The sequence below is a fragment of the Paenibacillus sp. GYB006 genome, from assembly GCF_036577645.1.
GTDB lineage: Bacteria > Bacillota > Bacilli > Paenibacillales > Paenibacillaceae > Paenibacillus.
Map to the genome: position 1 here is coordinate 1 of NZ_JARBDA010000015.1, position 57,671 is coordinate 57,671.

General features: G+C 42.3%; 59 protein-coding genes, 1 rRNA gene and 1 riboswitch (1 of these 61 running past the window's edge). Of the genes, 57 read left to right on the plus strand and 3 right to left on the minus strand.

Annotated features, from left to right (window positions below):
- Positions 1 to 8: 8 nt before the first annotated feature.
- A 5S ribosomal RNA gene (rrf, locus tag PV403_RS20805) occupies positions 9 to 125 on the plus strand.
- 221 nt (positions 126 to 346) lie between these two features.
- Positions 347 to 727, plus strand: a complete 381-nt coding sequence (locus PV403_RS20810; RefSeq protein WP_332085899.1) for a hypothetical protein — start codon at positions 347 to 349, stop codon at positions 725 to 727.
- A gap of 106 nt (positions 728 to 833) precedes the next feature.
- On the opposite strand, the gene PV403_RS20815 is transcribed toward PV403_RS20810, so the two are convergent.
- A complete protein-coding gene (locus PV403_RS20815; RefSeq protein WP_332085900.1) occupies positions 834 to 1,355 on the minus strand; it encodes a hypothetical protein in 522 nt (173 codons plus the stop codon).
- A gap of 259 nt (positions 1,356 to 1,614) precedes the next feature.
- Between PV403_RS20815 and PV403_RS20820 the strand changes: the two genes are divergently transcribed.
- From PV403_RS20820 to rsmI, 10 genes are all read left to right on the plus strand, one after another.
- Entirely contained in the window at positions 1,615 to 1,812 is a 198-nt protein-coding gene (locus PV403_RS20820; RefSeq protein WP_191804357.1) for a sigma factor G inhibitor Gin, read from the plus strand.
- A gap of 182 nt (positions 1,813 to 1,994) precedes the next feature.
- Entirely contained in the window at positions 1,995 to 3,509 is a 1,515-nt protein-coding gene (locus PV403_RS20825; protein WP_213535529.1) for an aminotransferase class I/II-fold pyridoxal phosphate-dependent enzyme, read from the plus strand.
- A 153-nt stretch (positions 3,510 to 3,662) separates the two neighbouring features.
- Positions 3,663 to 4,298, plus strand: a complete 636-nt coding sequence (gene tmk, locus PV403_RS20830) for a dTMP kinase (protein WP_213535530.1) — start codon at positions 3,663 to 3,665, stop codon at positions 4,296 to 4,298.
- Between the two features lie 146 nt (positions 4,299 to 4,444).
- The gene (locus PV403_RS20835) at positions 4,445 to 4,774 is read left to right on the plus strand and encodes a cyclic-di-AMP receptor (RefSeq protein ID WP_160036695.1); all 330 of its coding nucleotides are present in this window, start codon (positions 4,445 to 4,447) and stop codon (positions 4,772 to 4,774) included.
- Positions 4,775 to 4,824: 50 nt separating this feature from the next.
- Positions 4,825 to 5,268, plus strand: coding sequence for a YaaR family protein (locus PV403_RS20840; protein WP_213535531.1), 444 nt, complete (start codon positions 4,825 to 4,827; stop codon positions 5,266 to 5,268).
- 228 nt (positions 5,269 to 5,496) lie between these two features.
- On the plus strand, positions 5,497 to 6,471 hold the full coding sequence (holB, locus tag PV403_RS20845) for a DNA polymerase III subunit delta' (RefSeq protein WP_213535532.1): 975 nt from the start codon (positions 5,497 to 5,499) through the stop codon (positions 6,469 to 6,471).
- A gap of 149 nt (positions 6,472 to 6,620) precedes the next feature.
- Positions 6,621 to 7,421 (plus strand): PSP1 domain-containing protein, encoded by an 801-nt coding sequence (locus PV403_RS20850; protein WP_160036692.1) that lies wholly within the window; start codon positions 6,621 to 6,623, stop codon positions 7,419 to 7,421.
- Between the two features lie 29 nt (positions 7,422 to 7,450).
- Positions 7,451 to 7,819, plus strand: a complete 369-nt coding sequence (yabA, locus tag PV403_RS20855) for a DNA replication initiation control protein YabA (RefSeq protein ID WP_160036691.1) — start codon at positions 7,451 to 7,453, stop codon at positions 7,817 to 7,819.
- 77 nt (positions 7,820 to 7,896) lie between these two features.
- Positions 7,897 to 8,667: a tRNA1(Val) (adenine(37)-N6)-methyltransferase gene (locus tag PV403_RS20860; RefSeq protein WP_332085901.1), complete on the plus strand. Its 771-nt coding sequence runs from the start codon at positions 7,897 to 7,899 to the stop codon at positions 8,665 to 8,667.
- Positions 8,664 to 9,551: a 16S rRNA (cytidine(1402)-2'-O)-methyltransferase gene (gene rsmI, locus PV403_RS20865; RefSeq protein WP_213535534.1), complete on the plus strand. Its 888-nt coding sequence runs from the start codon at positions 8,664 to 8,666 to the stop codon at positions 9,549 to 9,551. The genes PV403_RS20860 and rsmI overlap by 4 nt, the downstream gene beginning before the upstream one ends.
- Before the next feature lie 197 nt (positions 9,552 to 9,748).
- Here the strand turns inward: rsmI and PV403_RS20870 are convergent, their stop codons facing one another.
- Positions 9,749 to 10,003: an AbrB/MazE/SpoVT family DNA-binding domain-containing protein gene (locus PV403_RS20870; RefSeq protein WP_047914173.1), complete on the minus strand. Its 255-nt coding sequence runs from the start codon at positions 10,001 to 10,003 to the stop codon at positions 9,749 to 9,751.
- 349 nt (positions 10,004 to 10,352) lie between these two features.
- Between PV403_RS20870 and PV403_RS20875 the strand changes: the two genes are divergently transcribed.
- The 13 genes from PV403_RS20875 (at position 10,353) to PV403_RS20935 (ending at position 22,955) form a co-directional block, all read left to right on the plus strand.
- Entirely contained in the window at positions 10,353 to 11,633 is a 1,281-nt protein-coding gene (locus PV403_RS20875; protein WP_213535535.1) for an HD domain-containing protein, read from the plus strand.
- Between the two features lie 60 nt (positions 11,634 to 11,693).
- On the plus strand, positions 11,694 to 12,458 hold the full coding sequence (locus PV403_RS20880) for a TatD family hydrolase (protein ID WP_213535537.1): 765 nt from the start codon (positions 11,694 to 11,696) through the stop codon (positions 12,456 to 12,458).
- 189 nt (positions 12,459 to 12,647) lie between these two features.
- A riboswitch (cyclic di-AMP (ydaO/yuaA leader) is annotated at positions 12,648 to 12,864 on the plus strand.
- A 271-nt stretch (positions 12,865 to 13,135) separates the two neighbouring features.
- Positions 13,136 to 14,338, plus strand: a complete 1,203-nt coding sequence (locus PV403_RS20885) for a ubiquitin-like domain-containing protein (protein ID WP_332085902.1) — start codon at positions 13,136 to 13,138, stop codon at positions 14,336 to 14,338.
- 166 nt (positions 14,339 to 14,504) lie between these two features.
- The gene (gene rnmV, locus PV403_RS20890) at positions 14,505 to 15,050 is read left to right on the plus strand and encodes a ribonuclease M5 (protein WP_213535540.1); all 546 of its coding nucleotides are present in this window, start codon (positions 14,505 to 14,507) and stop codon (positions 15,048 to 15,050) included.
- Positions 15,051 to 15,063: 13 nt separating this feature from the next.
- Positions 15,064 to 15,945, plus strand: a complete 882-nt coding sequence (gene rsmA, locus PV403_RS20895; protein WP_213535577.1) for a 16S rRNA (adenine(1518)-N(6)/adenine(1519)-N(6))-dimethyltransferase RsmA — start codon at positions 15,064 to 15,066, stop codon at positions 15,943 to 15,945.
- A 101-nt stretch (positions 15,946 to 16,046) separates the two neighbouring features.
- Positions 16,047 to 16,955 carry a sporulation peptidase YabG gene (yabG, locus tag PV403_RS20900; RefSeq protein ID WP_332085903.1) on the plus strand — a complete coding sequence of 303 codons (909 nt, stop codon included), beginning with the start codon at positions 16,047 to 16,049 and terminating at the stop codon, positions 16,953 to 16,955.
- Between the two features lie 252 nt (positions 16,956 to 17,207).
- Positions 17,208 to 17,486 (plus strand): biofilm formation stimulator Veg, encoded by a 279-nt coding sequence (gene veg / locus PV403_RS20905; RefSeq protein ID WP_160036682.1) that lies wholly within the window; start codon positions 17,208 to 17,210, stop codon positions 17,484 to 17,486.
- Positions 17,487 to 17,668: 182 nt separating this feature from the next.
- Positions 17,669 to 17,845 (plus strand): small, acid-soluble spore protein, alpha/beta type, encoded by a 177-nt coding sequence (locus PV403_RS20910; protein ID WP_105406382.1) that lies wholly within the window; start codon positions 17,669 to 17,671, stop codon positions 17,843 to 17,845.
- Between the two features lie 175 nt (positions 17,846 to 18,020).
- A complete protein-coding gene (gene ispE / locus PV403_RS20915; protein WP_213535542.1) occupies positions 18,021 to 18,875 on the plus strand; it encodes a 4-(cytidine 5'-diphospho)-2-C-methyl-D-erythritol kinase in 855 nt (284 codons plus the stop codon).
- Positions 18,876 to 18,991: 116 nt separating this feature from the next.
- Positions 18,992 to 19,825 (plus strand): pur operon repressor, encoded by an 834-nt coding sequence (gene purR / locus PV403_RS20920; protein WP_213535543.1) that lies wholly within the window; start codon positions 18,992 to 18,994, stop codon positions 19,823 to 19,825.
- A 173-nt stretch (positions 19,826 to 19,998) separates the two neighbouring features.
- Positions 19,999 to 20,283: a septation regulator SpoVG gene (gene spoVG, locus PV403_RS20925; RefSeq protein WP_047914164.1), complete on the plus strand. Its 285-nt coding sequence runs from the start codon at positions 19,999 to 20,001 to the stop codon at positions 20,281 to 20,283.
- Positions 20,284 to 20,515: 232 nt separating this feature from the next.
- Positions 20,516 to 21,913 carry a bifunctional UDP-N-acetylglucosamine diphosphorylase/glucosamine-1-phosphate N-acetyltransferase GlmU gene (gene glmU / locus PV403_RS20930; protein WP_332085904.1) on the plus strand — a complete coding sequence of 466 codons (1,398 nt, stop codon included), beginning with the start codon at positions 20,516 to 20,518 and terminating at the stop codon, positions 21,911 to 21,913.
- A gap of 88 nt (positions 21,914 to 22,001) precedes the next feature.
- Positions 22,002 to 22,955 carry a ribose-phosphate diphosphokinase gene (locus tag PV403_RS20935; RefSeq protein ID WP_160036678.1) on the plus strand — a complete coding sequence of 318 codons (954 nt, stop codon included), beginning with the start codon at positions 22,002 to 22,004 and terminating at the stop codon, positions 22,953 to 22,955.
- A gap of 79 nt (positions 22,956 to 23,034) precedes the next feature.
- On the opposite strand, the gene PV403_RS20940 is transcribed toward PV403_RS20935, so the two are convergent.
- The gene (locus PV403_RS20940; protein WP_160036677.1) at positions 23,035 to 23,235 is read right to left on the minus strand and encodes a hypothetical protein; all 201 of its coding nucleotides are present in this window, start codon (positions 23,233 to 23,235) and stop codon (positions 23,035 to 23,037) included.
- A gap of 161 nt (positions 23,236 to 23,396) precedes the next feature.
- On the opposite strand from PV403_RS20940, the gene pth reads away from it, so the two are divergent.
- The 32 genes from pth to folK form a co-directional block, all read left to right on the plus strand.
- Positions 23,397 to 23,957 (plus strand): aminoacyl-tRNA hydrolase, encoded by a 561-nt coding sequence (gene pth / locus PV403_RS20945; RefSeq protein ID WP_213535545.1) that lies wholly within the window; start codon positions 23,397 to 23,399, stop codon positions 23,955 to 23,957.
- A gap of 85 nt (positions 23,958 to 24,042) precedes the next feature.
- On the plus strand, positions 24,043 to 24,273 hold the full coding sequence (locus PV403_RS20950) for an anti-sigma-F factor Fin (protein ID WP_160036675.1): 231 nt from the start codon (positions 24,043 to 24,045) through the stop codon (positions 24,271 to 24,273).
- A gap of 258 nt (positions 24,274 to 24,531) precedes the next feature.
- Positions 24,532 to 28,056 (plus strand): transcription-repair coupling factor, encoded by a 3,525-nt coding sequence (gene mfd / locus PV403_RS20955; RefSeq protein WP_332085905.1) that lies wholly within the window; start codon positions 24,532 to 24,534, stop codon positions 28,054 to 28,056.
- Positions 28,043 to 29,194 carry a peptidylprolyl isomerase gene (locus PV403_RS20960; RefSeq protein ID WP_213535547.1) on the plus strand — a complete coding sequence of 384 codons (1,152 nt, stop codon included), beginning with the start codon at positions 28,043 to 28,045 and terminating at the stop codon, positions 29,192 to 29,194. Before mfd ends, PV403_RS20960 begins: the two co-directional genes overlap by 14 nt.
- Before the next feature lie 276 nt (positions 29,195 to 29,470).
- Positions 29,471 to 30,013, plus strand: coding sequence for a stage V sporulation protein T (gene spoVT / locus PV403_RS20965; protein WP_213535548.1), 543 nt, complete (start codon positions 29,471 to 29,473; stop codon positions 30,011 to 30,013).
- A gap of 124 nt (positions 30,014 to 30,137) precedes the next feature.
- Entirely contained in the window at positions 30,138 to 31,802 is a 1,665-nt protein-coding gene (locus PV403_RS20970; RefSeq protein ID WP_332085906.1) for a putative polysaccharide biosynthesis protein, read from the plus strand.
- Between the two features lie 99 nt (positions 31,803 to 31,901).
- On the plus strand, positions 31,902 to 33,401 hold the full coding sequence (mazG, locus tag PV403_RS20975) for a nucleoside triphosphate pyrophosphohydrolase (protein ID WP_332085907.1): 1,500 nt from the start codon (positions 31,902 to 31,904) through the stop codon (positions 33,399 to 33,401).
- A gap of 282 nt (positions 33,402 to 33,683) precedes the next feature.
- Entirely contained in the window at positions 33,684 to 33,956 is a 273-nt protein-coding gene (locus tag PV403_RS20980; RefSeq protein WP_160036669.1) for an HU family DNA-binding protein, read from the plus strand.
- Positions 33,956 to 34,240, plus strand: coding sequence for an RNA-binding S4 domain-containing protein (locus PV403_RS20985; protein ID WP_160036668.1), 285 nt, complete (start codon positions 33,956 to 33,958; stop codon positions 34,238 to 34,240). Before PV403_RS20980 ends, PV403_RS20985 begins: the two co-directional genes overlap by 1 nt.
- A 134-nt stretch (positions 34,241 to 34,374) precedes the next feature.
- Positions 34,375 to 34,659, plus strand: a complete 285-nt coding sequence (yabP, locus tag PV403_RS20990; RefSeq protein ID WP_191804404.1) for a sporulation protein YabP — start codon at positions 34,375 to 34,377, stop codon at positions 34,657 to 34,659.
- Complete coding sequence (gene yabQ / locus PV403_RS20995; protein ID WP_213535552.1) at positions 34,656 to 35,225, plus strand: spore cortex biosynthesis protein YabQ; 570 nt, start codon at positions 34,656 to 34,658, stop codon at positions 35,223 to 35,225. The genes yabP and yabQ overlap by 4 nt, the downstream gene beginning before the upstream one ends.
- Positions 35,226 to 35,287: 62 nt before the next feature.
- Positions 35,288 to 35,632, plus strand: a complete 345-nt coding sequence (locus tag PV403_RS21000; protein ID WP_213535553.1) for an FtsB family cell division protein — start codon at positions 35,288 to 35,290, stop codon at positions 35,630 to 35,632.
- A gap of 181 nt (positions 35,633 to 35,813) precedes the next feature.
- A complete protein-coding gene (locus PV403_RS21005; RefSeq protein ID WP_160036664.1) occupies positions 35,814 to 36,344 on the plus strand; it encodes a S1 domain-containing RNA-binding protein in 531 nt (176 codons plus the stop codon).
- A 443-nt stretch (positions 36,345 to 36,787) separates the two neighbouring features.
- A complete protein-coding gene (gene spoIIE, locus PV403_RS21010) occupies positions 36,788 to 39,214 on the plus strand; it encodes a stage II sporulation protein E (RefSeq protein WP_442951787.1) in 2,427 nt (808 codons plus the stop codon).
- 96 nt (positions 39,215 to 39,310) lie between these two features.
- Positions 39,311 to 40,063, plus strand: a complete 753-nt coding sequence (locus PV403_RS21015; protein ID WP_213535555.1) for a vWA domain-containing protein — start codon at positions 39,311 to 39,313, stop codon at positions 40,061 to 40,063.
- Complete coding sequence (locus tag PV403_RS21020) at positions 40,041 to 40,982, plus strand: serine/threonine protein kinase (RefSeq protein ID WP_332085920.1); 942 nt, start codon at positions 40,041 to 40,043, stop codon at positions 40,980 to 40,982. The genes PV403_RS21015 and PV403_RS21020 overlap by 23 nt, the downstream gene beginning before the upstream one ends.
- 50 nt (positions 40,983 to 41,032) lie before the next feature.
- On the plus strand, positions 41,033 to 42,445 hold the full coding sequence (tilS, locus tag PV403_RS21025) for a tRNA lysidine(34) synthetase TilS (protein ID WP_332085909.1): 1,413 nt from the start codon (positions 41,033 to 41,035) through the stop codon (positions 42,443 to 42,445).
- A 75-nt stretch (positions 42,446 to 42,520) separates the two neighbouring features.
- Entirely contained in the window at positions 42,521 to 43,060 is a 540-nt protein-coding gene (hpt, locus tag PV403_RS21030) for a hypoxanthine phosphoribosyltransferase (RefSeq protein ID WP_213535557.1), read from the plus strand.
- Between the two features lie 100 nt (positions 43,061 to 43,160).
- Positions 43,161 to 45,197 carry an ATP-dependent zinc metalloprotease FtsH gene (gene ftsH / locus PV403_RS21035; protein ID WP_213535558.1) on the plus strand — a complete coding sequence of 679 codons (2,037 nt, stop codon included), beginning with the start codon at positions 43,161 to 43,163 and terminating at the stop codon, positions 45,195 to 45,197.
- Between the two features lie 238 nt (positions 45,198 to 45,435).
- Positions 45,436 to 46,374, plus strand: coding sequence for a quinolinate synthase NadA (gene nadA / locus PV403_RS21040; RefSeq protein WP_332085910.1), 939 nt, complete (start codon positions 45,436 to 45,438; stop codon positions 46,372 to 46,374).
- A gap of 95 nt (positions 46,375 to 46,469) precedes the next feature.
- The gene (nadB, locus tag PV403_RS21045) at positions 46,470 to 48,089 is read left to right on the plus strand and encodes an L-aspartate oxidase (protein ID WP_332085911.1); all 1,620 of its coding nucleotides are present in this window, start codon (positions 46,470 to 46,472) and stop codon (positions 48,087 to 48,089) included.
- A complete protein-coding gene (nadC, locus tag PV403_RS21050) occupies positions 48,079 to 48,945 on the plus strand; it encodes a carboxylating nicotinate-nucleotide diphosphorylase (RefSeq protein ID WP_332085912.1) in 867 nt (288 codons plus the stop codon). The genes nadB and nadC overlap by 11 nt, the downstream gene beginning before the upstream one ends.
- Positions 48,946 to 48,951: 6 nt before the next feature.
- On the plus strand, positions 48,952 to 49,719 hold the full coding sequence (locus PV403_RS21055) for a type III pantothenate kinase (RefSeq protein WP_213535564.1): 768 nt from the start codon (positions 48,952 to 48,954) through the stop codon (positions 49,717 to 49,719).
- A 183-nt stretch (positions 49,720 to 49,902) separates the two neighbouring features.
- Complete coding sequence (hslO, locus tag PV403_RS21060; RefSeq protein ID WP_213535565.1) at positions 49,903 to 50,787, plus strand: Hsp33 family molecular chaperone HslO; 885 nt, start codon at positions 49,903 to 49,905, stop codon at positions 50,785 to 50,787.
- A gap of 26 nt (positions 50,788 to 50,813) precedes the next feature.
- A complete protein-coding gene (locus tag PV403_RS21065) occupies positions 50,814 to 51,758 on the plus strand; it encodes a peptidyl-prolyl cis-trans isomerase (protein WP_332085913.1) in 945 nt (314 codons plus the stop codon).
- 280 nt (positions 51,759 to 52,038) lie between these two features.
- Positions 52,039 to 52,977: a cysteine synthase A gene (gene cysK / locus PV403_RS21070; RefSeq protein ID WP_213535567.1), complete on the plus strand. Its 939-nt coding sequence runs from the start codon at positions 52,039 to 52,041 to the stop codon at positions 52,975 to 52,977.
- 179 nt (positions 52,978 to 53,156) lie between these two features.
- The gene (locus PV403_RS21075; RefSeq protein WP_332085914.1) at positions 53,157 to 54,755 is read left to right on the plus strand and encodes an anthranilate synthase component I family protein; all 1,599 of its coding nucleotides are present in this window, start codon (positions 53,157 to 53,159) and stop codon (positions 54,753 to 54,755) included.
- 14 nt (positions 54,756 to 54,769) lie between these two features.
- Positions 54,770 to 55,345: an aminodeoxychorismate/anthranilate synthase component II gene (gene pabA / locus PV403_RS21080; RefSeq protein WP_332085915.1), complete on the plus strand. Its 576-nt coding sequence runs from the start codon at positions 54,770 to 54,772 to the stop codon at positions 55,343 to 55,345.
- 1 nt (position 55,346) lies between these two features.
- Positions 55,347 to 56,246, plus strand: a complete 900-nt coding sequence (locus tag PV403_RS21085) for an aminotransferase class IV (RefSeq protein WP_332085916.1) — start codon at positions 55,347 to 55,349, stop codon at positions 56,244 to 56,246.
- A complete protein-coding gene (folP, locus tag PV403_RS21090) occupies positions 56,230 to 57,087 on the plus strand; it encodes a dihydropteroate synthase (protein WP_442951786.1) in 858 nt (285 codons plus the stop codon). The genes PV403_RS21085 and folP overlap by 17 nt, the downstream gene beginning before the upstream one ends.
- 2 nt (positions 57,088 to 57,089) lie before the next feature.
- Entirely contained in the window at positions 57,090 to 57,458 is a 369-nt protein-coding gene (folB, locus tag PV403_RS21095) for a dihydroneopterin aldolase (protein WP_285745320.1), read from the plus strand.
- A 6-nt stretch (positions 57,459 to 57,464) separates the two neighbouring features.
- A protein-coding gene (gene folK, locus PV403_RS21100) for a 2-amino-4-hydroxy-6-hydroxymethyldihydropteridine diphosphokinase (RefSeq protein WP_332085918.1) crosses the window boundary here: on the plus strand, positions 57,465 to 57,671 show its beginning. It continues 339 nt past the right edge of the window; 207 of the gene's 546 nt are visible here — the first part of the coding sequence; its start codon is at positions 57,465 to 57,467; its stop codon lies beyond the right edge, outside the window.

Genomic DNA, 57,671 nt, shown 5'->3' on the forward strand with positions numbered 1-57,671 from the left:
AAATCCTGTTTGGTGGCGATAGCGGAGGGGTTCCACACGTACCCATCCCGAACACGACCGTTAAGCCCTCCAGCGCCGATGGTACTTGGACCGCAGGGTCCTGGGAGAGTAGGACGTCGCCAAGCAAAGAACCACTGTCGATCAATCGATGGTGGTTTTTATTTTTTAAAAAGACTGTATTGAAAGAAGGTAGTAACATTTTTGTTACGGATTTACCCTTTTAAAAAGTTATAATAACTACGGGTTATAAAATAAAAGGGGTGGTATCATTTCTGCAACAAAGGGAGAATATCGGCTGCGATACAAAAAACTATGTCTTTATTGTCTACTGTGCCTGAGTTTGTTGATGACAATGGGATGCAGCCAGAAAACTTCTTGGGAGTCATATGAAGAAGCAGCTAATGTTAAAGGTTTTCCTGTCCCAGAAGAAGCTAATCGAATGGATCGTGCAACAACTAATCCGGAAATGGATTACATACAATATTCGTTGCCAGGCGTGAGTAAGAACGATCAATTACCGGATAAATATATAAATGAAATTATAGAGTGGGGTTGGACTGAGGACGTAACTAGTGAACAATCTGACACTTCTGATCCAGCACCGCGTATTTTTGTAAAAGACACAACCAGAGTACATTTATCTTTGCATAATGGTTATTTAACAGTTCTTGTGCCTACACAAGATGCATCACTAACTAAACCCAAAATTGTAGATACAAATAATTAAGACCTTTCGTTTAGGAAAGGTCTTTTTTTATTCATTAAACTCATTATGTAACTACCAGGTAGTGAATGTATTTTTACTAGGGGTATGTTAAGTTACCGCGAAGCCCCTACTGTATGTAGTATGAGATATCTTGATTGGTTATTTTTATAAGACCGTCTTTTCTTTCACGGATTAACCAGGTTATGCAGTAGAACCTAGGGAGTAGCAACCAGAAGTGCCAGAATAATAAGTTAATGGAGAAAGCAATTGGGGCAGCTATGATAAAGATGAAGATGAGGATCAGGCTGATCCAAGTGATATGCAGATGTATTTTTGAAAAAAAACGATAATTGACATATTGTTCTGGGATCATTCCCATCCAGGGCAGCTGCCATGTGAACCTCCACTTCTGTAAGTATCTTTTACTGAGGAGAAGGACAGAGCGGGATATAACGAAATGAGTCCAAATGATTGTAATGAATGATAATACATAGCAAAGTACTCCGAACCATGTGAAGAAGAGAAGACTAATGAACAGCATAATGATGGCCAAGCTTACATAACTCCAGATGACTGGGCGCGCTATGTAGCTTTTACGTAGAAGACGATAATGATAGTATGTAGCTTCTTCTCCGATGACTTCGGGCATTCTAATAAATCCTCCCTTACCTATGAACTGATTGACTACACTTATATTCTAAGGAACTTTTGAAACCTCTTTCATATATTGTATATCGGATAATGATATGGATAAATTTAAATGTTGTAAAGAAATAGGTACAGACACCCATTCTATATAGGATGAATAGCATAACCTATGATAAAGAAATGGTGTTTGACTATGAAAAGGTTTAAAATAGTAGAAACTGTACCATACTAATAGGAAAAGAAATAAAGGTGGGATAGTTATGGATGCACAGCAAATTCAGCCTAAACACAAATGTATTGTTTGTGAGCAGTCTAAAGAAGAAGGTATTTTTATTGTTTCTGAATTTATTTGTACAGATTGTGAGACCGAAATCGTGCACACGGACGCTCAAGATGCAAAATATCCTTTTTTTATTCATCAACTAAAGCAAATTTGGTTACAACAAAATAATGCATAATATATAATGCTCTTCTCCTTGAACTTTTAGTAAAGGCCTGAGAAGGCCTTTTTTTATATTTCTGGTTACGTATTATGTATTTCTATTTCATTTATTAACTTTTTATCTACGGTCGATGCTATTTTAATTTGAATACAATACAATATAGTTGTATCTATGAAAAGATCGGAAGGATTAAAGAAATGGACAATCACCAATTAAATAAAGATAAAGCTCCCTTATACGAGGCTTTGATTCAATATAGAAATTCAAAAAAACATACATACCATGTACCTGGTCATAAAAATGGGCAGGTTTATTCAAATCTTGCACAGGGCACATTGCTTCAAGAAGTAATGAAAATTGACGCTACAGAGATTACAGGCCTCGATGATCTGCATCATCCGGAATCCGTCATCAAGGAGGCACAGCAGCTAGCAGCCGATTGTTTTGGTGCAGAGGAAAGCTTCTTTCTTGTAGGAGGAAGCACCTCAGGTAATATTGCGCTGCTTCTTACGGTATGCACTGAACCAGGAGATCTTATACTTGTGCAGCGTAATGTTCATAAATCAGTAATTCATGGTCTCATGCTCGCTGGTGCACATGCAGTGTTTCTAGCTCCAGAGGTAGATCCATCAAGTGGCCTTGCTACAGCCCCAGCAAAATCAACGATTGAGGAAGCACTGCAGGCTTATCCGAATGCAAAAGGTGTATTTATTACCATGCCTAATTATTATGGGATGGGATTTGATTTATCTGATATTGCAGCAACTTGCCATAAGGCCGGTGTACCGCTTCTCGTGGACGAAGCACATGGAGCACATTATGGACAGCATCCTGCGTTGCCTGGGTCTGCCTTAACCGCAGGAGCCGATGGAGTGGTACAATCCACTCATAAGATGCTGTCAGCCATGACAATGGGTGCTATGCTTCATGTACAGGGTAACCTGCTGGATCGTGAGCTTCTGAAGCAGCGTTTGTCTATGATACAGAGTTCGAGTCCATCCTACCCCATTATGGCCTCTCTTGATCTTGCGCGCTTACATCTGCATAAGCATGGTGAGAAGGCCTTCTCTACTGGTCTCGCAGCTGTACACATGGTAAGAAGGGGAATCGAAGACTTGCCCCGTTTTGGTTTATTGGATCCTCTGAGAGAAGCGGAAGCATATACGGTTCAGGATCCTTTTAAACTCGTCATATATGATAAAGAGAAGCTGTTAAAAGGATATGAATTGCAGGATAAGCTGGAAGAGCAGGACTGCGTGCCTGAAATGAGTGACGAGACTTACGTTGTACTCCTCTTTAGTCTAGGTTCCACGGAGGAGGATGCTAGACACCTTTTGAAGGCCTTAGTGCATATATCATTAGAAGAGGGCCCTGAAGAAACAAAACAACATCATAAATCAGAGAGTACAGCTACACATCATGTTTCCACGTGGAACATTTTGCATTCTTCTGTCTATTCCTGTCCTGTTCCTTTTCATTTAGGTAAAATAAAGAAAGAACAGAAAGAGAAAATTAGTATTACAAAAGCATCTAACCGAATTAGTGCTGAGATGGTTATTCCCTATCCTCCAGGTATTCCTATATTGTATCCTGGAGAAGAAATTAGTGAGAACATGAGAAATCATCTGATAAAGCTACGGGATTCGGGAGCAAAAATTCAAGGCACTGCAGATTCGAGCTTAGAAACCATCTGGGTTATGGTAGAAGAGTAATTACTAACTGTATATAAGACCAAATCATCATTAGTAGAAATGATCGTATGGACTTAACCAAATCGTATTGTTATTATGAATGGTTCTCAACCATCTATGAACTAATAAATTACGTACTTATTGCTAAAAATTAAAGCCTAGGGGAGAGAAACATTGTCTAAAGGAATATTTATAACGCTTGAGGGTGGCGAAGGATCAGGTAAAACTACAATGATTGGACGTCTATCTAATTATTTAGAAGAAAGAAACATTGCTTATCTAGTAACTCGGGAGCCCGGAGGTATTGAAATAGCCGAAAAGATCAGGTCTATTATTTTAGATCCTGAACATACAGCTATGGATGCGAGAACAGAAGCCCTTCTATATGCAGCGGCACGCAGACAACATCTTGTCGAAAAAGTCATTCCAGCACTTGAAGAAGGGCTTATTGTATTATGTGATCGGTTTGTTGATAGTAGTCTGGTATATCAAGGGTACGCAAGAGGGATTGGTGAAGAGGAAATTCGTTCCATTAATCTTTTTGCGACGGAAGGTATTACTCCGAATGTTACGATTTACTTTGATGTTGATCCAGAGATTGGATTTGCACGAATAGCAGCCAATCAAGAAAGAGAAGTTAATCGTTTAGATTTGGAAAACCGTTTATTTCACGATAAGGTGAGAGCAGGTTACCTCAAATTAGTAGAGAATGAGCCGGAGAGAATAAAGATGATAGATGCTTCGTTGTCACCTGATGAAGTATTTTGTAGTTTAATTGCAAACCTTGATTGCGTATTAAAGGATATTTAGGGGTATATGTCTAATAAAGACTTAAACAGAGCAAGTTTGGACTCTGACAGTAAGGGAAACTGTTCAAGCAATGGAGAATAGGTTAGATATGAACAGACGAATTACATTTTGGGTATTATTTATTTCTACTTAGGAGGCGTTTTTCGATGAAACTTATCGTAGCCATTATTCAAGATAAAGATAGTAACCGTCTTTCCAGCGGTCTAGTGAAAGCTAACTTTCGCGCAACGAAGCTTGCCAGTACAGGTGGTTTTCTAAAAGCGGGAAATACAACGTTTATGATCGGGGTAGACGATGGTCAGGTAGAAGCCGTGATGAATGTAATTCGCAGCAGCTGTAAAGTAAGAGAACAACTTGTAACCCCTGTGACACCTATGAGTGGAACAACTGATTCATACTTACCGCTTCCAGTGGAAGTACAAGTGGGCGGAGCAACCGTATTCGTATTACCAGTCGATCGTTTCGAACATTTCTAATAGAAAGAATAAACACCCTAAGTTTGTTTTAGAAGAAAGCAGGGATACGTGTGAAAATCAACCCAGGATTTCGGCCGCTGCAGAATGGAATAAGCCCCTCTGATTCAGGTGCCAGACCTGTACAGAATAAGGAATTTACCGGCATGATGCAGCAACAGGCAGAGAGAGCATCGAATGAGGAGCTAACTCGCCGATTGAACGAAATTCAACTTCAGGGGGACCGGCTTGCACGTTCCATGACGATTCGTGAGTTAAAGGCGTATAAGCAACTCGTTAAGCGATTTCTAGAGGATACGGTAAGACAAGGCGTCAGCATGAAAGAATCTAGAGGTTGGGATCGAAGAGGACGCGGGAAACGTTATCTGCTTCTAGATGAGGTAGATGAGGTTTTGCTCAAAATGGCTGAAGAGATGCTTCAAACAGAACAAGGGAAGATGGAACTCCTTCAAAAAATTGGCGAGATTCGCGGAATGCTTATAAATCTCAGCTTTTGATAAATGTAGTGAAAGACAAGTGCACTCTAACTTGTCTTTTTTTATATATAGCGCTCCTTGTAAACTGGTAATTAATTTTATTATCATCCTAAAATTTATATTACCAGTGAACATGATATAATAGATAAAGATGATGATTTGTAATTCTTTTTTATGAAGAATTGAATTATATAGGATTGTCATACAAACATAATTCATGCGGCAATACAGCATGGGGAGGATCATCTCATGTCTTTTCGTGATATTATGGGCCAGGAAACAGCAAAACAAATGCTGCAAAGCGGACTTCGGCAACAATCAACCAGTCATGCCTACTTATTTAGTGGTCCTTCGGGCAGCGGGCAGCGACAAATGGCTACTGCATTAGCCCAAGCGATCTATTGTACTCGTCAGGAGGATGATGCGTGTGGAGAATGTCTGGAATGTCGTAAGGTGGAACACGGGAACCATCCGGATCTACATTATATAGAGCCTGAAGGGGCCAGCCTTAAGATTGATCAGATTCGTGAGCTGCAGAAAATTTTCAATTACCGGTCCGAGAACAACAATCGTAAAATTTACATTATAGATCAGGCAGATAAGATGACGACACAGGCTGCAAACAGCTTGCTAAAGTTTCTTGAAGAACCACAGGTACCCGCTGTAGGGATCTTAATAACAAGTAACAAAGGTGCTATGCTTCCAACAATTTTATCCAGGACACAAGAGGTTCCCTTTAAGGCACTTAGTCCGGAGCGAATCGAAGAGGTGTTTGTTAAAGAAGGATATTCACCTGCGCTTGTAAGAACTGCCGCATTTTTAACCTCAGGGTTAGAGTCATGCAAGAGTCTGCTTGACCAGAATTGGTTTGCAGAAATTAGAAATGTAATGTTACAATTAGGAGGAGAGTCACTGACGAGAGGCAGTATGTCACTAGTTTCTGCACAACAGAAACTTTTCAAGACAGGACTTTCTGAACATCTTGAACTGATGTTTGATATGTTCCATTTGTGGTTCAAGGACATGCTTTATGTAACTTACGGCAAGCAAGAGAACGTTATTTTTATAGATCAACTTAGTTCCATTTCTACGATAGCAAGAAGTCGTTCGACAGAGCAGTGGGTGTCTTATATGGATCTGGCTGCAGAATGTAGAAAGAAATTGCGTTCGAATATGAATGGACAACTATGTGTGGAGCAATTTTTGATTGGACTTGCAGCATAACTTTTTAAAAGGGTCTAGTCAGCAATAAGTATATTGTTTTGTTTTTTTATTCTTTACCCTAGCAATGTCTTAACATAATACGCTTTGATTGCGGTCTTTCATTTAAAGGCTTCAATAGAGGTTTTATTGTATACAAGGGGGTTAATTTTTTGTACAGTGTAGTCGGTGTCCGTTTCAAAAAAGCGGGCAAAATTTATTACTTTGATCCCCTCGATCTTCCTATTGAAAAGGATTCTAGCGTTATTGTAGAGACCGCTCGCGGGATTGAGTACGGCAAAGTAGTTATAGGTAAGAAGGAAGTCGGGGAATCTGACGTCGTATTGCCTCTCAAAAAGGTCATTCGTATTGCAGGTGAAGCGGATGCCAAAGTAGTGGAAGAGAATAAGCTCGCAGCAAAGGACGCATTTGGAACCTGTTTAAATAAAATCAGAGACCATGGCCTCAAAATGAAGCTGGTTGATGTCGAATTTACTTTTGATCGCAATAAGATCATATTTTACTTTACGGCAGAAGGCCGTGTAGATTTTAGAGAACTGGTAAAAGATTTGGCAAGTATTTTCCGTACTCGAATTGAATTGCGCCAGATTGGTGTGCGTGATGAGGCGAAAATGCTTGGAGGAATAGGTCCTTGTGGACGAGTACTATGTTGTTCCTCTTGGCTCGGGGATTTTGAACCCGTATCCATCAAAATGGCGAAGGATCAGAGCCTCTCGCTCAATCCAACCAAAATATCAGGACTTTGTGGAAGACTTATGTGTTGCTTGAAATTTGAGCATGATAACTATGAGAGTGTTAAAGAGGAGATGCCAGCAGTAGGAAAACTTGTGGTTACCTCACTTGGTGAAGGTAAAGTTGTTGGAATACATGCAGGTAATCGAACCATTCATGTTCAGTTGTTTGAGATAAATAAAGTGAAAGAACTTTCAATGGATGACGTTGTCATCAAGTAAACCATTATGTTTGCTTTCGGGGTGGGATTTTGGAGAAGAAAACAGTTTTTGCACACATTCTTGAAATGGAAACACAAATGGGACAAATGAGCAGTGATCTGGGAGAGCTGAAAATGATCGTAAAGGAATTGCTCGAAGAAAACCAGCGTATCACACTAGAGAACGAGCAACTTCGTAAGGTGTTAAAACGTGGGGCTTCTGCCGAGAAGGCGGCTCCTACACCCAAGACTCCTCTACCTCAGACTCATGTCCTTGAGCCAGAAGAAGATGTTGTTGGTGAAGGTCATGACAACTTGGCTCGACTGTATTATGAAGGTTTTCATATTTGTAATGTCTATTATGGTCATTTACGAACGGAAGGCGATTGTCTGTTCTGTCTATCATTTTTGAATAAGTAATGAGCCGTAGGGGTTCCCTACGGTTTTTTTTTAGGGATTAGGAACGATATTAAGGGTAAGGCAGGGAAGAGATCATAATGAAAAGAAACGAAATTTTTCTACACCCTTCTGAAAGATTAGATGATCTACTTACGCACGATCTACAGATCATTCAGAGCGATGAGGTTTTTAGTTTTTCCATGGATGCAGTCCTCTTAGCAAGGTTTGCAGGGATTCCGAAAAGAGGAAAAATTCTAGATATATGCACGGGTAACGGGGTTATCCCTATTCTGTTAACCACTCGAACAAAGGCTTCTATTGATGCAGTGGAGATTCAGCCCAGATTAGCAGAAATGGCAAGACGAAGTGTGCAATTAAATCAGCTAGATGAGCAGATACAAATTTACGAGGGGGATGTGCGGAATTTTGCGGAACAGATTGGTTATGGTAAGTATGATGCAATCACAGTGAATCCGCCTTATATGCCTCTCAATGGAAGTGACATTAAGCTGAGTATACATCAAGCTACAGCGAGGCATGAACTGAATGGAACACTGGAAGACATGATAAAAGCTTGCATGCACCTTGTGCGTACAGGCGGCAAAGTCTCTATGGTCCATAAACCACAGCGTATCGGAGAAATTATTACGCTTATGCGGAAATACCGATTGGAACCTAAACGTATTCGTATGGTTCACCCTAGGATTGATAAAGAGGCAAACATGGTGCTAATTGAAGCTTTACGTGATGGAAAACCGGATGTAAGAATGCTCCCACCTCTAATTGTCTATAACGAAGAGGGACAATACTGTGAGGAGATTATGAACATCTATTATGGTGAGCACAATCTAGAGGAGGAGAATAAATGAAATTTCAGGTACAAAAAAGTTTTGATAGTCAGATACAGACAGGAACACTCTATTTAGTTGCTACACCTATAGGTAATTTAAATGATATGACTTATCGTGCGGTTCAAACATTGAAAGATTGCGACATTATTGCCGCAGAGGACACAAGAATGACAAGAAAATTACTCAGTCATTTTGAGATTAGTCCAGAGCTTTTATTTAGTTATCATGAACATAATAAGGCTGCAAGTGGTCCGGAGCTGATACGTTATATAATAGAAGGAAAAAATTTGGCGCTCGTTAGTGATGCAGGAATGCCGGCTATTTCAGACCCTGGTTCTGATCTCGTTGCGCTGGCAATTGAAGCAGGCATTCCCGTCGTTACTGTACCGGGTGCGAATGCAGCTTTATCTGCTCTCATTGCATCAGGTTTACCTACAGAAAGGTTTACGTTCATTGGCTTCTTACCGCGTGATAAAAAAGATATGCAAAAAGTTTTAGAAACAGTAGGCTATTCCCAAGGAACGTTAATCTTCTATGAATCTCCGCACCGCGTACTGAAAACATTAACAGTATTACTTGAGAGTTATGGCAATCGAAAAGTCGTTCTCGCTAGAGAACTGACGAAGCGACATGAGGAATATGTAAGGGGAAGCATTCAGGAATGTATAGAATGGCTTGAGGAAAATCCACCGATTGGAGAGTACTGTGTCATTGTGGAAGGAATGAGTGCCGAGGAAGAACATACGCTGCAGAATGAATGGTGGCAAAACCTAGAGTTAGGTCAGCATGTAGAGCATTATGAAAACGAAGGATTATCCCGAAAGGATGCAATGAAAAAAACAGCGTCTGATCGTGGATTATCAAAAAGAGATATCTACAATGCCTTATTAAAAGAAGAATAATGAATTTCAGAAATCAAAAAATGCCTTCACCGGTTACATAGTAACCGAGGAAGGCATTAAGGATTATAAAAAGGTTAGAGATAACCGTAGTTAAGACTAAAATCAAAAAAAGAAAAGCACTATATATAAAATAGAGAAATCTATAATTTAATTTAAAATGATAGCTTTTCTATAGCATCTTTTATAACCAGTATTCCTTAATTTGTCACAGGTGCAGGGATTTCAGAAATACATTCGTGACAAACAATTTTTCCTTTGAAGTAAGTTACGTTCTCTGCATTACCACAGAAGATACAAGCAGGCTCATATTTTTTGAGCATGATGCGCTCTCCATCAACATAAATTTCCAGAGCGTCTTTTTCTCCGATGCCTAGTGTACGACGCAGCTCGATAGGGATAACCACCCGTCCTAGTTCATCAACTTTTCTTACAATACCTGTAGATTTCATCATAAATTTGTTGCTCCTCTCGCCATCACTTATAATTGCATTATTCGACATTATTTTATCTTTTATGCTAATCATCATACCAACCATTCCCAAATCAGTCAACATTAAAAATGACTTATTAGATTAATATTTAATGAGCATCTATGAAAAGGACTGGTTTATCTATGATTTTCACTGTCGCTTTTATTATTATAACGCTTGTCGATTTGGAAATCAAAACTATAGCCTAATTCGACACAAAATGTCGTAAAATGTCGAAAAAAATAATAAATAGTTGACTATAAGTCGAAATTGTTGTAAGGATTGCGCGCAATTGAATTTTAATTCATTATCTTGAGGAGGATTGAGACATATGCAACTAAAACTAACTGAAGAAAAGGTTTTTAAAGATCCAGTTCATAATTATGTGCATGTTAAAGATCCGATTATCTGGCAGCTAATCAATACCCCTGAATTTCAACGTCTTCGTCGAATTAGACAGCTGGGGACTTCCTATCTGACTTTTCATGGAGCTGAACATAGCCGTTTCTCCCATTCGCTCGGTGTTTATGAAATTACGAGAAAAATTATTTCGCAATTTGAGCGAAGTGGTTATACAGACTGGCCAACAGAAGAGAAACTTGTCGCACTTTGTGCGGCTCTGCTGCATGATGTGGGTCATGGACCTTTTTCACATTCTATAGAAGAAGCATTTGATATGAACCATGAAGAGTGGACATGTAAAATTATTATGGGAGATACGGAGATTGGGGCGATTCTAAGAACGGTTGCACCTGATTTTCCAGAGAAGATAGCTTCTGTCATTGAAAAGACCTACGATAAACCAATTGTAGTAAACCTTGTGTCGAGTCCACTTGATGCAGATCGTATGGATTATTTATTACGAGATGCTTATTACACGGGGGTAAACTATGGCACGATTGACCTCGATCGAATCCTAAGAATGTTGCGTCCGTATCATGGCAGGGTTGTCGTAAAGGATTCAGGAATGCATGCGGTAGAAGATTATCTAATGGCTCGTTATCAAATGTATTGGCAAGTATATTTTCATCCTGTAACCCGCAGTTCAGAAATTATTCTTCGTCAAATCTTTAGAAGAGCAAAAGAGCTTGTTCAAAGCGAATATTCATTCGGTTTTATGTTACCCTCACTCCTTTCCCTCATTAAAGGGAATATTACGGTACAAGAATATCTTCGTATTGATGAGTCCATTATACAAACTGCATTTAACCAGTGGACTGAAGAGAAGGATGAATTGCTACGAGATCTATGTACGCGATTTCTAGATCGAAAACTGTATAAATATGTAGAAGTGGATCTTATGTCAGCTGATGAAATCACGGAAATCACACAGGCTTTTGAAGATGTGGGCCTTAATCCAGAGTATGACCTGGAAATTGATTTTCCATCTGATCTGCCGTATGATGTGTTTCGTCCGGATGATGAGGATAGCCAAAAGCAAATTATTATCATCGACAAACAAGAACGTCTACGCGATATCTCAGAAGTATCTGAAATCGTTCGGTCCATCAGCGGCATTCAGCGAGGCAAGTACCATCTATACTTTCCAGAAGAAAAAGTGAGGACAGTTCTTGGTCAACTACCACCTCAAATCGCAAAAATATTTTCCTAAGCATGTAATGTTCTTTAGAATAGATACTTTTCATTCATAGCAAGAGAGGAGCACAAAACGATGTTATTTGACACACATACGCATTTAGATGCAGCAGAATTTGACAACGATCGAGAAGAAGTAATCCAGCGTGCTCTCGATGCGGGAGTAACTCGGATGGTAAATATCGGTTTTAACCGCGAAACGATACCGACAACCATGGAACTTGTCGAAAAGTACGATTTCATCTATGGAGCTGTTGGCTGGCATCCGGTAGATGCTATTACGATGAAGGATGGAGACCTGGAGTGGATCGCTTCTTTGTGTGAGCATGAGAAAGTGGTAGCAATCGGGGAGATTGGACTAGACTACCACTGGGATACTTCTCCAAAAGACATTCAGCATACGGTTTTACGGCGTCAAATTGGACTTGCTAGAGAAATCAGCATGCCGATTATAATTCATAATCGAGATGCTCATGAGGATATAGTTAAAATCCTGCGTGAAGAAAAAGCCCATGAGGTCGGCGGGATCATGCACTCTTTCTCAGGAAGCTGGGAAACGGCACAAATGTGTCTTGATATGGGATTCCATCTTTCGTTTGGGGGCCCTATCACTTTTAAGAATGCGAAACAGCCGAAAGAGGTACTTGCCAAGGTACCTATGGATCGATTGTTGATTGAGACGGACTCTCCATACCTGACACCACATCCATATCGCGGAAAGCGAAATGAAACGGGACATGTGGCGCTCGTGGCAGAAGCTGCAGCGTCTTTAAAAGGGGTATCTGTAGAGGAAATCGGGCAGATTACGACTCAAAATGCACTGGAACTATTTGGAATATAGTTCATATTTGGAGCAAAACAGATGAAATAGTGAGTAAACAAGAGCGATTCACCTTTTTGGAAGGCTTTTCACGTGTTTATTACAAAGTTTTAACCATTTATTTAGAAAAACGTACTTGAATACGGCTTTACAACATGCATACAAACAGGATATCATCGTCTCAGTGAAATGTTGAAATATTCACTTCGTGTGTTATTCTCGCTGAATTCTTCAAAAACCGAAGAGCGGGGGAACCAATAAGTTGGTCTTATAAGCTTGTAGCTTTATACTTTAGACCATCATATTTGATTTCATTTTGAGTCTTGGGGTGAAGGAAAAGGCACTAGCCATGAGCTAATGACCTGATCCAGGGCGACTCTTGCGTCCCAATCCGACAGCTAACTCCGTAAGCGTATAAAGAGGTAAACTCGCGTTTGATGTTTCCGGTTATTCTTATGATCTTATCCGGAAGCCATGAGAGAGCTCCTCATAAACTCTCTACTGGCTTTTTGTTTTAGGAGAATAAAAGTTACAACCTCGTCATACTGTTGGTTAACAGGAGGAAACATCATGCCGCGAAGAGTGGCACATGGTGCAGAAACAGAAGCAATCTGATTCTGTATACAAATGTTATAGTCGCGTCAAAATACAATCATGCATTACTCTTGACGGCGGGACTACGAAGGAGGACGGAGTAAGTGGGAAATTTCCAACCAGAGGAGACCCATGAGTCACCATCATCCAGCAAGTCTTACGCGTTGCGATGGAAGCATGAGAATCTGCGTCAAATGATATTAGTCGCAATCTTCTCAATCGCACTGTTAGTTATGGTCTCTCTTATTGTTTACAGTCAGGGAGGTAAGGAAATTTCACTAGTCGTGGATGGCAAGGTCCAAACGCTGGAAACTCGTGAGGGTATGCTTAATGAAGTGCTGGATGAGCATGCAATCACAGTAAGCCCCCATGATGAGATTTCGATGCCGCTGAATGGAGCAATCGAAGATGGAGATCAAGTTACCATTAAACGAGCTGTTGCCGTGAACGTAACAGCAGATGGAAAAACGGAACAAATTTATACGACAAAGGATACAGTCCAGGAAGCGCTTCAAAATGAGGGCGTGAAGGTATCAGAAGATGATAAAGTATATCCTTCTGTGGACACCGCGGTGAAAGCAGATCTTAATATTAAAATTGTCCGGGTAGCGAAACAAACGGCAAAACAAGAAGTTGCGATTCCTTATAAAGTAATCAAAACTGCTGACCCTAGCTTGTACAAAGGGGATAACCGCGTAATACAAAATGGGCAAGAAGGTGTGATGGTTCAAACCATCGAGAAAGTGTTCCAGGATGGTAAATTGGTATCCAAGAAAATGACAGGCAAGACCATTTCGAAGAATCGTGTCGATAAGGTCATTGCTGTCGGGTCCAAGAAAAAGCCAGAGCCTAAACCTGAACCTAAGCCCGAGACACTTGTGGCAGCAGCTAGTACATCAAATGTAAGTAACAAATCTTTATCAGATAAAGTGAAGAAGGTATCTTCCTCTTCTTCAAGCAGTGATACAATAACGAAAGACGGCGTTTCTTTTAAAGCGAAAAAAGTACTTAATAATGTTTCTATGACAGCTTATTCTTCGGAAGAAGAAGGCATAGGAACAAAAACAGCATCCGGTACTCGTGTACAGGAAGGTCGCACAATTGCTGTTGATCCAAATGTGATACCACTTGGATGGTGGGTTTATATTGAAGGCGTCGGGTTCCGCCGTGCTGAAGATACGGGCGGTGCTATTAAAGGAAATAAAATAGACGTCTATTATGACAGTCTGGACCAAGCCTTAACTTTTGGCCGTAAAAAGGGAAAAACCGTGTATGTCATCGGTCCTGTGAAGCCGGAACTGAACTAAAATATAATTTACAATGCATCACTAATGCTATAGTATTAACAACATGATTCGGTGATGCTATATAAGGTGAACGGAAGTTTAGACCACAGGTCTATCGTTTGCCTCTTACATGCAGAAGAGGAAATTTTCCTCTTCTCTTTTTGTTTAGAAAGGAAGACAAGCGGTCATGATTAAAGAAATTATTGTCGTTGAAGGCAGAGATGATACCGTAGCAATTAAACGGGCTGTAGATGCAGACACCATTGAAACGGGAGGCTCTGCTATTAATGCTCAAATTTTGAGAAAAATCGAACTTGCCCAGCAGAGAAGGGGTGTAATTGTACTTACAGATCCTGATCATGCTGGAGAACGCATTCGTAAAATAATAGCGAATAAAATTCCCGGGGTAAGTCATGCTTTCATAAAAGAAAAAGATGCGACTCGTAAAGGCGATATTGGCGTTGAGAATGCTTCACCGGAAGCGATTCGTCAGGCGTTATCCCGGGCTCATACAGCGTATGAGGCAGCTAAGCCGCTTATCGACTGGCAGGACTTGATCGAAGCAGGGCTTATTGTACACCCCGATGCTGCTTCTCGGCGTATGGAGCTTGGTAACATTTTGGGAATTGGTTATTGTAATGGAAAACAGTTATATAAAAGACTAACGATGTTTCAGATTAGTCGTGAAGAGTTTGTAAATGCACTTGAGCAAATTGAACAAAAAGGATTGTGAGAATGTGAAGGGTATGGATGAAATTGCAACACCAAGGCGGACAAAAGAGATTATTGCAAGACACGGATTTTCTTTCAAGAAAAGCTTGGGACAAAACTTTCTTATTGATCAGAACATCCTCCACAAAATTGTAGATGCTGCAAATCTGGATGAAAACAAAGGTGCGCTGGAGATTGGACCAGGTATTGGAGCACTGACTGAAAAACTGGCACAGGCAGCTAAGAAAGTAACTGCAGTGGAAATTGATCAGCGCCTGATTCCAATTTTGCGAGAAGTACTTGAACCTTATCCTAATATATATTTACATCACGGAGATGTTCTTAAAACAGATTTACCTGAATTATTTAAAGAAAATTTTAGTGATGTCGATCAAGTCAGCGTCGTGGCTAACCTCCCATATTACGTGACGACTCCCATTCTGATGAAGCTGCTTGAAGAGAAGCTGCCCATCGACAACATTGTGGTTATGATTCAGAAAGAGGTAGCAGAGAGAATGGCTGCATCTCCAGGAACAAAAGATTACGGTACCCTTAGTATTGCTGTGCAATATTACAGTGAGCCAAAGCTAGTGTGCATCGTACCGCATACGGTCTTTATACCTCAGCCTAATGTAGAGTCTGCCGTTATTCGATTGAAGGTAAGGGAAAAGCCTCCTGTTGAGGTGATAAGCGAAAAACACTTCTTCGAAGTGGTTCATGCTTCTTTTGCTCAGCGGCGGAAGACGATAGCAAACAACTTGAAAAGTCGTTTCTTTACAAAAGAAAACAAAGATGAATTAGAACCGCTTCTGCTTAAGGCCGGTATTGAACCGACTAGACGCGGGGAAACACTCAGTATCGAGGAGTATGCTCGTTTGAGTGCTGTTTTACTGGAAGCAGGCATAGGTACGGAGTAAACTTATATTTCGCTGCGAAGATCTAAGAATCCATATTTTTTATCACCTACGAACCAAAGCAGGGGGATGCCCATACCATAGGGTTAGAGGTGATAATGTTGATGAATTTAGGAGACTTGGTCATTCGGAAGTCGTACGGTGGTGACGTTACTTTCCGGGTAGAGGGCCTCCAGGAGGATAAAGCGGTGATTAAAGGAACCGAGTTTAGGCTTCTTGCCGATTCCCCCCTGGATGATCTGGTGAAAGTGCCGTACGAACCAGAGACGAAAAAAACAAGATTGGCTCATATTAAAGCCAATGAATCGTATTCGCTGCTTCAGCAGCATCGCAAGGAACAGGCGCAGCGTAATCAGGCAGGGCTTATTGATGATTGGAACCATACAGCAGTAAAGGCAGAAACTCCTTCGTATTTTGAGATGCCAGGTAAGGTGTTGCATTTGGATGGAGATCCTAATTACTTAAAGAAAAGCATGGCGCTTTACGAAAGGCTGCGTGTACCGGCTGAAGGACATTATGTACATGAAGGATCTATGGCAGATACTCTTTATCGCTTACTGCCGCGTTCCCGTCCAGACATTGTTGTTATTACAGGACATGATGGCGTTTTGAAGAGTAGACAGCCGTATGATCTATACAACATTAATCATTATAAAAACTCAGCTAATTTCATTGCTGCTATACAAGTAGCAAGACAATATGAGTGGCATCTTGATGCACTCACTATTGTGGCGGGGGCATGTCAGTCTCATTTTGAGGCGCTAATTCGTGCGGGTGCTAATTTTGCTAGTTCACCTAGCCGAGTACTTATTCATGCTCTTGATCCGGTATACGTCGCGGCTAAGGCTGCTTTTACTTCTGTCAAAGATACAATGAATATGAATGACATCGTTCATCATACTATTACAGGAAGTGAAGGAATAGGCGGTCTTGAATCCAAAGGAAGTTACCGAATCGGCCTGCCTCCATTACAAGATTTATCCACTTTAAAGGTTACACCGGCTGCAATCTAAAATCTGCGAATGCATCTTTTGAAGCTTTCTTGAGAACAGATTCCTTTATTGGAATCTGTTTTTTTATTTCATATAACAACATACTAACAAAACAAGTGGTAATATTTCATAAAAATGATTTGAATAAACTTGGATTCCGCTAAAAAATTCGTTGACAACATATTTTTGATACTGATATAATTATTTATTTAATTTGACAATACATATGAAACGTTGTATAATGGACAAGAGGAAAGAGGTGGTCGTTACACGATGGCTAAAAATACGCTATTGGATATTAAACGAAGTCTCGACGCTCACGTTGGTCAGAAGATCTTGCTTCGTGCGAACGGCGGACGCCGTAAGACAATTGAGCGGACCGGTGTACTCGAAGAAACGTACCCTTCTGTTTTTATTGTCAAGCTAGATCAAGAACAACAAACGTTTAAACGAGTGTCTTACAGTTACGCCGATATTTTAACTGAATCTGTCCAAGTTTCAATTTTTGATCCTGAGCAGGTTGCAAGTGAAATATCGTATACCGAAGTGTAGGCATGATTTTTGTAAGGTGGTCTTATCCTGTTTAGCAGGGTGAGGCCATTTTTTTGTATGAGGAGAAGTTTTAGGAGAACGTCGCGTCTTTATAGTGACAAGTGTCAATGCATAATGTTTCTGTACTACAGAGATACTAATGGTGCAGGAAATTATCAGTCCCCTTATAAGGAGGAACCATCATGAGCCGCAGAAGACGCAGTGTAATGTCAGAGGAACTTAAGAATGAGCTTGCAAAAGACTTGGGGTTCTATGATACCGTCCAGCAGGAAGGCTGGGGAGGCATCAAGGCCAAGGATGCAGGGAATATGGTAAAGCGGGCCATTCAGCTCGCTGAACAGGCTGCGAGAAAGTCCTAGAAGGAATAATAGCATTAGACTCCCTGAATGATGGGGGTCTTTTCTCTATATTTCTGCCCTATCGTTTACTGAGCAGGTATAAGTTGGTCTAAGATCGGCAGAATGACTTGACAGCGTCATTTTGATATAATATGTTAAGTTGTCTTGAGGGAAAAGCTAAGGGTGGGTGAACGCCTTGAAAATTTACGAAAAAGCTCCTGCAAAAATTAATTTGATGCTGGATGTATTACATAAAAGAAACGATGGGTATCATGAAGTTGAGATGATCATGACAATGGTCGATCTTGCTGACCGAATCGAGATGGCAGAAATGCCTCGCGACACCATCATGATTTCAAGCCAGGCGGGATATATCCCCCTTGATGAGAAAAATTTAGCCTTTCAGGCTGCCAGGCTAGTAAAAGAGCGATATAACGTCAAGAAAGGCGTCTATATTCATTTAGATAAAAAAATCCCAGTTGCTGCAGGACTAGCAGGGGGAAGCAGTGATGCTGCTGCAACACTGCGAGGACTAAATAAACTTTGGGGTCTTGGCATTTCTGATGAAGAACTTAGACTTCTAGGTGCAGAGCTTGGGTCTGATGTCCCTTTCTGTATAACAGGAGGAACCGCTCTTGCTACAGGAAGAGGAGAAAAGCTATCGATGATGCCAAATCCTCCTCAATGCTGGGTTATCCTTGCGAAACCGCCTATTAATGTATCGACGGCTGAGGTCTATGGGCGTGTACGAAGTGACCGCATTACACATCATCCTTCGGCCAAAAGAATGGAAGAAGCCATTCGCAATCAGTCCTTTGCAGGGGTTTGCCAGGAACTTGGTAATGTTTTAGAAGATGTTACCCTAAAACTTCATCCTGAAGTAGGTCAATTGAAGGAGGCCATGCTGCGTCTTGGCGCCGATGGTGTATTGATGTCAGGCAGCGGTCCTACTGTATTTGGACTGGTCTCCAAAGAATCAAAAGTACCGAGGATTTACAACGGACTGCGTGGTTTCTGTAAAGAAGTTTATGCAGTAAGATTACTAACTTAGAATAATTTTTCCAAATATAGTGCTATTTTCATTTGTTGCATTGTACAAATACGTACAAAAATGATATATTTATTAGCAAATATTCGGATTTGGAAGTAGATCGTGAGGAATCGTCTGTGAAGAAATTGAAACGTAGTGCACGTTTGGTTGAAATGACACAATACTTGCTCTCTAGACCACATACCTTAATTCCGCTTACTACTTTTGCGGAACGATATGGAGCTGCGAAGTCATCCATAAGCGAAGATTTAGCTATCATTAAGGAAGTATTTGAAGAAGAGGGCATGGGAGATTTGCAAACTCTTGCAGGTGCTGCAGGCGGTGTGAAATTCATGCCGAAAATGTCCCAGGAACGGGCTTTCTCTTTTATTAAGCAGCTGTGCGGTAAGTTAGAACAGCCTGATCGGATTTTACCGGGCGGATATCTATACATGTCTGATTTGCTGGGACAACCGTCTATTGTCAATGAAATTGGTAAGATTCTTGCCACTGCCTTCTCGGGCCTCGAAATCGATGCAGTTATGACGGTAGAAACAAAGGGAATCCCTTTGGCTTATGCGGTAGGCTCTCAGTTGAATCTTCCTGTTGTTCTTGTTAGACGAGACCATCAGGTGACTGAAGGCTCAGCTGTAAGCATTAACTATGTATCAGGTTCTCATAAAAGCCTTCATACGATGTCTCTTTCAAGAAGAGCACTGCCTGAAAAATCCCGTGTGCTTATTGTAGATGACTTTATGAAAGCAGGAGGAACGGTCCAGGGGATGATTGATCTCCTAGGGGAGTTTAATGCTGAAGTCGCAGGTGTGGGTGTATTGGTTGAATCAGGAACGGTGGATTCAGAGGAACGTCTGCTCCATGATTATATTTCCCTAGCAACATTGACGGCTGTTGATGCGAAAACAAAGCAGATTACAGTGAAGCCTGGAAATTACTTCGATTCCCTTCTATAATTTGCTGTTTTTTTGGTGAGTTTACACTATTTTTGTCGAAAATGTACTAAAACGGCTCATCCACAAAAAAATTCCTAAAATTAGGACATTTTGTAGCAGTAAAAAGAAGGAAATCTTGCATGTTGTGTGGAATTATTACACCAAGTTCCGATGGAAAAAGGTGGTGAACACACATGCAGATTACAGATGTCAGACTCCGCCGCGTTAATTCTGAGGGGAGAATGAAGGCAATAGCTTCGATTACTATTGATAATGAGTTTGTCGTTCATGACATTCGAGTTATTGACGGTAACAATGGAATGTTCGTTGCTATGCCAAGTAAGCGGACTCCAGATGGAGAATTCCGTGACATCGCCCATCCGATTTCTTCAGGGACTCGTGAGAAGATTCAGGCTGCAGTATTGGCCGAATATGAACGCGCCGCAACTGAAGAAGAGGTTATCGAAGAAGGCGCATAATAACATTATTGGGGTTCGAAAGAAAAGAGAGTCATTCTATGGCTCTCTTTTCTTTTTTTCAATAATGAAGTATATTCTTTAATGAGTAAGATTGAGCGAAGTTGCATCCCTTCCTGAAGATAAGGATTAGGGTATAATTGTTTGCGCCCAATTCACTGTTGAATAGTCCTGAGATCCTTTTTTGGAATTAGAGTGGATAACATTACAATTACAGCGTAGGAGGTCGGGATTGTTGAAAAGAATGGCTATTATTCTTGCCGCAGGGCAAGGAAAACGTATGAAGTCGAAGTTATATAAAGTACTCCATCCTGTATGTGGCAAACCGATGGTTGGTCATGTTTTGGATACGGTAGGACAAGCAGGAGTAACACGCAATATTGTTGTTGTAGGTCATGGTGCTGAAGCAGTAAAATCATATCTTGGTTCAGCAGCTGATTATGTACTACAGGAACAACAGCTCGGTACAGGACATGCAGTTAAGATGGCTAAGGATATGCTTGGCAAAGAAGAAGGAACCACAATTGTAATCTGTGGAGATACTCCTTTGGTAACAAAAGAAACACTAGAAGGCTTGATGGAGCTTCATGAGTCTCGCGGAGCTGCAGCAACAGTGCTGACAGCACATATGGATAATCCAGCTGGCTATGGCCGTGTGATCCGCAGCAATGAAGGATCTGTAACTAAAATCGTAGAACAAAAAGATTGCAGTCCAGAAGAAGATGCTGTACAAGAAATTAATACAGGTACGTATTGTTTCGATAATGCTAAGCTGTTTGCAGCTTTGGATAAAGTAACAAATAATAATGCACAACAAGAATATTACCTTACTGATGTTATTGGTATTTTCCGTGAAGCAGGAGAAACCATTGAAGCATACATGACAAATGATGCTGCAGAATCCATTGGTGTAAATGATCGTGTAGCTCTATCTGAGGCAGAAGGTTTTATGAGACAACGTCTCGTGCGTAAACATATGCTGAACGGAGTAACAATTATCGATCCTTCATCTACGTATATTGGGGCTGATGTTACGATTGGTTCTGATACGGTTCTTTATCCGGGTACCATGCTTAAAGGCAACACGGTAATTGGTGAAGGTTCCGTAATTGGGCCGAATACCGATATTGAAGACAGCAAAATCGGCGATAACGTCACCGTTAAACATTCTGTTCTTAGTAAAGCAGAAGTGGGGAACGGTTCTTCCGTAGGTCCATTCGCATATTTACGCCCAGCATCCAAACTTGGTGAAGATGTTAAGATCGGTGATTTTGTAGAGATCAAAAATGCGACCATTGATAATGGCTCAAAAGTATCACATTTGAGTTATATTGGAGATGCTACCGTCGGCAAAAATGTAAATATCGGCTGCGGAGCAATAACTGTGAACTACGATGGTTATAATAAGTCTGTTACAGAAATTGAAGATGACGCTTTTGTAGGAAGTAATGTGAATTTAATTGCACCTGTTAAAGTAGGCAAAGGCGCTTATGTTGTTGCAGGGTCAACGATTACGCACTCTGTATCAGATAATGATCTTGCTATTGCGAGAGTCCGTCAAGAAAATAAGCCGGGATACGCAGATAAGATTCGTGCCCGTGCCAAAGCTAAGAAAAACAACAAGAATTCATAATGAAATGCTGTTCTATACGAATAGCGCCGACTTTTATGAGCAGAACTAAAATCGATTCCAATGAACCAGCACGGAGGTTTTTTATTTTATGACTTATTTTGATTCCAAACTAAAAATATTTACTTGTAACTCAAACCCGAAACTCGCACATCAAATTGCCGACTACATCGGTATTCCAATGGGTGAGTCTCATACAACAAGCTTTAGCGATGGTGAGATTCAAGTAAAACTGTCAGAGAGTGTACGTGGTAGCCATGTGTATATCGTACAATCCACTTGCTTGCCAGTTAACGACAACTTGATGGAAATGCTTGTTATGATTGATGCACTGAAGCGTGCTTCTGCTAAAACAATTAACGTAGTTATCCCGTATTATGGATATGCAAGACAAGACCGTAAAGCACGTTCAAGAGATCCAATTACGGCTAAACTCGTAGCAAACTTGATTGAAAAAGCAGGAGCAACACGTGTTATTGCTATGGACTTGCATGCAATGCAGATTCAAGGATTTTTTGATATCCCTGTAGATCATATGCTTGCAGTTCCAATTATTGCACAATATTTCCGCTCGAAGCAGATTGAGAATCCGGTTGTTGTATCTCCGGACCATGGCGGCGTTGTACGCGCAAGAAAATTGGCTGACTTCCTGAATGCGCCACTTGCTATTATTGACAAGCGCAGACCTGAACCGAATGTAAGTGAAGTTATGAATATCATCGGTAACATTGAAGGTAAAACAGCAATTCTGATTGATGATATTATCGATACAGCAGGTACGATCGTTCTTGGTGCGAATGCATTGATGGAAGGCGGAGCGAAAGAAGTATACGCTTGCTGTACCCATCCCGTTCTTTCCGGTCCTGCAATGGAACGATTGGAGAACTCACCGCTTAAGGAAGTCGTAGTGACGGATACCATTCCGATTACTCATCCAAATCCAACAAATAAGCTGAATGTGCTTTCTGTAGCACCGCTACTGGGCGAAGCTATTATCCGGGTTCATGAGGAATTGTCGATTAGTAAATTGTTCGAAATTGAATAGTTCTGCATAGTTAACATGAAAGAGGGGTTACACTGTCTTGGATAAGACAATGTAACCCCTGTCGGCGTATGAACTGATTTTAGTACCCTGGCCTTGAAATAAAATAGTGGCAGGCACGGTTAAATAAAACACTGCCAACTTCCACAAAATGTTCATCGTAATGAGTGATGTAACCAATATCAATGTGTCTGTCTCGGTCATACACTTGTACCGGTATGGCCTGTTCCATATGGTGCTGAAACTGGGACAGCTGCGTTAAACGTTCTATATCGTGGCGCATAACCGGGTCACCCTTTCATCGGTTGCTATTACTCGCTTCCTGCCGTATACAATTGTTTTTATTGTAAAGTGAAAAAGAGCGTAAGTCCACATCAGCGGATCTAGCGATGTCTTTTTTGATATTTTGTTCGTTACTCATCTAAAAGGAGGGAGGAGCATATTATGAAATGGATTGTAGGACTTGGAAATCCAGGTTCTGAATATGCTAAGACAAGACATAATGTTGGGTTTATGGCGCTTGATGCCTTAGCAGATCGTCATCATATATCTATTAATCAGAGCAAGTGTAAGGCGCTTATTGGAGAAGGAATGATCCAAGGAGAAAAAGCAGTTCTGATCAAGCCTATGACCTTTATGAATCTTTCTGGAGAAACGGTCCGAGCTTATATGGATTATTATAAGGTTGCGTTGGAAGATTTAATTGTGGTCTACGATGACATGGATACAGAGGTTGGAAAAATAAGACTTCGATATCAAGGAAGCGCGGGCGGACATAATGGTATTAAATCCATCATTCAGCATACAGGGACTCAGCAGTTCAATCGAATTCGCATGGGTGTCTCAAGACCCGAACCGGGGCATGCAATTGTTGATTACGTCCTTTCCAATTTTCCAAAGAAGGAAAAAGAGGCGCTGACTTCAATGATTGAATCCACTTGTGATGCTTTGGAGTATGCAATGAAGGATACATTTGAGAGAACGATGGCTAAATTCAATGGCTAATTTTCGATTCTACTCTGATAGATGGGCTAAACTAGCAGTCTCCTGGAAAGACTAAAGATATTAATCTTTTTCAGGAGGCATATCTATGCAAATCCATTATGTTTGTCGTCACTGCCGTTCATCTATAGGAAGTATCGAGGCGGATCTTACGACAGAGGTTCGATTAGGTCTTCATTTCTTGACCCCTTCAGAGCGTCAAGATATAATTGCCTATAATTCAAAAGGTGAGCAGATTGTCAGTATTACCTGCAGCTATTGTACGGAAGCAATTATGGACCATCCAGAGCTTAGCCTGATTGCAAGTCCCTTGCAGTAAGCTTTGTTTATAAACATAAGATTCATTGAGCTTTATGGGAAGACTCATTCCATTCCCTCTAGCCTTGGCTGTAAGTGCTGAGGCTTTTTTTTCAGTTACAGAGTAGTAAATAAGCCGTATGTTCTGACTTTACCTATGGTAAGGCCAGAAAAAAAGGATTATGATGAGATAACCAGTATCCAAAAGTTTACAATTACAATGCTGACTATCTTTTATAAATAGCAGATAGATTAGAAAGTGATAAGAGAGGTGCCCCTTTTGCTACAAGCACTTATTGATGCCTATTCCAAAGATTCTGATTTTGAATCGATTGCATCCGGCGTTAAGTCGGGAATGAAGGAGCAGTTGATCTCCGGTTTGACTGGGTCGGCTCGTCAAATCATGATAGCTGCCCTACACAAGCAATTAGATCGACCAATGCTCGTTGTGACACATAATATGTTTGCGGCGCAAAAAGTGGCAGATGATTTGCAGGAAGCGCTTTCTGCTGATCAAGTCCTGTTATACCCTGCAAACGAGTTAATTGCTGCTGAGGCAGCCATATCCAGTCCAGAGACCCTTGCACAGCGTATAGATGTACTCCTCAAGTGTGCCAAAGGATTTCGTGGTATTGTAGTTATTCCTTTATCGGGGGCCCGTCGGTATTTACCTTCTCCTGAGATTATTGCAAATGCGGAAATTACATTACAGCAGGGCGGAACGCTTGAGCTGGAGTCCTTCCTTCGAGGTATGGTGGAGCTAGGATATGAACGTGTAGAACGCGTAGAAACGCAAGGAGAGATGAGCGTCCGTGGAGGTATCATTGACTTCTTCCCTGTGACTTCTGGGCTTGCTTATCGTGTGGAGTTATTTGACGATGAGATTGATTCAATTCGTACCTTTGATCCGATAGATCAGCGTTCTATAGAAAAGACAAATCAGGTTGTCATTACACCCTGCAAGGAATTAATTGCAAACGAAGCTAAAATGAAGCAAGCCGCAGATCGAGCGGCCATTTTGCTTGAGGAGCAATTAGAAAAGACAACAGATCGGCAAGCGAAACTTCGTCTGCGGGATGAAATCCATCGTGAGATTGAACTGCTGCGCGAGCATGTGTATTTTCCTGAAATATATAAATATGTAACAGAGTTATACCCTGAGAAACAAACCATTTATGACTTTATGCCGCAGGATACGGTCCTGATTTTCGACGAGCCGGCAAGGCTTCTGGAAACGGGAAAACAACTTGAGCGGGATGAGTCCGAGTGGAGTATGCATTTGCTTCAAAATGGGAAAACGTTGCCACAGCTAACTCTTTCTCTTGATCATGAAGAAGTTTTATATAAACGTCCATTCCAGACGTTATTTATTTCTGTTTTCTTAAGACAGGTTCCACATACATTACCTCAGAACATTCTGAACATGGTCAGCCGCAGTATGCAGGACTTCCATGGTCAGATGAATGTGCTTAAAGCGGAAATGGAACGCTGGCAAAAAGCAGGTGTACAGGTTTTTATGCTGGCAAGCAGCGAAGAACGGCTGGATCGGATGCGCCGCGTATTACAGGATTACGATATACATGAACCGACCATGATGATTGGTAGTTTACAGAGTGGTTTCGAGATGCCTTCGATTCATTTAGCAGTGATTACGGAAGGCGAGATGTTCTCCCAAAAACAACGTAAAGTTCGCAAACCTATTCGCAATGTAGATAATGCAGAACGTATTAAGAGTTACAGTGAACTTAAGGTTGGGGATTATGTTGTCCATCAGAACCACGGTATCGGTAAGTATATGGGGATCGGCACATTAGAGGTCGCTGGGATCCATAAGGATTACATGCATATTCTATATGCTGGCGGAGATAAGCTGTCTGTTCCTATTGAACAGATTGACCTCATCCAGAAGTATGTGGGATCAGAAGAGAAAGAGCCGAAAATCTATAAACTTGGCGGCAATGACTGGACACGTGTTAAGAATAAGGTTCGGAGTTCTGTTCAGGATATAGCGGATGATTTGATCAAACTGTATGCAGCTCGTCAATCTTCACCAGGTTATGCTTTTGAAAAAGATACGGCAGAACAGCAGGAATTTGAAGATTTATTCCCTTATGATGAAACACGGGATCAGGAAAGAGCAATTGAAGAAATTAAGAAAGACATGGAACAAAGTCGTCCTATGGATCGTTTATTATGCGGGGATGTGGGATACGGCAAAACCGAAGTCGCGATCCGAGCTGCATTCAAAGCAGCAATCGAAGGGAAACAAGTCGCAGTACTTGTTCCTACAACGATTCTTGCACAGCAACATTATGAAACATTCCGTGAGCGTTTTTCTGGATATCCATTTAATGTGAGCGTTCTGAGCCGTTTCCGTACTCGTAAGGAACAGAATGAGACAACGAAGGGAATCAAGGAAGGAACTATTGATATTGTAATTGGTACGCATCGTTTATTATCTCAAGATCTTGTCTTTAAAGATCTGGGGTTGCTGATTGTGGATGAGGAACAACGTTTCGGGGTTACTCATAAAGAAAAACTCAAGAAGCTGAAGACGAATGTGGACGTATTAACACTGACTGCAACACCAATTCCTCGAACCCTTCATATGTCTATGCTGGGTGTACGTGATTTGTCGGTTATCGAAACGCCTCCAGAAAATCGTTTCCCTGTGCAGACCTATGTTGTTGAGCACAGTCAGACCTTAGTTCGGGAAGCGATAGAGCGGGAACTGGCAAGAGGCGGGCAAGTGTACTACCTGTATAACCGTGTTCAGGGAATTCAGGAGATGGCTGCAGAAATTTCAGATCTTGTCCCTGGGGCAAGAGTCGGTGTTGGGCATGGACAGATGACAGAGTCCGAACTTGAGAAGACCATTCTTGATTTTCTGGATGGGGAGTTTGACGTGCTTGTCAGCACCAGTATTATTGAAACTGGGGTTGATATCCCGAACGTGAATACTTTGATCGTACATGATGCCGATAAGATGGGTCTTTCTCAGCTCTATCAGCTGCGCGGACGAGTTGGACGTTCCAACCGAATTGCGTATGCCTATTTTACGTATCAAAGGGATAAAGTGCTGACAGAAGTAGCGGAAAAAAGGCTTCAATCCATCAAGGAGTTTACAGAACTTGGCTCCGGTTTCAAAATTGCAATGCGGGATCTAACGATTCGGGGTGCTGGAAATTTGCTTGGAGCAGAACAGCACGGGTTTATCGCCTCTGTCGGTTTTGATCTCTACTCACAGATGCTCGCAGAAGAAATTAATAAACGTAAAGTAACAATGCTTGGTGAGGAAGCTCCACAAGAGTCCAGCTGGACAACAGCGATTGATCTAGGGATCGATGCTTACTTGCCGTCAGATTATATCTATGATAGCATTCAAAAAATTGAAATTTATAAAAAAGTGGCTGTTCTTGCTTCCTTTGATGATACGATGGAACTGGAAGATGAACTGGTGGATCGTTTTGGTGATTTACCGGAGGCAGTTACGAACTTGCTCACTGTGGCGAGACTTAAAATCTATGGTAAAACCTATGGTATTGAGTCGATCGTACAGCGTGGAGATGACATAACTCTGAAATTCTATGAGGGTCAAGAAAAAGCTGTAAATGGAGCAAAACTTATTCAGATTGGAAATCAGTTTGAAAGACGTGTACAATTTGAACAAGGACAAAGTATGTCTATTCATGTAAAAGGTAAAGGACTCAGCGATTTGGAGCTTCTTCAATTGCTAGAGAAATTCCTTGCAGCCATGAAGGATGCTTTTAAATCAAAGGGGGAACTTCAAGATGTTGCGAAGTAATAAAAAATCCTGGAAGACGATTGCGGTGACAATGGTCGGCGTATTATCGATATCTCTTCTGGCTGCTTGTGGAAATGGCGATGATCAAAATGCGGCAAGCGACGATAATAGTGCGATCATCGTTAAATATGATGGCGGTGAAATTACAGAAAATGAATTTAATACTGAGATGAAAATCATGAAATTTATGAGTCCTCAGTACGCACAGCTCATGGAAATGGATGAGTTCCGTGAATATCTAGTTGAGCAGCAAGTGACTTATGAGTATTTGAGCAATCAAGCTTCTGACGAATCCAAGAAACAAGGAGAAGAAGAAGCAGACAATCAGCTTGCTCAGATGAAAGAACAAGTTGGAGATGAGCAGTGGAAAGCAATGCTCGAAAATTATGATCTTACTGAAGCAGATATCAAAAATTATATGGCTCGTGTTTTGACCATTGTTAAGGATAAATCACCAAAAGTAACGGAAGAAGAATTGAAAGCACAATATGACGCTAGCCCTGAGCAATTTATTACAGCTACCGTTCGTCACGTCCTGATCAGCTTCCAAGATCCTGAAACACAAGAAGAGCGTGCAGAAGGTGAAGCACTGAAAATCGCAAAAGAAGCAAAAGCAAAACTGGATAAAGGAGAAGATTTTGCTGCTGTAGTGAAAGAATACTCCGAGGATCCAGGTTCTGTTGAAAATGGCGGTTTGTATGAAGATACTCCTATTGTATCTTGGGTAGAAGCTTTCAAAGAGGCGGCTAAAACTTTAGAAATCAACAAGATCAGCGATCCTGTCGAAACAGATTATGGATATCACATTATCAAGGTAGAGAAACGTACAGAACCAACCTTTGAAGAATTAACACAAGAACAAAAAGATACACTTGCTAATACCATCGTAAATACACAAATCCAAACCTTCATGGAAAAAGAGCTTGATGGAATTATGAAAGGTGAAATCAAGCTTCCTGCAAATCCTGCAGCTGAAACAGAAGGAACCGATACTGAGGGAACAGGTACCGAAGGTACAGAGACTGAAGGTACAGAAGGAACTGAAACAGGAACTGAAGGTACGGACAAAGGAACAACAGATACCGAAGGAACCGATGCAGGTACTGAAAGTACAGAACCAACAACCGACAGTAAATAATCAGGTCGGACAAGCAGGATAGCATAGAACGTAATCCATTAGACGCGGGTAACCGCGTCTTTTTGGTATAACGAAACCTTCTAAGAAGGTTTTTTCTTTATATACAGACAAATTTTAAGTAGGTTTATTGAACGATATTATAAGGTCCATGTATAAGGAAATGGGAACAGATGAATACTATGGTCTAGATATCACACTAAACTAACTACCTTAATCCCTCCGTTATAAAAGGACAGTAGTTGAAAAATCTTCTCGAGAAAGTGGGGCAACATGTAAATGAAAGCTACTGGTATCGTCCGCCGTATTGATGACCTCGGTCGTGTCGTAATTCCCAAAGAAATTCGTCGTACTTTACGCATTCGTGAAGGTGATCCACTTGAAATTTTTGTGGATCGGGATGGCGAGGTTATTCTGAAAAAGTATTCACCTATTGGTGAATTGGGTGATTTTGCAAAGGAATATGCGGAATCCTTGTTTGAAAGTACAGGCCATGTAACGCTTATCACTGACCGTGATACGATTATTACGGTAGCTGGCGGATCTAAAAAAGAATACCTGGAGAAGCAAATCGGAAATTTGGTTGAGCACTCCATGGATAACCGTAAAACTTTGCTTGAGAACAGCAGTGGATCTTATGAAATAGCTAAAGATCATAACGAAACTTTATCATCCTTTGTTGTAGCACCGATTATATCTGGAGGAGATCCTATCGGTGCCGTGATATTGTACAGCAAAGATGAATCAACAAAAATGTCTCAACTTGAAGTGAAAATGTCTGAAACCGCAGCTGCGTTCCTTGGCAAGCAAATGGAGCAGTAAAGAACAATAAACTCCCGCCTGTAAGAGGGCAGGAGTTTTTTGCTTTTACATAAAGAGGTATAATAGGTTTCGTATTGTAAAGGAACATAGCGTCCTACCCTATAGAAGAAGTAGGTAAGCCTATATGAAATCAATGGAAACCAGTACAAAAATGCTTCAGGGAGCATTTATACTCAGCGTAGCTGCACTATTATCAAAATTGATTGGAACACTGCAGAAGATCCCACTGCAAAATATAGCGGGTGACAGTGTATTTGGTATTTATAATACGGTTTATCCTTTTTATATGATGTTCATTACCCTAGCAACAGCTGGCTTCCCTATAGCAGTATCCAAGCTGGTTGCTGAAGCCAACGCTAGGGGAGACCAAGCCGAAGGTGAGCGTGTTCTTAAAGTTACTTCTGTGCTCTTAGCGGTACTTGGAGGACTGCTTAGCCTGCTCATGTATCAATTTGCTCCGCAGATTAGCCATTTTATTGATAATGAAGAGGTAGTTCTCTCCATTCGTACTGCTTCCCTGGCATTTTTATTTGTGCCTGTCATGACAGGCCTTAGGGGATACTTTCAGGGCCTGCAGGATATGATGCCTACGGCTGTTTCTCAAATCACAGAGCAGACCGTACGTGTAACCGTCATGCTTGTATTGTTATTTATACTGATTGAACGAGGGGCATCAGCAGAAACGATTGCAGCAGGGGCCATGTTAGGCTCTGCCCTGGGTGGAGCCGCCGCACTGCTCTTCATGTGGTTTTTCTGGTTAAGAAGGGGAAAGAGGAGAGCTGTTCATACTGAACAGATGCGTCTCGAAGAAAATGTGCTTACTAGTGAGAAGGGCCTGAAATCAGGTCGAAAGTCTACATCTACTCTTCTGATTAGTGTGCTCCGTTATGCTATTCCCGTTGCACTTGGTTCGGTTGTCGTCCCATTAATGAATATGGTTGATACTTTCACTGTTCCACGCCTGCTAAAGCAGGAAGGGATGGCTGATATAGAAACGATGAGACTTTTTGGTATCTATAATCGGGGGATTCCGCTTGTACAGTTAGTGACCATGCTAGCTACGACATTGTCGGTGTTATTCATCCCTGCTATTGCTGAAGCGAAGGTGCGAAGTGATCAAAATACAATCCATAGGCAAAGCAGTCTTGCCCTCAAGTGGTTTTGGCTCATTGGTCTGGCTGCTACTGCGGGTATGGCGGTGCTGGCTGGACCCATCAACCAGATGCTTTATATCACGACCGAAGGAACAAGTACGATGCGTATATTGGCACTCACTGCTGCCGGAAGCGCAGTCAGCGTCATTGCTGCAGCCTTACTTCAAGGGTATGGTGCAGTTAAAGCACCGGCCCTTATTATGCTGACTGCCGCGGGTGTCAAAACACTGCTAAATGAGCTACTAGTGCCGTATTTAGGTATCAATGGAGCAGCTTGGTCCTCGGCAGCAGCTTATGCGCTGGCCGCTTTGTTAAACGTATTGCTGCTTTCTCGTATACTGAGGCTGCGAGTATCCTTGACTGCTGGCTTATTAAAACCATTCCTCATTATCGCTGCTATGTCGCTGACGGCGGCCGGGGTAGCATGGGGCACCGAGGTTATAATTGGTGCTTTGGGAATGGGTTCAGGCAACCGAATAACTGCGCTTGTGCAAAGCCTACTCGGTATTACTGCTGGCGTAATCATATTCATGATTGGTACAATCCGCACAAAATGGATAACAGCAGAAGAGATCACTATGCTTCCTAAGGGAGAGAAGCTGATGAAGCTGTTTCACAAATTAAGATTAATATAAGCATAAACAATGAGTGCTCTATTTTTGGCTTGATGTAAAAGCATGATATAGTTACAGTTAACAAGGTTTATTTAGAAGCCATTTATTTGGAGGGGTCACATGAGCACAGCAATCACAGTGGTTGGTCTAGGTTCAGGCGGGGAAGATCAACTGACTTTAGGCATTTTGAAAAGGTTACAAAAAGCGAGCAGGATCTATGTTCGGACGCTTGATCATCCGGTATGCAAAGATTTAGAAAATCTTCATTTATCGTTGACTTCGTTCGATAGTATATATGAGGCAAAAAGTTCTTTCCCAGAAGTATATGATAGTATTGCAAACGAGCTTATTCAGCTTGCGAAGCAAGGCACAGTGGGTGAAGAGATCGTGTATGCTGTACCCGGACATCCTATGGTAGCAGAGGCAACGGTAGGACTTCTAAAAGAGCGCTGCGCTGAACAGGGAATTCCTCTCTCTATACTCGGGGGAGAAAGCTTCCTGGATGAGGCATTTATACGACTTGGATTTGATCCTATCGAAGGATTTCAATTACTTGATGCGGGTGTTATTGACCGCGAATTGCTACAGCCTAAGCTACATACGGTCATTGGACAAGTGTATGATGTATTCACTGCATCTGACGTTAAGCTAAGTCTGATGGAGGTGTATCCAGATGACACGAAGATCATTGTTGGACATGCACTCGGTATTGAAGGACAGGAGGTTATTCAGGAAGTCGAGCTATATGAACTGGATCGCGTAGAAGGATACGGCAATTTATCACTTATTTATATACCAAAAAGTGACAATGAGCAGCTCACCAGACGTACGTTTGGCCGTCTTCATGAAATTGTTGAAATTCTGCGAAGCCCGGAAGGATGTCCTTGGGACCGTGAACAGACCCATGCTTCCATCCGCAAGAATCTAATTGAGGAAACGTATGAAGTCCTGGAGACAATTGATGATGATGATCCAGATCATATGAAAGAAGAGCTCGGCGACTTGCTGCTTCAAATTATGCTGCACTCTCAGATGGAAGAAGAGCTGGGTACATTTGATGTCTATGACGTCATTCAAGGTCTGAATGACAAGCTCATTTTTAGACACCCGCATGTTTTCGGAGACAACAAGGCAGAAGATGCTGGAGAAGCGCTAGCCAACTGGGAAGCGATGAAAGTAGAAGAGAAGAAGCTCAAAGGACAAGCAAAAGAGGGAACCTCTATACTTGATGGTGTTCCTAGAGATCTTCCAGCGTTAATGAAAGCTTACAAGCTTCAAAAGAAAGCATCGAAAGTCGGTTTTGACTGGGATCGGGTAGAAGACGTGTTTATTAAGGTTGAGGAAGAGCTTAGCGAGCTAAAAGAGGCAATTAAGTTGAATTATGCTGCAGAAGAGCAGATGCTGGAACTCGGTGATGTTTTATTCGCTACTGCTAACATCTCGAGGTTTATTGGAGTCGATCCAGAGGAAGCGCTAGCTGCTACAAACCGTAAATTTACCCGTAGATTTAAGTACATCGAGTCTCGTCTTGCCGAGCAAGGAAAGACCATCGAAGACAGCACGCTTGAAGAGATGGAAGCATGCTGGCAAGAAGCAAAGCAGGAACTGAAAGATTACTAACGCTCGAAATCGGATTGAAAGTCATAAATAGCGGGTATTTGAATAATACGAGAACTACTGCCATGAATTAAGCTGGACTTGGTTTGACAACGACACCTAAAATGTCGTATTCTTTACCAAACTTGAAACCACTGCGTGTGTCACATTAAAAAAAGACGCATTGCAGCAGGATTTTTAGTGACTTAGCAAGAATAGAAGTGTAGTAACGGCACGTGATACTAAGAAGCGTTTTTACGCAGGAAGTGCACGTCGTATTTTCTTTAATTTGGGAGGCCTTTAACAATGAATAAAACAGATTTGGTAAACAATATTTCAGAAAAAAGTGGACTTACGAAAAAAGACGTAGAAGCGGTTCTTAATGGTTTCCTTGGTGAAATTACAGATGCCCTTGCAAATGGCGACAAAGTACAACTCATTGGCTTTGGCACTTTCGAAACTCGCAGACGTTCCGGACGTACAGGACGTAACCCGCAAACAGGAAACACAATTGAAATTCCAGAATCTAATGTTCCTGCATTTAAGGCAGGAAATAAACTTAAAGAAGCTGTAAAATAATGAGAGTAGATAAATTCCTTAAAGTTTCGAGACTGATTAAACGCCGTACGGTGGCTAAGGATGTCTCCGAACAGGGGAGAGTCCTGATCAATGGACGAGAGGCGAAGCCAAGTAGTGCTGTCAAAGTCGGTGATGAAATTACCGTACAGTTCGGACAGAAACTTGTAACCGTTCGAGTAGAGCGTTTGGCAGAAAGCACGCGTAAAGAAGAGGCTTCGAGTCTATTCACCGTGGTGAAAGAAGAGCCTATTGCCAGAGATAACGGGTTGGACTTTTTAAGTTAACCTTTGTTTTACAGTAACAAGCGTGCTAATCCTGATTATGAGGGAGAAGCACGCTTTTTTAATTTCCTTCTGCTACTGTTCTAATCCTTCTTAACCTCCCATAAGCTAGGTGTAAGAAGGGAGGGGTACATGCCATGATAGACCATGTGAAACCGAAACAGCACAGTTTAACCATGCAGAACCGGAAGCAACTTGATATTACAGGTGTTTTGAATGTTGAGAGTTTCGATAATGAGGAATTCTTACTCAAGACAGAGCTCGGTCACCTAACCATTAGAGGGCAAAATTTACATATCAAAAACCTCAGTCTTGAAGAGGGACTCTTATCGATTGAAGGTCATGTAAGTTTTCTCGCCTATTTAGATCCCGGTTCAAGTTCCAAATCCGGAAAAGGAATTCTCGGCAAGTTGTTCAAATGAATCCAGAAATTCAGTGGATCACATTAGGATGGATGCTCTTCTCCGGAGCGGCACTGGGAATGGTCTATGACAGTTACCGGGTCCTGTCTCTCTCGTTCCGGTTTCCGAGATGGAGTATCCATACAATCGATTTGGTATATTGGATCGCAGCAGCCGTGTTTGTATTTAACATGCTGTATGCCAGTAACCATGGGGAGTTACGATTTTATGTCTTTTTGGGGCTTTTTTTAGGGGTTTGGGTCTATTTTTTGGTTTTAAGTGTTTTGACTCAAAAATTTGTGGTAATGTTAATTGGAATTATAAAGCAGATCTGTTATATAATTTACCGTGCGCTTTACATCATCTTAGTCATTCCTATAAAAGGGATACTTCGGCTATTACGGATTTTGTTTGGTTTTGTTATAGCGATTCTCCTTTTTCTGATCAGAATGGTTTATTACATAATTAGACCGTTTCTTAAACTTCTTTATTTGCCGATAAGACCCTTGATCAGTAAATGGCAGACTCCAAGCTGGATAGCACGTATGTTCAATCGGGTTAAAGAATGGTGGAACTACTGGTTCTGATCTTATTCACAAAATGGGCTGGTTAGCTCAAATTCCTACCTAATCATGAAGGAGGTACGCGTATGAAATCATCGTCTGGGCGCAGTGTTCAAAATTCAAAACAAGCTGGACCTCAGAAAACCAAAGTAACAGGAGCTCGGAGGCGAATCATGCTATGGCTTGCCTTTATGATCTGTTTCACAGGATGGGCAGGATACACATTCTTTAATCAGTCTACTCAAATGGCGGACAAGAGTGCCAAGCTGCAGGAGATCAAGGCGACACAGACAGAAACAGATCAAGCACTTGAAGAGCTTAAGCAGGAAGTAAGCCGACTTCAAGATCCTGAATATATTGGGCAAATTGCACGAAAAAAATATGGAATGTATTTACCTGGGGAGACACCAATCTACCCAGTTGATGAATAATATAGCAACAGAACTTGAATTCTGTTTTCTTACTGGAATTATGTTCAAATTTAACCGGAATTAGGCGCGTTAACAGGCGTTCGTTCAGTTGACCTTGGTTTAATCCATAAGGTATAATTAATTTACCGCAACAGATTTAAAAATCGGGTTGTATATTTTTAAGGGAGGATCATTTTATTCTATGGCAATTGAAGTGGGCACCAAATTAGAGGGCAAAGTGACAGGCATCACGCATTTCGGAGCATTCGTGGATCTGTCTGGAGGTGTCACGGGTCTCGTTCACATCTCGGAAATCGCTGACAATTATGTCAAAGACGTCAACGATCATTTGAAAGTTAATGATACGGTAACTGTTAAGGTTATCAATGTTGACAAGGACGGAAAAATTGGACTTTCAATCAAGCAGGCGGTTGACCGTCCAGCAGGTGAAGTACAACAGCAAGCTCGTCCACCAAGAACACCAAGACCGGAACGTACCGGAGGAGATAGAGAACGATTTAGCGGCGGCGCTGGTAACAGTGGCGGCGGTAGCTATAACAATCGTGAACGGGGAGGGCGTCCTTACAAACCTTCTGCCGGCAAGCCTTCGTTTGGCAAGCCTTCATTTGAGGATAAAGTGTCACGCTTTCTGAAAGACAGTGAAGAGCGGATTTCGTCGTTGAAGAAGAACACCGAAGGTAAACGCGGAGGTCGCGGCGCAAAACGCGTGTAAGTCACCAACCTGATCTTGCATATATAAGTACGTGAATAGAGAGAACCGCAGACTTTAGAGTCTGCGGTTTTTTTTGTCGCATCTCAAGAATCGTCCGACATGTTTCAAGCTAGTTCCAGTATTCTCATTCCATATCGCTAGAATTTTATGAGTAAGAAGAGGATGACTTGGCAAGTGCTGAAATTGTCATAACTCTCTTTAAGCCTATATGGGCTGTCCTTTTAATTCGTAACTCTGTTATTTCGCAGACCCCTATTTTTGTCGGAAATTTCTTTTTGTGACATCTTAGTTTCTGACAAACTTTCACAGAACAAGCTGACTATAATGGGAAACATCAAATCAAACGTTGGGGAGCGAAGCAAAACATGGACAAGTGGAATGTAATACCTTTTCCAGGAATCAAAGCTGGTAAACGGGGAAAAGAGCTGCGTGCCGATGTAAGCATGAGAATGAAGACATGGATAGGATCCTTGCGAGCCGTACAGATCATATCCGAGAAGAAATGGATGATCCTGCTGACGGTGATGGGTTTTTTGCTAGGAAAGGCTATGATATTAGACGAGCTCTCACCATTTGCCATAGCCTATTTTGCCGTTATTTTATTCTTGAGAAGGGATTTCTTAATTCCCGTGGGAGCCGCAATTCTCGCTGGCAGTTTTTTCTCGCCTTATCCAACCTTCTTCATCATCGCTGCCGAACTAGGGATCTTTTATCTGCTGTACAAAGGACTCTCCTCTTTTGGAAAAACCGAATTATCTTATGCGCCTGTCATGGTTTTTACCTCGGCTTTTATGGTGAATTTGTTTACCGTCCTGATCGGACCCTCATTCACATGGTACGCGGTCCTAATGATGACCATCGATGCGGTGCTGAGCTTTGTACTAACCATGGTGTTTATACAGGCGATACCGATTTTTACTTATCGGAAAAAGAATGTAAACCTCCGCAGCGAGGAGATCCTGTGTCTAATTATTTTACTGGCATCCGTCATGACCGGAGCTGTTGGGTTTACGGTCTATCATTTATCAGCTGAAAATGTACTATCAAGATATCTGTTACTTCTCTTCGCTATTGTAGGTGGGGCACCGCTTGGTGCGTCAGTAGGTGTACTTACGGGACTGATCTTAAGCCTGGCGAATATGTCAGCCATCTATCAGATGAGCTTGCTTGCTTTTGCAGGGATGCTGGCCGGAATGATGAAGGAAGGAAAAAAACTGGGTGTATCTCTGGGGATGCTGCTTGGATCCTCAATCTTAGCCATCTATTTAGGTGGAACAGGAGATGTAATCACATCGACATATGAGAGCTGTGCTGCAATTCTTCTCTTTTTACTGACACCTAAAAGCATGTTACAAGTTATTTCCAAATATGTACCTGGGACACAGGATCATAGCTATTCACAGCATGAATACGCTAAACGGATCAGGGATCTGACTGCCGAGCGGGTCAATCGTTTTTCACAAGTGTTTAAGCAGCTATCTAAGAGTTTTGATCAGATGTCCGGGGTTAATGAGATGGGACAAGGACAGCAGGATATGGAACATTTTATGAATGCAGTTGCGGAAGGAACCTGTACATCCTGCTTTAAACAAGAGCAGTGTTGGGACGGTAAGTTCTATCAAACCTATAAGTATATGACAGAAATGATGACTTCAATTGAAGAAAATCCAGATTTTCAGGCAAAGGACATTCCAGCATCCTGGACAAAAAGTTGTGCTAAGACAGGAGCTGTACTTGATGTGATGAAGCGTCAGTATGGGCTATACCAAGATAATATGCAATGGAAACGCCAAATATACGACAGTAGAATGCTTGTAGCAGAACAATTATCTGGTGTGTCGCAGGTAATGGAGGACCTGGCACGGGAAATACAGCGCGAAACAAAGGTAATGCACAAGCAGGAGGAACAGATTAGATCAGCGTTGGAGCAGCTTGGTCTGTCCATCCATAGTATCGACATTATTAACCTGGACGCAGGTAAAGTCGAGATTGAGATTGTACATGCCTATACGAAAGGGTTTGATGAATGCCGAAAAATTATTGCCCCGCTTTTATCTGATATTATTGGTGAGCATATTGCGGTTGTAGAAGAAACGACGACTCTTCCGAAGCAGGGGCTTGCCACTGTAACTTTCGGATCAGCGAAGACATATGAAGTGACAACAGGCGTAGCTGGAGCAGCCAAGGGTGGAGGCCTTCTGTCGGGTGACAGCTTCAGCACAGTTGAGCTTGGCAATGGTACCTTTGTCGTCGCACTCAGTGATGGGATGGGAAATGGCGAACGAGCAAGGCTTGAGAGCAGTACTGCTCTTGGTATCCTAGAACAGCTGCTACAATCGGGGATGGATGCGAAACTTGCCATCAAATCAGTCAATTCTATACTGATGCTAAGGTCTACAGAAGAATTTTTTGCGACTGTGGATATGGCGTTGATTGATCAGTATTCAGCACAGACCACATTTATGAAGATTGGATCTACTCCCAGCTTTATTAAAAGAGGAGAAGAGGTAATCCCGATATCAGCAAGCAATCTTCCTGTTGGCATTATTAAAGATATAGAGGTAGATCTAGTCACTACGCAGCTGCTCCCAGGGGATATCGTCATAATGATGACAGATGGTATATATGATGCACCAGGGTACGCCGTAAATAAAGAAATGTGGATGAAACGAATGATTCAGGAGATGGATAGTGAAGATCCACAAGAAATTGCCGATATCTTATTAGAGCGTGTCATTCGTTATCAGCAAAATAAGATTCATGATGACATGACCGTTGTCGTTGGCAAAGTGGATCATTTTAACCCTGAATGGGCCACACTGCGTATACCGGGTATTGATCGGATGGAGCGGCCTAGGACAGTCAGCTGACGGGTGGATATTTATTATAGAAGGAAAGTCCTCGTTTGAACCTAGCTTATTATGGAAATAATAGGAAGAAGTTCGAAGCTAAAGGGGATGAGAAAGATGAAGCAAATTTTACTCATAACAGACGGATGCTCTAATGTTGGTTCAAATCCAGTACTTGCTGCTGCAAATGCCTTGGAGGAAGGCATTACGGTGAATGTGGTGGGCGTGGTGGATTATGGAACCATTGGTGACCTTGGGGGACAAGAGATTGAAGCGATTGCCAAGGCAGGAGGTGGAATTAGCCGGATTGTAGGTACACCTGTATTAGCAAAAACCATGCAGATGATGACGCGAAAAACGGTGGTTCAGACCATTGAACTAGCGGTTAATAAAGAGCTTAAACAAATTCTTGGCAAAAGTGCGGGCAGTATTGCTGAACTTCCTTTGCATCAGCGCGCAGAGGTGGTTCAAGTGCTGGATCATTTGACAGAGACAACACCGCTTCAAGTTGCTTTACTTATCGATGCAAGTGCTAGTATGAAGCCAAAACTGGCTGCCGTTGAGGAAGGAATTCGGGATTTAATGCTCAGCCTTCAAGCGCGTGAAGGAAGAAGTCAGATCTCTGTATTTCATTTTCCTGGGAGACAAGGCAGTGAAAATGCAGTACTTGATATCAACTGGACAAGCGACATGAACGCACTTCGTTCGGTTTTTACTAAGCTGGATATGAGAGGTGCGACACCTACCGGGCCTGCAATATTAAAGGTGATTGATTATTATCGTTATGGTACACTAAACGAGAATGACCTGTATTATCGCGATTACGGAGAAAAAGAAGGGATGCATGGTGACTATGCCGCTGGATCCTGATCTTACTCCTGGAACTGTAGTTATCGGCAAATGGAAGAATAATAAATATATTATTCAGAGAGTGCTGGGCAAGGGAGCGAATGGGATCGTTTATTTGGTTCAGCGTGAACCGGGTGGAGGCCGGTATGCGCTCAAGATGGGTTTTAATCCGCTTGATTTGCAGTCGGAGATTAATGTTCTTACTTCATTAGCGAAGAAGGATCACCTTGCAGATGGGAACGGACTCTCTTCCTATTTAAAAGAAGTCGATAATTACCAGGCTGGCGGAAGTGAAATTTCATTTTATGTCATGACCTATGTCAGAGGTGAGCCGCTTCATTTATTTATCCGGAGAAATGGAACGGACTGGACGATGCTTGTCGGGCTTAGGCTTTTAAAAAAGCTTGCTGAGCTGCACCGGTTAGGATATATATTCTGTGATTTGAAACCGCAAAATGTACTTGTTTCTTCGTATGGTGAGGTGGAGCTCATCGATTATGGAGGAGCGAGTCCTGTAGGACGCAGTGTAAAGCAGTTCACAGAGTGGTATGATAGAGGGTACTGGAATGCAGGCAGCCGTGTCGCAGATCAGAAATATGATGTGTTTTCCTTTGCTCTTCTTCTTATTCATCTTCTGGAGGGAGAAGAACTAAGAAGAATCACTGGAAACAGTCTTCCTCAACTAAGAGGAATACCCGCGCTTTTAACTATCATTCAAAAGAGCGAGCGGCTAGCGCCATATAGGAGTTGGCTTCAAAAGGCAATACAGGGTGATTATGACGATGCAGAAGATGCCTTTTTTTCGTGGAAAAAGCATGTCTACAGAGTAAGAAGCGGATCTAAGAATGCTTCATCAGAACCAACCCCAGGATGGTTAATTCCATCTTTTGCGTTATCAGCTCTAATTATGGCTGGGGCAGTGATCCTGATGCTTCGCTAAAATTAGAGGGTACATACCTTGAAATATCCGAGTTAGAAAAGAGGAACATCATGAAAGGACCGAAACTTGAACCTACGGTAATGCAGATTGCTGCTACAGCAGAGGAGTATCAATTGTGGAAACCGGGTCACCGGATTGTAGTCGCAGTATCCGGTGGGGCGGATTCTGTGGCTCTTTTACATATTCTTCATCAAATATCTCTCTATCATACACCGCTCACACTGATCTGTGCCCATGTACATCATGGGTTTCGTGCAGAGTCGGATGCTGAAGCCGAGCTGGTACAAAAATATGCGGAATCGCTGCACATTCCTTTTGAAATGGTTCATCTAAATATGCCGAAGTATTTAGAGGAGACTGGGCGGAACTCACAGGATGCGGCCCGTGAAAGAAGGTATGCTTTTCTTCATCAAGTCGCGGTGAAGTATAAGGCAAACAGCATTGCTCTGGCACATCATGCCGACGATCAGGCCGAGACGGTTATGCTGCATATGCTGCGCGGAAGTGGTGCTTCGGGACTTTCGGGTATGAAAATCAAACGAACTGAAAAAAACGTGGAACTTATTAGGCCATGTTTACGTATTACCAAGACGGACTTGGAAAAGCTCTGTGAAAAAGAAGAGCTTCCTTATCTCGTTGATAGTAGTAATATGAATCGTAAATATCTTAGAAATGCGATCCGACTGGATGTGCTTCCTTTTTTGGGGCAATATAATGGGCAGATAAAGGAATCTCTTTATCGGATGGCCGAAGTTATAAGCACAGAAGATGACTATATGGAAGCTGTAGCAGAGCAAACCTTTGCGGATATGGTCTTGAAGTCAGGTGATCGACTTACCTTTTCTGTCCCTGCGTTTAAGGGGCTACATGTCGCTTTACAACGAAGGCTCATTAAATTAATATTAAATTATCTGCCTTCAAACGATGATTTTGCTACTTTTTCAAGAATAGAATCCATACGTAAGGGAGTGGTTCAGACCGAACCGACGACTTGGATTCTTGATATAGGTCAGGGTATCGTTTGTATGCGGGAATATAACAGTATCATTTTTACTGCCCGGAAGTCTGTATCTGAGCATTACAGTTATCAGTTGCATTCTCCAGATGGAGATTCATTTCTCTATCTGAAAGAGATTGAAAGAACCATTCATTTGGTTCATTCAAAGGGGATGCGCAGTCCGATATCTGCTAATGAAGCACAGTTTGATTTGAGCAAACTTCATTGGCCGCTTACCGTAAGAGCACGATTGCCTGGAGATACCATGAAAGTAATGGGATTAAACGGAAGTAAAAAGGTGAAAGATATTTTTATCGATGCCAAAATTCCGCCGTCCCTGCGTTCTCGTATTCCCCTCGTGTGTGATGTTGAAGGAAACATCATCTGGATTCCGGGCGTAAGACGCTCCATTCATGCTCCCGTAACCGATCAATCTGCACAGGTCATTCAAATGTGGATCGAGTAGCTATTACGCGCAGGCGGTTGACAGTAATGGTGCAGATAAGACTTTCATAGTATAACTTTAGGGGGTTCACTAACGTTGCAGAACGATATTCAAGAAATTTTAATTAGTGAAGAAGAAATTCAAGGTAAAATCAAGGAATTAGGCGAAGTATTAAGCAAGGAATTCGCTGATCGTAATCCTTTAGTCATTTGTGTACTTAAAGGTGCGTTTATATTTATGGCTGATTTGGTTAAAAACATAACAGTGCCTCTTGAAATGGACTTTATGGCTGTATCAAGTTATGGTGCTTCTACCAAGTCTTCCGGTGTAGTCAAGATCATCAAGGATTTAGATCAGACCGTTGAGGGACGCGATGTTCTTATTGTAGAAGATATCATCGATAGCGGGCTTACACTCAGCCATCTAATTGAACTTTTGCAAAACAGAGGCGCTAAATCGACAACGGTGGTTACCTTGTTTGATAAGCCATCTGGCCGTTCTGTTGATCTTGAAGCAGATTATACGGGATTTGTCCTGCCGGATGCATTTGTAGTTGGCTACGGTTTGGATTATGCTGAACATTACCGGAACCTGCCTTATATCGGGATTCTGAAACCGGAGATTTACAGTAACTAAAATCCCGGCAGAAAAATGATAGAATCGCGTTTGCCCATTTGTTGAGAAGGGCAGAATGGCTATGGTAAAATAACTAAGGTGTCTCGAGAGGAGGTAGGGGATGAATCGGTTCATCCGGAATTCTGGTTTTTATCTAATTTTATTTTTAGTTGTAGTCGGCATCTACCAGGTTATTAATGGTGGAAGTGAAGCGGCTGATACCCCTAAATACAACGAGTTTCGTCAGGAATTATCTGCAAATAACGTAGAGAATTTGAGTATTCAGTTTGATGGATATGCCTACCAGGTAACGGGACAGTATGTAACCCCGCCTGCTGAAAAAGCCAAAAACTTTATTACGTACATTCCTGCTACGGATGCTGCAGTTCAAGAAATTGCGGATGCCAGTGAAGCGAACGGAATAGCAATGGAAGCGAAACCGATGAAGGGTGACAGTATTTGGCTGACACTACTAACGTCGTTTATACCTCTTATTTTGATGTTTGTCCTCTTCTTCTTCCTGTTTAATCAGGCGCAAGGCGGCGGCGGCAAAGTAATGAACTTTGGTAAGAGCCGTGCACGTTTATATAACGAAGAGAAGAAAAAGATTACTTTTGAAGATGTTGCAGGAGCTGACGAAGAGAAGCAAGAGCTTGTCGAAGTTGTTGAGTTCCTGAAAGATCCTCGTAAATTTGCAGCAGTAGGTGCTAGAATTCCAAAAGGGGTTCTACTAAATGGTCCTCCGGGAACAGGTAAAACACTCCTTGCACGAGCTGTCGCTGGGGAAGCGGGCGTACCGTTCTTCAGTATCTCGGGTTCTGACTTCGTCGAAATGTTTGTCGGTGTCGGTGCATCCCGTGTGCGTGACTTATTTGAAAATGCCAAGAAAAATGCTCCATGTATTATCTTTATTGATGAGATTGATGCTGTTGGTCGTCAGCGTGGTGCTGGACTCGGCGGTGGACATGATGAGCGTGAGCAGACGCTAAACCAATTGCTCGTAGAGATGGATGGATTCGGAGCAAACGAAGGTATTATTATCATTGCTGCAACGAACCGTCAAGATATTCTTGACCCTGCACTTCTTCGTCCAGGACGTTTTGACCGTCAAATCACAGTTGACCGTCCTGATGTAAGAGGCCGTGAAGCGGTTCTTAAAGTACATGCTCGTAACAAACCTCTTACAAAAGACGTGAAGATGGATGTAATCGCGAAGCGTACAACTGGATTTACAGGTGCAGATCTTGAGAACTTACTCAATGAAGCAGCCCTTCTTGCTGCGAGACGTAATCGTAAAGATATTTCCATGCGTGAGATGGATGAAGCGATTGACCGTGTAATTGTTGGTACGGAGAAGAAGAGCCGCGTAGTAAGCGACCGTGAAAAACGGATCGTTGCTTTCCATGAAGCTGGTCACACGATTGTAGGTTACTTCTTGGAGCATGCTGATATGGTTCACAAAGTTACGATCGTACCTCGTGGTCGTGCAGGCGGATATGTAATTATGATGCCAAAAGAAGACCGTATGCTCGCAACGAAACAAGAATTGCTTGATAAAGTAACAGGGTTACTAGGTGGTCGTGTATCTGAGGAACTGTTTATTGGTGAGATTGGTACAGGGGCCTATAGTGACTTCCAACAAGCTACAAGTATCGTTCGTAGCATGGTGATGGAATATGGTATGAGTGAAAAACTCGGACCATTGCAGTTTGGTAATTCCCAAGGTCAAGTCTTCTTGGGTCGTGACTTCGGACACGAGCCGAACTATAGTGATTCCATTGCATATGAGATCGATAAAGAAATGCACCGCATGGTTACAGAATGCTATGAGAAAGCAAAAGATTTGCTGACCAAGTATTCTAAAGAAGTTCACCTTATTGCGGAAACACTGCTCGAAAGAGAAACTCTTGATCTTGAAGATATCAAGCAGTTGATCGAAAACGGAGCAATTACCGAAAAAGAAGAAGGAAATACGGGAGGATCCTCTGAAGGCGGAGAACCTATTATCGACAATGTCGGTGATGTTAAAGTTCGCATTCAAGGAAAAGATAACAACGGCGGAACACCGGCGGAAGAAATTCCAAACCATGTTCCAAATCAGCCGGAGTCTGAATCTACACCTCCAAGTGATCCAGATAAGAATAAACCTACTTCATAAGGTTGCTATATACGAAAAACCGGAGAACAGCTTATGTTCTCCGGTTTTTTGCGTTATTACATTCGTTTAGCTCTGAATTGCGTCTATTTTGTGAATTGACAGGTCAGGGTGCGCCGTGTAAATTAGTTGTAAACAAAAGGAAGTTCTGTATCAGACTTTGTGAATCGATTAACAAGCGGGGTCATACACTGCAAAGTGAACGTAGTATTCGCTATTCCATAAAAGGAGAGGGTCAACAGTGGAGGTTCAGGCACTAGAACGTAAGGCCGAGATGAATCGTGAGTTGAAAGAGCGACTAAAAGTACTAAAGAAGGAACGGAATGCGATTATACTTGCTCATTATTATCAGCGAGATGAAATTCAGGAGGTAGCAGACTTTCGTGGAGACTCTTTTCTTCTAGCCCAGAAGGCAGCAGAAACTGATGCAGAAGTCATTGTTTTTTGTGGTGTCCATTTTATGGGGGAAAGCGCCAAAATTTTGGCTCCAAACAAAAAAGTAATTATTCCTGATGAACGTGCGGGCTGTCCCATGGCTGATATGGTCAACGTAGAAGGGCTTCGCAAATTAAAAGAGCAACATCCGAATGCGAAGGTCATTACATACATTAACTCATCTGCTGAAATTAAAGCTGAGACAGATATATGCTGCACTTCTGCTAACGCAGTAAAAGTGATTCAATCGCTTGATGCGGAAGAAATTATATGGGTTCCTGATAAAAATCTCGGACATTATGTTCAGCAGCATACCGATAAGAAGATGATTATATGGGAAGGGTACTGCAATACACATGACATGCTAACGATAAAAGATGTGGTCGAAATGCGTGCTAAATATCCCGATGCAGAATTCGTGGTTCATCCGGAATGCCGCCCAGAAGTGGTTGAGATGGGTGATTTTGTGGGCAGTACTACAGCAATTCTCGAGTATTGTAAAAAGTCGGACCGCAAACAATTCATTGTCGGTACAGAAGACGGTACAGGATATCAACTTCGAGTAGACAGTCCGGACAAAACCTTTCACTTTGCGACCAAATTTCTTGTTTGCCCGAATATGAAAGTGAATAACCTCAAGAAACTGGTAAAAGCGCTGGAGACAATGAAGCCGGAAATTTATGTACCTCCTGCTGTTGCCGATCGTGCACGTTTATCCCTAGAGCGCATGTTACAAGTAAAATAGGATGAAGGGGGAGGCTTTCAGATGAAGGTAAGCCCCCTTTTCTATATATGCATGATTACGTGAGCTACTTTATAGGAGACAGGTGAGGATGCCCCATGATTCCTTCTTACTTAATTGATTTGGATATAGCGGCTTTACCTCAAATGGAGACAGATCTGCTTGTTATCGGTACAGGTATAGCAGGATTGTTTACAGCAATCGAGGCAAGCAGGGATCGGCAGGTTCTTATGATTACGAAAAGAGCATTGCTAGAGAGTAATACCAGATATGCGCAAGGTGGAATTGCAGCGGTTACCGCAGAGGATGATTCACCTGCCTATCATATGCAGGATACGCTTACTGCGGGTGCGGGTTTGTGCCGAGAAGAGGCTGTGAAAGTGCTTGTTAGCGAGGGGCCAGAGAGAGTCAGAGAATTAATTAGTTTCGGGACCACTTTTGATATAGAGAATGGGGAACTCGCATTAACACAGGAAGGAGCTCACAGTCATCGCCGGATTCTACATGCGAATGGAGATGCAACAGGATACGAGATTGTAAGGGCATTAGCCAAGCAAGTTGCTTCTCATGCATCGATTAAGGTATGGGATGAACACTTTGTTATTGATCTTGTAACGGGGTCTGGTGAGTGCAGGGGTGCTATTGTACAGGATGCTGATGGTGAACGAATCTATGTAAAAGCAAACGCTGTTGTACTCTGTTCTGGAGGAGCAGGCCAGTTATATCGGTATACCACAAACCCGGAAGTGGCTACTGCAGATGGTATAGCTATGGCTTACCGGGCAGGGGCCGAAATACGAGACATGGAATTCATTCAATTTCATCCAACGTCTCTTTGTTATCCAGGGGCTCCTCGTTTTCTAATATCTGAGGCCGTACGCGGTGAAGGAGCAGTGCTTCGTAATATTCGAGGTGAACGGTTTATGCATAAGTACCATCCACAGCTCGAGCTCGCTCCGCGTGATATCGTGGCAAGAGCAATTGTTAGTGAGATGGAGATTACGAATGCAACCCAGGTATATCTTGATATCACCCATGAGACCCTTGACCGGATCAAGCTTCGTTTTCCGACAATCTATGAGACCTGTATGAACTATGGGCTGGATATGGCTTCGGATTGGATTCCTGTAGCACCTGCTGCTCACTATATGATGGGCGGAGTGAAAACAGATTTACAAGGAGAAAGCAGTATTCAGCGGCTTTTTGCCTGCGGAGAGGTGTCATCTACCGGTGTCCATGGAGCAAATCGGCTGGCCAGCAATTCTTTATCGGAAGCCATCGTTTTCGGGAAAAGAATTGTAGATCGCATACGCGAGCTCACTCCTCTAAAGAAATCCGTTCCTTTCGTTCCTTCCCTTAACAGAAAGGAAGTTTCCTTAGAAGTGAGTTCGATTCATGCTAGAAGACTTGCCCTGCAGAAAACAATGGTACGGGGAGTAGGGCTTCGACGCACGGAGCAAGGTTTATTACAGGCCAAGTCGGTACTCGAGAAGGAACTAGCTATATTTAATACCAGCCTTACTACACAAGAAGAATATGAGTTTGCCAATCTACTTACGTGCGCCATACTTGTCACCGAGGGGGCACTTCACCGCAAAGAGAGTCGAGGAGCTCATTATCGGGAGGATTATCCCGATTGTAACGATCTTTTGTGGCAGAAGCATACGGTGCAGCAGCGTGAACGTAAAATTGCGGAGGAAGTTAGCCATGCTACTTAATGGATATAATGAAGTATTAACCCAATCAATTAAAAGTTGGCTCGGAGAAGATGTTGGTTCCGGAGATGTCACAACTTTGGCTACCATTCCCGAAGGACATCAGTCCAAAGCTGTGATTCATGCAAAAGAAGGCGGGATTATTGCAGGACTCTCTATTGCAGAACTTGTTTTTCATATCGTTGATCCTTCACTTGAATTTCGTGCAGAATTGAAGGATGGAGATCTAGCAAAACAGGGCACGATACTCTGTGTAGTAGAGGGAAGTACGCATAGCCTACTAACAGGCGAGAGGCTGGCTTTAAATTTACTGCAGCGGCTCTCAGGTATTGCGACCAGAACCCGTACTTATGTAGATGTAATTGCAGATCTTCCGGTACGGTTAGTTGATACACGAAAGACAACACCAGGTCACAGGCAGCTTGAAAAATATGCAGTACGGGTCGGTGGAGGATATAATCACCGGTTTGGACTGTATGATGCAGTTATGATCAAAGATAATCACATCAAGGGTTCTGGAGGGATAACACAAGCTATTGAAAGAGCAAGAGCAGGGATCCCGCACACCATGACAATTGAAGTGGAGACAGAGAACCTATATCAAGTGAATGAGGCCATTGAGGCGGGAGCAGATATCATTATGCTTGATAATATGAATGAAGAGATGATGCGTGAGGCAGTTAGGCATATCCGAGAGGCAGCCCCGCATGTTAAAATAGAAGCTTCGGGTAATGTTTCACTTGCCAGCATTCGCAGCATAGCTGAGACAGGAGTAGATATTATCTCTGTAGGAAGACTGACTTACTCCTTTGACAGCCTAGATATCAGTCTTGATTTAAACGAAAAGAAAGGAGGATAATCCTCTTTGATCCTTGTAGTAGATGTAGGTAACAGTAATATTGTGCTTGGTATATACAAGCATCGTGAGCTTCTTCATCATTTTCGTATCAGCACCTCCAGACAGTCAACGGTAGATGAGTATGGTATTCTCATTCATAGCTTTTTTCAGATGTCGGGTATATCAACTTCAGAAATTGAAGGAATTATCATCTCTTCTGTTGTACCGCCGCTGGTGAATGTGCTGGAGGAAATGTGTATTAAATATGTGGGCAAGAAACCACTTATCGTCGGTCCTGGCATCAAAACAGGGTTGAATCTTCGTTATGAGAATCCTCGTGAGGTAGGTGCGGACCGGATCGTGAATGCGGTAGCGGCGATTGATCAATTTAACTGCCCTCTCGTAGTAGTTGATTTCGGTACGGCAACGACCTTTGATTGTATAGATGGAGAGGGTAACTACCTGGGCGGAGCCATTGTGCCGGGTATTGGGATTTCTACCGAGGCATTATATCAACGAGCTTCTAAATTGCCGCGTATTGAACTCGAGAAACCGAAGAAAGTAATCGGACGAAATACTATCCACGCCATGCAAGCAGGCATCATTTTTGGTTATGCAGGACAGGTTGATGGAATCGTGGAACGAATCAAGGAAGAGATGAAGGCTACACCAAAAGTGATTGCTACGGGCGGTTTGGCAGAACTTATTGCAAGTGAGACAAGAACCATCGAAGTGGTAAGTCCCATGTTGACACTTGAGGGTCTGCGGATTATATACGAACGTAATAAGGGGTAACCTTACTGAATAAAAGATAATGGAAAAAGGGATAGGCAGTCACCTTTATTCCGTTATCTTTTTCGATTACAATAAAGAGAGTGCCGACTTAGACGAAATATGAATTTGCACAATCTTCATAAGGAAGCAGCCTGGCTTGCCTTGTAAATTATAAATAGGATGACACAGAAGGAGCATAACAGAATGGAAAAGAAGAAAGACCGATTGGTGCGTGGTACAGCTTTAGGTGGACGTGTTCGTGCATTTTCGATCCGTACAACGAACTTGGTAGAAGAATTGAGAAGAAGACATGATACATTTCCTACAACAACAGCTGCAATGGGGCGGACAGTTACGGCTACTGCCATCATGGGCGCTATGTTGAAAGGGGAAGAAAAACTGACCATTCAAGTAAACGGGAATGGACCTATTGGTCAGATCGTAGCAGATGCGAATGCCAAAGGTGAAGTGAGAGGATACGTTAAGAATCCACATGTCCACTTACCAAGCAATAGTAAAGGTAAACTTGATGTAGCTGGAGCTGTAGGTACTTCCGGATTTATTCATATAACCAAGGACCTTGGGCTCAAAGAACCTTACCGTGGAAGTACTCCTATCATTTCAGGTGAATTGGGCGAAGACTTTACGTATTATTTTGCTAAATCAGAACAAACACCTTCTGCAGTAGGTCTTGGTGTCTTAGTTGATACAGACAACTCTGTTCTTGTAGCTGGAGGATTTATTATTCAGCTCTTGCCTGGACTGAATGATGAGGAAATTTCGGCAATTGAGGACGCAATCAGTAACATGCCGCCGGTAACCACCCTCTTGGACCAAGGGCTTGATGTGGAAGAAATGCTCCGCAAGATTTTACCGGATGTTGTAATCCATGATAGCATGGATATCGTCTTCCAGTGTCAATGTAGTCGTAAACGTGTAGAGCAAACACTGATCTCGCTTGGAGAATCGGAACTTACTGATTTAATTGAAGAAGAAGGCCGAGCTGAAGTTGTGTGTCAGTTCTGTAATGAAGCATATGAATTTACGAAAAGTGACCTGGAAACCATTCTTGAGCAAGCGAGAAGCTAAAACCGTTATGGGGTAGATGAGATGGGATGACGAAACAAGAAAAAGGACTTTGGGTGACTGTCGTTGTGCTGAGCGTAGGTGTTATTTTTATGGGGACGTTTATTTTTCGCGGAATGAACGATTCGAGTACAAATACAGGCCTAAGTGCTTCGGATTGGAAAGAGCCGGTTGCAAGTATTGCAGGGCAAATGATTTCGGAGAAGCAATGGGTAGATGCACTTAAGACACGTTATGGCAACAAAGTTTTAATGGAAATGCTTAATCGTCAGGCTGTTCTCGCTGAAGCTAAATTACAAGGGCTGACTGTAACCGAGTCTCAAGTTGACAAAGAACTGCAATCTTCTATGGAGGGCTATTCCTCAGAACAAGCTTTTTATGATGAAATGTGGAATCAATTTGGGATGAGCTCAGAAGAATTGAGGGCGGAGGCAACCTATCAAGTTTTGCTTGAAGAAATTGCAACAAGAGACATTGCAATCAGTGAAGAAGCAGTACAAGAGTACTATGAACAACATGAAGCAGATTATAAACCCATCCGTCTGTTTGATATTTCTATGATCCAAGTGGATGATCTTGTTTCAGCAAACCATGTCCTTGAACGGATTGAAGCGGGTGAATCATTTGGAAAAGTGGCAGAGAGTGAGTCAACGGATGAATACAGCCGTGAATCCAAAGGGAGACTTGGGCTTATCGAAGAGAATGATCCTTTTCAACCTGAGGAAATGATGATGCTCGCAGAAGAGATCCAAATTGGTGATGTCGCCGGTCCTGTTCAAGTGGATGAACACTATATTATTGTTCGTTTAAATGATATCGAAGAAAAACAAGGTATGACATATGAAGAGGCAATGGAAGATATTCGAATGATGCTTGCTTTGAATGATTCCATTCCCTTGTCAGAATTAGAAGAGCAGCTTCGCAGTAAATATGGAGCTGATATAAGAGTAAAACTGGAGAGACCTGCTTCCTAAGGGAAGGGGTCTCTTTTTCTGCTCTATTTTTTTCTAACAATATTGACATTATGAAGCAAGGTTGATAATATTAAAGTTATAAAAACCCACCTATTTAGTCGGAAATGTAATGGTGGGCAAAGGAATGGAAAGAGTATGGACGGTGCGGTAACGTAAGCAGGCAGTAACCGTACTAGAGCATGGTCCAGCTCATACAATACAACTAGAGTACACATTGGCATATGAAATAGAAGAAGCAATCATTCATTCAACTTCATTTAATCCAAGGAGGGCAATTATCATGGCTAAGGTTGTCAATAATGTTACAGAACTTATCGGTGGAACGCCGCTTGTTCGCTTGAATCGCGTTGTACCTAAAGGTAGCGCGGAAGTATATGTGAAACTTGAATACCAAAACCCTGGATCTAGTGTGAAAGATCGGATCGCGATCAGTATCATAGAGGATGCAGAGAAGTCTGGCCGTATTAAACCAGGTGACACGATTGTAGAAGCAACGAGTGGTAATACAGGCATTGGGCTGGCCATGGTAGCAGCGGCTAAAGGATATCGTTCGATTATTGTTATGCCTGAGACGATGAGCTTAGAGCGTCGTAATTTGCTTCGTGCATATGGTGCAGAGCTTGTGCTTACTCCTGGATCAGAGGGAATGAATGGCGCGGTTAAGAAAGCAGAAGCGATCGTAGAAGAAAATTCAGGTTACTTCATGGCAGAACAATTTAAGAACCAATCTAATGTTAGAATCCACCGTGAAACTACGGGTCCTGAGATCGTAGAAGCAATTCAGTCCGTGGGCGGTTCTCTGGATGCATTTGTAGCTGGAATTGGTACAGGTGGTACGATTACAGGTGCAGGTGAAGTCCTCAAAGAGTCTTTCCCAGACATTAAAATTTATGCAGTGGAACCGGCAGCTTCACCAATTCTGGCAGGCGGGGCCCCAGGTCCTCATAAAATTCAAGGGATCGGTGCAAACTTTGTTCCTGAGATTCTAAATCAGGACGTTTATGATGAAATCATTCATATTGAGAATGAGGATGCATTTGAAACCGCTCGCCAAGTAGCGAAAGAAGAGGGAATCCTTGCTGGTATCTCTTCTGGAGCAGCCATTCGTGCTGCGCTGAAAGTGGCAAAAGAGCTGGGTGAAGGTAAACGTGTCGTTGCGATCGTTCCAAGTAATGGGGAACGTTACCTCAGCACACCTCTTTATAATTTTGAAGGTTAAGACTGACGAGTAGAATACTCGAATTGAATCTTTACTTCTATATTAATAACAAATTATATAACCCTGTGTCGCAACTCATTTGCAGGCACAGGGTTTTTTATCATCTGCTTTTAAAATGAAGAATGCTTTAGTATACTAACAGACAATAGACAAGGTCAGCCTGGAGGAAAGAAGCATACATGAATAAGGTAACTACAACCTACGATGATTGGAAAGTATGGAGCAAAGAGGATTGGACGGTGCTTCCCTATGTAACAAAAATGAAACTCAAGAAGTCACCCGCTCTTCGTTCCTGGAAGCCTGCATGGGAACAGGCTTCTCCCTATGCTTTTGTACTGGAAAGCGGAAAGGACGGGAAATATACCTATCTTGGTTTATGTCCGGCAGCCATTGTGACGGGGAAGGGTAAACAGGCAGAGGTGAAAATTCTCGGTGTGGCAGATGGAGCCAACCAAGAGCATCGTTTTCATTCACATGGGACGATGACAGGAGATCCCCTGCAAATAATCGAAGAGTGGATCGCCCCCTACCGTGCTCCTCGGATTCAAGGGACACCGCCGTTTTCCGGCGGGGTTGTAGGTTACCTAAGTTATGATGTGGCTCGCTCCCTTGAGAAGCTGCCTGAACTTGCGAAAGATGACCCAAGTCTTCCTGATTATATGTGGATGCGATTTGAAGAAGTGTGGACTATTGATCATGAAGAGAATGCTGTCTACTCTTCAGTTTACATAGTTCTAAACAAAGATGAGCCGTTAGAGAAGCAGTTCAAGCAAGCCGCTTCCAGAGCGGAGGCTATGCTTCGCAGCTGGGAACATATGATGGAAACTGCAGAAACCTCTTATTATATCCGAGAGCAAGCAGAGCGGATTCAGCGGCTGGAGCAGGCTAGAGCTGAAGGCGATGCACATATGGATGTAGCTCAAGGCTGGGAATCTCCTTTTAATAAAGAAGCCTTTGAACTAGCTGTGAAGAAAGTGCAGGATTATATCGGGCAGGGAGATGTCTTTCAGGTTAATCTTTCATTAAGGCAGGATAAGAAGCTACATACTTCACCTGATGATGTGTATGAGTGGATTCGTGTAATTAACCCTTCCCCTTATATGGGATACGTTCAGACACCAGATTTTCAGCTGGTAAGCGGCTCTCCAGAGCTGCTAATTAAACTCACGCAGGGTAAGGTCATCGCAAGACCCATCGCAGGAACAAGACGCAGGGGAGCGACCTCAGAAGAGGACAAGCGTATGGCGGAAGAACTGCTTCATACGGAAAAAGAGCGGGCTGAGCATATTATGCTCGTGGATCTGGAGCGCAACGATATCGGTAGAGTAGCGAGATATGGATCAGTGCGTGTTCCCGAACTTATGACCATTGAATACTATTCGCATGTAATGCATCTAGTTTCACAAGTAGAAGGTATCTTGGCTGAAGATAAAAATGCCTTTGATGTGATTGCTGCTGCATTCCCAGGGGGGACCATTACAGGTGCTCCTAAGGTAAGGACGATGGAAATTATTGAGGAACTGGAGCCAGTGAGACGCGGCCCCTACACAGGATCAATTGGCTGGATTTCCTATCAAGGGGACATGGAACTAAATATCATTATTCGTACCCTCGCAGTGAAGGATAACATCGGTTATATTCAGGCAGGAGCAGGAATTGTAATTGATTCAGATCCTTACCGGGAATATAGGGAATCAAAGAACAAAGCAAGGGCAGTTATGAAGGCTGTACAGTATAGTGAAGAAGCTGCTATGCAGCGAAGCAGAGACGAGAACTAGAGGAGGTTTTTTATATGATTTTGGTTATTGATAACTATGATTCTTTTACGTATAACCTCGTGCAGTATCTAGGTGAGCTAGGTGAGGAAGTAGAGGTACGCCGGAATGATGAAATCGATATTGCTGGGATTGAAGCACTTGCGCCAGATCATATCTTGATTTCGCCAGGTCCATGTACACCAAATGAGGCAGGAATCAGTCTTGAGTTACTGCATCATTTTAAAGGTAAAATTCCAATGTTCGGTGTTTGTCTTGGACATCAGGCAATTGGTCAGGCTTTTGGAGGAAACGTCGTTAGGGCAGAACGTTTGATGCATGGGAAAACATCGCCTATTTATCATGGGGGAACGTCTGTATTTCAAGGAATTCCATCTCCATTTACAGCTACGAGATATCATTCTCTACTCGTGGAGAGAGAGAGTCTTCCTGACTGTTTGGAGATTACAGCAGAGACAGATGAAGGAGAGATTATGGGACTCAGACATAAAGAATATGCGATTGAAGGCGTACAATTCCATCCGGAATCGATCGTTACCGATTATGGTCATCATATGCTCCGCAACTTCCTGCGTCAGAAAGCAATTGTATAAGATGAAATACGTCATGCTGAATGGGCAATTGACTGAGACAACGAAAGCCGCGATTCCTGTAATGGATCACGGCTTCTTATACGGAATGGGTCTATTTGAGACTTTTCGAACCTATGGGGGCAAACCTTCGTTACTGTCTCGTCATCTTCAAAGGCTTTCTGAGGGTTGTAAGGATTTAGGGATTCCTTTTCGGGCGGAAGAACATAAACTGGAGATGCTTATTCGTGAGCTGCGGGAAGCTAACGGGCTTAGTGACGGCTATATAAGGTACACGGTTTCGGCAGGCGAAGAGATTCTAGGGTTGCCTTCGGCAGACTACCGTGAACCGAGCCACCTTATTTTTGCTAAAGAATTGCCTGTCCTAAATGAAGCTTGGTATATCAAAGGAAAACCTCTTCAATTGCTGAAGACGATTAGGAATACACCTGAGGGCTTGGTTCGATATAAATCTTTGCACTACATGAATAACATTCTTGCGAAGAGAGAGCTTATACAGTATAAGCAGGCAGTAGAGTCTCAAGCGGAAGGTTTAATGTTGACCAAAGAGGGGCATCTTGCTGAAGGGATTGTCAGTAATCTTTTTTTTATAGCCAAAGGAGTTCTTTATACCCCTGAAATAAGCACAGGTATCTTGCCTGGCATTACTAGAGAGGTTGTTCTTGAAGCTGCGAGTGACCTAGGTATTCCTGTAGTAAAAGGGTTATTCACAACTCAGCACCTATCTCAGGCGGATGAGATTTTTATGACTAGTTCCATACAAGAATTAATTCCAATAACAGCACTGCTTGGTTTTCCGGAAGGGGAAGTGATTCAGGTTCAAGACGGAATAATGGGACCGAATACACGCAGACTGCTGGATTTATACCGAAAGAAAGCAGGTAGAGATGATGTTGAAACCTAAACTATATAAACGTACATATCAGCGCGGCGAAATGTCGCTTAAGCTGGGTGACAGAACACTGGTTATGGGGATTGTTAACGTAACTCCGGATTCGTTCTCCGATGGGGGACAATACAATTCTGTAGATCGTGCAGTTGCTCATGCTATAGAACTCTTCGAACAAGGAGCAGATATCATTGATATCGGCGGTGAATCTACTCGCCCAGGACACACTGTCATTTCGAGTGAAGAAGAGATTGCGCGTGTAGTCCCCGTGATTGAATCTTTACACAAAACAGCACCGCATATCCCAATCTCTATTGATACGTATAAAGCAGTTGTAGCGAGAGCGGCAATCGATGCAGGAGCTCATATCATTAATGATATTTGGGGTCTTAAAGCTGATCAGGATATGGCACCGCTTGCGCGCGAGAAAAATTGTCCTGTTATCCTAATGCATAATCGTGAGAACACAGATTACGATGATTTTATTACCGACGCAGTTGCGGATCTAAAAGAAAGCATTGAAATTGCGTTGCAGGCTGGTATTTCTAAAGACAATATTATTCTTGATCCAGGTATCGGATTTGCAAAAAGCTATGAGCAAAACTTACAGATGATGATATCATTAGGTGCATTGCTGGAACTTGGCTGCCCTGTTCTGCTCGCTACCTCTCGCAAGCGGTTTATTCGGAATACACTGCAATTGCCAGTGGATGATCTAGTTGAGGGAACGGCAGCGACTGTGGCTTTTGGGATTGCCCAAGGAGCACAAATGGTAAGAGTTCATGATGTAGCTCAAATCAAGCGTACAGTAGACATGTGTGATGCTATGCTCTACCAAGGAAGAGAGGAATTATAATTATGGATAAAATGAAACTTCACCGTATGGAGTACTATGGATATCACGGAGTCTTTGAGGAAGAACGTAAACTTGGACAGCGATTCTATATTGATCTAGAACTTGATATGGACTTACAAGAAGCAGGTAGGCATGATGATCTTACCAAAACGATAAATTACGCCGAGATTCACGAACATGTGAAAAATATCGTTGAAAATAAGTCATTCCAATTAATTGAAGCTTTAGGTGAATATATTGCATCTTCCCTACTTGAGACTTATACTAGTGTGGATGCGCTTGTAGTCAAGGTAACGAAACCGCATCCTCCTTTCGATATTCATTTTGAAGGAGTTACAGTAGAACTTCATCGTACTAGGAAAGTAGGATAACGACTCATGAATGCACATTCAACCTCTGATACGTCAGAGGCTTATATTGCTTTAGGGGCTAATTTAGGCGATCGGGAGCAGACGCTTATGTCTGCAATAAGGATGCTGGACAAGCAAGATGATATTAAGGTTACTGCTTGTTCTGATTTATACGAAACAGATCCAGTAGGTTATACTGATCAGCCTGCATTTATTAATATGGCCATTTCCGTC

Coding starts and splice junctions, on each gene's coding strand:
- PV403_RS20950 (WP_160036675.1), top strand. CDS start 24,043: ATGCAAATCCATTATGTTTGTCGTCACTGCCGTTCATCTATAGGAAGT.
- cysK (WP_213535567.1), top strand. CDS start 52,039: ATGGCTAAGGTTGTCAATAATGTTACAGAACTTATCGGTGGAACGCCG.
- PV403_RS20815 (WP_332085900.1), bottom strand. CDS start 1,355: ATGCCCGAAGTCATCGGAGAAGAAGCTACATACTATCATTATCGTCTT.
- spoIIE (WP_442951787.1), top strand. CDS start 36,788: ATGAGAATGAAGACATGGATAGGATCCTTGCGAGCCGTACAGATCATA.
- PV403_RS20940 (WP_160036677.1), bottom strand. CDS start 23,235: ATGCGCCACGATATAGAACGTTTAACGCAGCTGTCCCAGTTTCAGCAC.
- PV403_RS21000 (WP_213535553.1), top strand. CDS start 35,288: ATGAAATCATCGTCTGGGCGCAGTGTTCAAAATTCAAAACAAGCTGGA.
- PV403_RS21075 (WP_332085914.1), top strand. CDS start 53,157: ATGAATAAGGTAACTACAACCTACGATGATTGGAAAGTATGGAGCAAA.
- PV403_RS20835 (WP_160036695.1), top strand. CDS start 4,445: ATGAAACTTATCGTAGCCATTATTCAAGATAAAGATAGTAACCGTCTT.
- PV403_RS20870 (WP_047914173.1), bottom strand. CDS start 10,003: ATGATGAAATCTACAGGTATTGTAAGAAAAGTTGATGAACTAGGACGG.
- rsmA (WP_213535577.1), top strand. CDS start 15,064: ATGGATGAAATTGCAACACCAAGGCGGACAAAAGAGATTATTGCAAGA.
- PV403_RS20875 (WP_213535535.1), top strand. CDS start 10,353: ATGCAACTAAAACTAACTGAAGAAAAGGTTTTTAAAGATCCAGTTCAT.
- folB (WP_285745320.1), top strand. CDS start 57,090: ATGGATAAAATGAAACTTCACCGTATGGAGTACTATGGATATCACGGA.
- PV403_RS20970 (WP_332085906.1), top strand. CDS start 30,138: ATGAAATCAATGGAAACCAGTACAAAAATGCTTCAGGGAGCATTTATA.
- PV403_RS21005 (WP_160036664.1), top strand. CDS start 35,814: ATGGCAATTGAAGTGGGCACCAAATTAGAGGGCAAAGTGACAGGCATC.
- nadB (WP_332085911.1), top strand. CDS start 46,470: ATGATTCCTTCTTACTTAATTGATTTGGATATAGCGGCTTTACCTCAA.
- PV403_RS20820 (WP_191804357.1), top strand. CDS start 1,615: ATGGATGCACAGCAAATTCAGCCTAAACACAAATGTATTGTTTGTGAG.
- tilS (WP_332085909.1), top strand. CDS start 41,033: ATGAAAGGACCGAAACTTGAACCTACGGTAATGCAGATTGCTGCTACA.
- pabA (WP_332085915.1), top strand. CDS start 54,770: ATGATTTTGGTTATTGATAACTATGATTCTTTTACGTATAACCTCGTG.
- PV403_RS20880 (WP_213535537.1), top strand. CDS start 11,694: ATGTTATTTGACACACATACGCATTTAGATGCAGCAGAATTTGACAAC.
- rnmV (WP_213535540.1), top strand. CDS start 14,505: ATGATTAAAGAAATTATTGTCGTTGAAGGCAGAGATGATACCGTAGCA.
- PV403_RS20860 (WP_332085901.1), top strand. CDS start 7,897: ATGAAAAGAAACGAAATTTTTCTACACCCTTCTGAAAGATTAGATGAT.
- PV403_RS20810 (WP_332085899.1), top strand. CDS start 347: ATGACAATGGGATGCAGCCAGAAAACTTCTTGGGAGTCATATGAAGAA.
- mazG (WP_332085907.1), top strand. CDS start 31,902: ATGAGCACAGCAATCACAGTGGTTGGTCTAGGTTCAGGCGGGGAAGAT.
- PV403_RS21015 (WP_213535555.1), top strand. CDS start 39,311: ATGAAGCAAATTTTACTCATAACAGACGGATGCTCTAATGTTGGTTCA.
- spoVT (WP_213535548.1), top strand. CDS start 29,471: ATGAAAGCTACTGGTATCGTCCGCCGTATTGATGACCTCGGTCGTGTC.
- nadC (WP_332085912.1), top strand. CDS start 48,079: ATGCTACTTAATGGATATAATGAAGTATTAACCCAATCAATTAAAAGT.
- PV403_RS20960 (WP_213535547.1), top strand. CDS start 28,043: ATGTTGCGAAGTAATAAAAAATCCTGGAAGACGATTGCGGTGACAATG.
- PV403_RS20935 (WP_160036678.1), top strand. CDS start 22,002: ATGACTTATTTTGATTCCAAACTAAAAATATTTACTTGTAACTCAAAC.
- pth (WP_213535545.1), top strand. CDS start 23,397: ATGAAATGGATTGTAGGACTTGGAAATCCAGGTTCTGAATATGCTAAG.
- PV403_RS21085 (WP_332085916.1), top strand. CDS start 55,347: ATGAAATACGTCATGCTGAATGGGCAATTGACTGAGACAACGAAAGCC.
- holB (WP_213535532.1), top strand. CDS start 5,497: ATGTCTTTTCGTGATATTATGGGCCAGGAAACAGCAAAACAAATGCTG.
- PV403_RS20985 (WP_160036668.1), top strand. CDS start 33,956: ATGAGAGTAGATAAATTCCTTAAAGTTTCGAGACTGATTAAACGCCGT.
- yabQ (WP_213535552.1), top strand. CDS start 34,656: ATGAATCCAGAAATTCAGTGGATCACATTAGGATGGATGCTCTTCTCC.
- hslO (WP_213535565.1), top strand. CDS start 49,903: ATGGAAAAGAAGAAAGACCGATTGGTGCGTGGTACAGCTTTAGGTGGA.
- rsmI (WP_213535534.1), top strand. CDS start 8,664: ATGAAATTTCAGGTACAAAAAAGTTTTGATAGTCAGATACAGACAGGA.
- veg (WP_160036682.1), top strand. CDS start 17,208: ATGGCTAAAAATACGCTATTGGATATTAAACGAAGTCTCGACGCTCAC.
- yabP (WP_191804404.1), top strand. CDS start 34,375: ATGATAGACCATGTGAAACCGAAACAGCACAGTTTAACCATGCAGAAC.
- ftsH (WP_213535558.1), top strand. CDS start 43,161: ATGAATCGGTTCATCCGGAATTCTGGTTTTTATCTAATTTTATTTTTA.
- folP (WP_442951786.1), top strand. CDS start 56,230: ATGATGTTGAAACCTAAACTATATAAACGTACATATCAGCGCGGCGAA.
- spoVG (WP_047914164.1), top strand. CDS start 19,999: ATGCAGATTACAGATGTCAGACTCCGCCGCGTTAATTCTGAGGGGAGA.
- PV403_RS20910 (WP_105406382.1), top strand. CDS start 17,669: ATGAGCCGCAGAAGACGCAGTGTAATGTCAGAGGAACTTAAGAATGAG.
- PV403_RS20825 (WP_213535529.1), top strand. CDS start 1,995: ATGGACAATCACCAATTAAATAAAGATAAAGCTCCCTTATACGAGGCT.
- PV403_RS21065 (WP_332085913.1), top strand. CDS start 50,814: ATGACGAAACAAGAAAAAGGACTTTGGGTGACTGTCGTTGTGCTGAGC.
- PV403_RS20980 (WP_160036669.1), top strand. CDS start 33,684: ATGAATAAAACAGATTTGGTAAACAATATTTCAGAAAAAAGTGGACTT.
- yabG (WP_332085903.1), top strand. CDS start 16,047: ATGAATTTAGGAGACTTGGTCATTCGGAAGTCGTACGGTGGTGACGTT.